Consider the following 52,821-nt stretch of genomic DNA (forward strand, 5'->3'; position numbering starts at 1 on the left):
GAACAGGGCAAGGTCGTGCTGCTGATCCTGGTGAACGAAAAAGGCATGCCCGACCAGGTCAAGGTGCAGTCCTCGTCCGGTTCCTCGCGCCTCGATGAAGCCGGGCGCCAGGCCGCCATGCGGGCGGTATTCAAGCCGCACGTGGAAGATGGCCATGCGGTGTCGGTGTATGTGATCGTGCCACTGACCTTCCAGCTCGCCAGCTGATCGGTTTGTGAGCAACAAAACGGCCCCTGCGAGGGGCCTTTTTGCCGTGCGTGCCGGTTTTTTTTGGTATCATGGAGGAACTCTCCATCACTAAAGAAAGCCTCCCATGAAGGGCGACAAGAATGTCATCCGGCTGCTCAATGCGCAGCTGACCAACGAACTGTCCGCAATCAACCAGTATTTTCTGCATGCGCGCATGTACCGTCACTGGGGCCTGGAGAAGCTGGCCAAGAAAGAATACGAAGAATCGATCGGCGAGATGAAGCACGCCGACAAGCTGATCGACCGCATCCTGATGCTCGACGGCTTGCCGAACCTGCAAGCGCTGCACAAGCTGCTGATCGGCGAATCGACGCAAGAAATGATCGAATGCGACCTGAAACTGGAGCAAGCCGCGCATGCGACCGTCAAGGAAGGCATCGCCGCCGCCGAGCTGGCGGCCGACTACGTGACGCGCGACCTGTTCCTGATGATCCTGGAAGACACCGAGGAACACATCGACTGGCTGGAAACGCAGCTCGACCTGATCGTCAAGGTCGGCATCCAGAACTACCTGCAGAGCCAGATGGGCGAGCACGCTTAATTGCAACGTCGCCCCCGCGAAGGCGGGGGTCCATAGCACCTTTGCTCAACGGTGCTATGGATCCCCGCCGAGGGCCGCCTTGGCGCGGGGACGACGGTTTCCCATGTAGCGCTTGGAACTGCCTCACCTACTCCGCCAGCGCGCCACCCAGTTGTCGTAAAACCCCAGGCTCCTCGGAATCGCCCCCGGAATCGCGCACACCGCGCCGGCGAATTCATTGGCGCGCGCCAGGGTCGTCTCCAGCGCCCAGCCGCGCACGCGCCCGAGCAAAAAGATCGCCGAAAACGCGTCCCCGGCCCCCACCGCATCGATCACGAACGGCGGCGGCGGATTGTCGCGATGGACGATCACCTCCCCATCGGCCCCGAAGTACACCGAACCGCGATGGCCCAGGGTCACGATCAGCGCTTCCAGTCCGAAGATCTGCACCAGCACCGCGCACGCCGCGCGCACCTCGTCGCCATCGAGCGGCGGCTCGGACGGATGGATATCCACATACCACGCGAACAGCGACTCCAACTCTTCCTCGTTGACCTTGACGATATCGGCCGCGTGCAGCGAGTGGAACACGCAGCGCTCGTCGAACTGGCCTTCGCGCAGGTTCAAGTCGAGGTAGCGCGTGGCGTCGCTGGCATCTAACAGCGCATACAGCGTGTCGCGCGAGCGCGGGCAGCGCTGCGCCAGGGTGCCGAAATAAATCGCCGACGCCTGCACCGATTCCAGCGCCCCCAGGGCTTGCTCGGGGTTGATGTAGTCGTAGGCCTGGCCCGGCAAGATCACGAAGCGGTGGCCGCGCACATTGCGCTCGACCACCACGCGCCCGGTTTCTTCGATCGGATCGAACTGCAGGCCGGCGTCGGACATGGCGAAGCGTTCGAATTCGGCGCGCACGATGGCGCCGTTGCGGTCGTCGCCGATGCGGGTGATCGCCAGTTGCGGCGCCATGAACGCGGCCAGGTGGCGCGCCACGTTGAACGGCGCGCCACCCACCACCTGCTCGCCCAGGAAATCGTCGACCAGCGCTTCGCCATACACGACCGTGGTGGTCATCAGCGCAGCACCAGTTCGGCGGGCAGTTGCAGCGATTCGGCCGGACGGCCCTCGATCAGCGCCATCAGCGATGCCACCAGCGCCTCGCCGGCCGCGCGCACCGGCTGGCGGATGGTGCACAGCGGCGGGTGAAAATAGCTGGCCAGCGCGATATCGTCGTAGCCGACCACCGCCACGTCGCGCGGCACCTCGCGGCCGAGCGTGCGCAAGGTGTTAATCGCGGTCATGGCCAGCAGGTCGCTGCAGGCGAACAGGCCGTCGTAGACCACGCCGCGGCGCGCCAGCTGGCGCACCGCGTGCGCGCCATCCTGCGCCAGGAACGAGGCCGGCACGCACAGCTGCGGATCGGGCGCCAGTCCCTGCGCGGCCAACGCCTGGCAGTAGCCGCGATAGCGCTGCGCCACCTCGGCCTGGGTAATGTCGCCGATGAAGGCGATGCGGCGCCGCCCGGCCGCGAGAAGGTGGCCGGTGGCCAGCATGCCGCCGCTGGCGTTGTCGCCGCCGACGCTCACGTAGCGCTGCTGCGGCGCCTGCGCGCCCCACACCACCATCGGCACCTGGCGCGCCGCCAGCGTGTTGAGCTGTTCGTGGCGGCGCCACTGGCCGATCAGGATGATGCCGGCCACGCGCCCGGTGTCGAACGGCGTGGCGGCGGCGTCCAGCTGCTCGGCGTCGACGCGCGAGAGCAGCAGGTCGAAGCCGCGCGCGTTGAGCGCATCGGCCAGGCTGCCCAGCAGGCTGAGAAAAAACGGATCGGACAGCTCCTGGCGCACGCCAGCGTCGTACGGCACCACCACGCCCACCGTGCGGTTCTGCTTGAGGCGCAGGTTTTGCGCGCCGATGTTGATTGTGTAGTTGAGCGAGCTGGCCAGCGCCAGGATGCGCGTGCGGGTGTCTTCGCTGACCAGGGTGCTGCGGTTGAGCGCGCGCGACACGGTGGCCTTCGACACCCCGGCCAGGCGCGCGATGTCGGCCATCTGCAAGCGTTTTCGCAGGGCGGCGCCGTGCGTGGGAATCGCGTCCATCGCCCCGCTTAAAAGGGAACGGTGTCTTTGAACGATTGGCGCTCGGAGAGCTTGTCGAACAGCTTGGCCAGGTTGGGGTAGTCGCCGCGCCAGTCGATCTCGGGAAAGCGGAAGGCGATCCAGCCGAGCGCGCAGCCGACCGCGACATCGGCCAGGGTGTAATGGTTGCCCTTGCAGAAAGGCGACTCGCCCAGGTTGGCCGACAGCACGGCCAGGCCCGCGTGGACCTTGCCCATCTGGCGTTCGATCCAGGCGGCGCTCTGCTGCTCTTCCGGACGCAGGGTTTTTTCAAGGCGCACCAGCACGGCGGCATCGAGCACGCCATCGGCCAGCGCTTCCCAGACCTTGATGTCGGAGCGGTCGCGCCCGTTCGGCGGGAGCAGCTTGCAGACCGGTGTGAGGGTGTCGATGTACTCGACAATGACGCGCGAATCGTACATCGAGCTGCCGTCTTCCATGATCAGGCACGGCACCTTGCCCAGCGGATTGGACAGATGAATCTTGGTTTCGGCGGTCCAGACGTTCTCGAGCTCAAGATCATAGTCGAGCTTTTTCTCGGCCATGACGACACGAACCTTGCGGACAAACGGACTGGCGGTGGAACCGATGAGTTTCATAGATGCTTAGGGTGAACGATTGGCTCACAGTATAGCATCGCGCCCGCCCTCCGATGGGCTCGAAACCGGCCGCTTGCGCATGCCAGCAACACCGGCTTGACAAGGCGGCCGGTGGTAAAATAGTGGTCTTTGCTGCATTGCACACGCCCCTCAATTCCTCACTAAGCTCTCGATAAGCGCCCTCTCCATGACCTCTACCGCTCCTTACTCCACGCTGTCGGCCCTGTCCCCGCTGGACGGCCGCTACGCCGCCAAGACCGACAAGCTGCGCCCGATCCTGTCCGAAGCCGGCTTCATGCACCACCGCGTCAAGGTGGAAATCTCCTGGCTGCAAGCGCTGTCGCAAGCTGGTTTTGCTGAAATCAAGCCGTTCTCGCCTGAGGCAACCGCCCTGCTCGACAAGATGGCAAGTGACTTCACGGAAAACGACGCAGCGCGCATCAAGGCGATCGAGGCGGTGACCAACCACGACGTCAAGGCGGTGGAATACTGGCTCAAGGAACAGGTCAAGGACGTGCCGGAACTGGTCGCGGCAACCGAGTTCATCCACTTTGCCTGCACCTCGGAAGACATCAACAACACCTCGCACGGCATGATGCTCAAAGCCGCGCGCGACGGCGTGATGCTGCCGGCGCTGCAAGGCCTGATCGCCAGGCTGACCCAGATCGCGCACGCCAATGCCGAGCTGCCGATGCTCTCGCGCACGCACGGCCAGACCGCCAGCCCGACCACCCTGGGCAAGGAAATGGCGAACGTGGTTGCCCGTCTGAAACGTGCAGTCCAGCGCATTGCCGACGTGGAAATCCTGGGCAAGATGAACGGCGCGGTCGGCAATTACAACGCCCACCTGTCGGCCTACCCTGATTTCGATTGGGAAACCTTCTCCAAGAACGTGATCGAGCAGCGCCTCGGCCTGACCTACAATCCGTACACCATCCAGATCGAGCCGCACGACTACATGGCCGAACTGTTCGACGCCATCGCCCGCACCAACACCATCTTGCTGGACCTGAACCGCGATATCTGGACTTACATCTCGCTCGGCTACTTCAAGCAGACCACCAAGGCCGGCGAAATCGGTTCCTCGACCATGCCGCACAAGGTCAATCCGATCGACTTCGAAAACTCCGAAGGCAACCTGGGCCTGGCCAATGCGGTGCTGGGGCACATGGCGGAAAAGCTGCCGGTTTCGCGCATGCAGCGCGACCTGACCGACTCGACCGTGCTGCGCAACATCGGCGTCGGTTTCGGCTACGCCCTGCTGGCCTACGACAGCTGCCTGCGCGGCCTGAACAAGCTGGAAGTAAACGCCGAGCGCCTGGCGCAGGACCTGGACGCGAACTGGGAAGTGCTGGCCGAGCCGGTGCAGACCGTGATGCGCCGCTATGGCATCGACAACCCGTACGAGCAGCTCAAGGAATTGACGCGCGGCAAGGGCATTTCGAAAGTGGCGCTGCGTGAATTCGTGCTGACCCTGGCGATTCCGCAGGATGCCAAAGACTTGCTGCTGGCCATGACGCCGGCCAACTACATTGGCATTGCAGCCAAACTGGCCAAGGCCATTTAAGCCGTTCTTTAGCGCTGTGTTGCAAAACGGGCCTGCGGGCCCGTTTTACATTCGCTTACGACTGATACGGGATTCGGTCTAGCTGCCGGAGGTTCCCTACGTTAATCTTTTACTCAAGATCAAACGAACAGGAGCACTATCATGGAACAGGTCAACAACACTCTCTCGCGTATTCACCCATTGATGGCGGCGGCGGCGGTTTCGGTCATCGCTGTCAGCGTGGCGGGCACGGCGGCGATCACCGGCCTGCTTCCAAACTCCAAGGCCGACACCGCTGTAGCAGCGGCGCCGCAGGCACTGGTGGCACCGCAGGCGCTGGCGGCCCCGGCCCTCGTAGCCCCAACCGCGCCGGTGCTGGTGGCGCAAGCGGCACCAACCGCGCAGCAACTGGCTGACGCACAGATGCTGGTAGCCAAATATTCGCCACCAGTCGCTCAGCCGGCCCCGGAACCGGAGCGTGTGTACCAGCAACCAGCCGTAAAGAAAGTCGTGCACCGTGCGCCGCAGCACACCCGCGTTGCCCAGCGCCAGGAGTCAAACTACCGCGCGCAGCCAGCCTATCGCACGGAGCCGGTGCAGCAAGCGAGCGGCCCTAACTACGTGGGCATCGGTACCGGCGCCGTCATTGGCGGCCTGATCGGTAATCAGATCGGCGGCGGCAAGGGCAAGAAAATTGCCACGGTGGCTGGCGTGATCGGTGGCGGCTTCCTCGGCAACGAAATCGCCAACCGCAACAAGTAAACGACGATTCGTCGTTCCCGCCTTCGCGGGAAAGACGGATCATCATGAAGCGTTACTTCTTATTGTTCCGGCTTTACGAATTTCCCATTATTCAATATGCACATCCTCGCCAACTATCCGGTTAAGTAATTTCCGCAGCATATTCTTCGCCGCGCTGTTGGCCCTGGCGCCGTAGCGCTGATGCAGCAGCAGCAATGCGTGCCACGCCGACAGAAATGCCGCATCGTGCGCTAAAACTTGCTTCGACTCAGCCCAGCGCGCCTCGCAATCGGCAATTTTCTGCTCCACCACATGGCCGTCGCGCCAACAAGCGCCGCACAACACGCGCTGGACGCCGATATGCGCCTTCTTGACCTCATAGACGATCTTCTGCTCGGCGGCGCTGAACAGCGCATCCTTGCTACAGTAGCGGCAACGGTAGGCCTTGTCGCTATAGTGCGTACGGAACGACGCCGCCACCGCCGCCTGGCTTTGTTCCGACCACTGGCGCGGATCGGCCGGCCGTGGCAAGCGGGGGCGGCGCTTTTTTCTTCTTCAATGCATCCACACCAGCTTGACCGCCACTTCGCGCGGCACCTCGCTGCGCGTGGCCAGCGCGCCATATTCGGCATGCGCGCCGTTCAGGTTGTGCCCGGACACCGACAGTTCCATATCGCGCCGCACGCGCCAGCCGAAACGCGCGTCCAGTGCGCGGTAGCCGGGCACCTGGTCGCTCTCGAGCCGCGCCACCTTGCGCACGGCCAGCTCAATCTCCTTATCGCCCGACAAGATGAAGGTGGAACGCAGCTGCGCCGTATGCGAGGGATCGCGTCCGCTGGTGCGCGGCGCCGGCTCGTCGTTGCTGCCCGGCTTGAGCGCAAAGCGCTGGTGCAGCGCCAGCCAGCCCGCGCTCAGGCGCCACCACGGCGTGGCCTGGTAGCTGCCCCACATTTCGATGCCGCGCGACTTGCCTTCCATCTTGCTGTCGAAGGTCAAAAAGCTGCCCGTCGCGTCCACTTCCTGGGTGCGCAAATGGTCGTAGCGGTTGTGGAACACAGTAGCCGAGATCGACAGCGCCGGCAGCGGCTGACCGCGATAGCCGAGCTCGAACACCTTGGCCACTTCGGCGCGTACCTGCGGCCCGCCGCGCAGCAGATACGGGGCGGTGCCGGGAATAAAAGTGTCGGCGTCGAGGCGCGAGGGCGCGCGCACCGTGCGCGACACGCCGCTCCAGAACGCATGCTGCGGCGCGACCTGCCATGCCAGGCGCATGCTGGGCAGGAACTCGGCACCGGTGTAGTCGTTGTGCTCGACCCGCGCACCCACGACCAGGCGCAGGTTCTCGCGCAGCGCCAGCTCGTTCTGGCCAAACAGGCTGGCCCAGTTCTGCCCGACCTTGGCCGGCAGAAAGGCCACCGTCTCGCTGTTGGTGACCTCATCCCAGGTATGGCGCAGATTCGCCCCCCACACCAGTTGCCCGAAACGGTTGGCCGGCAAGCTGTGCTGGAATTGCAGGTCGGCCACCTGGATGCGCTCGGCGTACGTCGGCGGCACGTCGCGCTCGCTATGGTCGATGTAGCCTTGCAGCATCAGGCTGCCGCCGGCATCCAGGGCGTGGGTCCAGCGCGCCGTCAGGCTGGCGCCGGACGAGCGCACCGTTCCCAGGTCGAGCTTGGTGCCGGTGGTGATCGCACCCGGCTCCGGCTGGTCGAGCGCGCCGCGGTAGGCATTGCCGTGCACGCTGAACAGGTCGGCGCCGCTGCCCCAGTCGCGCCGCATGCCGGCCTGCCACTGGTGGCGCGCATCGTTGACCGGCGCGCCGCCGGCCAGCTCGGTATGGCGCTCGTTGAGATAAGTCGCCTGCAGGCGCCAGTCGCCGCTGCCCTGGCGCACCGCCACATGGTTGCCGCGCTCGCCGGCGCGCAGCGCCACCAGGCTGCCCCGGGTGGCGCTGCTGGCGCGCGTGGTGATGTTGATGACGCCGTTGACGGCATTGACGCCCCACAAGGTGCCGCCGGGGCCGCTGATGACTTCGATCCGTTCTATGTCTTCGAGCATGACTTGCTGGGCATCCCAGGTCACCCCGGAAAAGAACGGCGAATACACCGAGCGCCCGTCGATCAGCACCAGCAATTTGTTGGGAACAGTGTTGCGGCTGCTGTTAAAGCCGCGCGCGCTGATCGCGTAGCCGTAGCCGCTGGTCTGCGCCACCTGCAAATTGGGCGCCAGCCGCAGCGCTTCGGGCACGGTCGCCGCGCCCGAGCGGCGGATGTCGTCGGCGGTAATCACGAACACCGAGGCGGCGGCGGCGGCCAGGCGTTCCGGCTTTTTCGATACCGACGTGACCTGGATATTGGCCAGGTCCTCGATCGACATGTCGGCCATGGCGTCGGCCGCGACCGCCGACAGCTGGGCCACCGCAGGCAGGGCCAGCAGCAGCGGAGCGAAGGCGATCCAGCGCACAGGTGTCATTCTCATGGCGTTCCAGACTATCAATGTAGCGGCCATTCCCATGCTCAATGATTGAACTGGGTCTCCGGCAATTTTACAATACGGCGTCCGCTGTACAAGGCGCGCACTATGGTAATCTGCCCTTCGCAAGCGACAATGCTGTTTATTTGGTATATTAGTCCTAGTACGAACTATTCGCACGATATCCAGGAGCAGGTCCATGCAGCAACGCTACACCATCACCGCGATCATTTTTCACTGGCTCATCGCCCTGCTGATCGTCGGCGCCTTCATCATGGGCCTGGTGATGACCGACATTCCCGGCATCACGCCCACCAAGCTCAAATATTATTCCTGGCATAAATGGGCTGGCGTGACGGTGCTGGCGCTGGCCGCCCTGCGCCTGCTGTGGCGCCTGACCCACCGCGCCCCTGCCTATCCGGCCAGCATGCCCGCCTGGCAAAAAGGCGCCGCGCACGGCCTGCACGGCGTGCTGTACCTGCTGATGTTCGCGGTGCCGCTGTCGGGTTACTTGTATACCTTGTCGGCCGGGATTCCCGTGGTGTACTTCGGCCTGTTCGAACTGCCGATCATCATTGCCGCCGATCCCGAGCTCAAGCCGGTCCTGAAAGGCGTGCACTACTGGCTCAACATGGGCCTGGCCGCCTGTGTCGCCCTGCACCTGGCGGCCGCCCTGAAACACCAGTTCATCGACCGCGACGGCGTGCTCAAGCGCATGCTGCCGTAAGCCGTCCTATTGATTTCCAAGGAGATTGTATGAAGTTTACCAATGGCACTTTGCTTGCCTCCCTGCTGGCCGTGGCGATCGTTGCCAGCGCCGCTCCGCTGAAAACCGATCCGGCCAAGAGCATGGTGTCGGCCTCGTTCAAGCAGATGAACGTGCCGGTCGAAGCGAAGTTCACCAAATTTGCGGCCAGCATCGATTACGACGCGGCCAAGCCGGACGCCGCCAAGGCCAGTGTCGAGATCGACACGGCCAGCCTGGACCTGGGCGATCCGCTGATGAACAAGGAAGTGGCCAAGAAGGATTGGTTCAATTCCGCGCAGTTTCCTAAAGCGAGCTTTGTCTCTTCGGGAATCAAGGCGGCCGGCCCGGGCAAGATGACGGTCACCGGCAAGCTGTCGATCAAGGGCAAGACGACCGATGTCAGCTTTCCGCTGACGGTGAAAAGCGAGGCCGGCAAGCACACCTTCGACGGCGCGCTGCCCATCAAGCGCCTCGCCTACAACATTGGCGATGGCGAGTGGAAAGACACCAGCATGGTCGCCGATGAAGTCGTCATCAAATTCCGCGTCAGCGCGGCGCAGTAAGCGCACTACTTTCAAGATTCACAAGCAATTCATTTCACAAGCACTTAACTCAAGGGACACCACATGAAAATCAAGCACCTGATCATCGCCATGGCCACCGCCGCCACCGCCACCGCCAGCTTCGCCGCCGATACCTACAAGATCGACCCGACCCATACCTTCCCGAGCTTCGAAGCCGACCACATGGGCATCTCCATCCTGCGCGGCAAGTTCACCAAGACCGAAGGCACCGTCGTGCTCGACCGGGCTGCGAAAACCGGCTCGATCGACATCACCATCGATGCCGATTCGCTCGATTTCGGTAACGAAAAACTGAACAAGCACGCCAAGAACGAAGACATGTTCGATGTCGCCAAGTTCAAGGAAGTGACCTACAAATCGAAGTCGATCACCTACAAGGGCGACGTGCCGGTATCGGTCGAAGGCACCCTGACCCTGCACGGCGTCAGCAAGCCTGTGACGCTGACGATCAACAAGTTCAAGTGCATCATCCACCCGATGCACAAGAAGGAAGTCTGCGGCGCCGATGCCTCGGCCGAATTCAAGCGCACCGATTTCGGCATCAGCTACGCCGTGCCGCCGTTCGCACCGGAAGTCAAACTGGCGATCCAGGTCGAAGCGGTCAAGAACTGATCAAGAACCGGGTCAGCCGCTTGCGGCGGACGTGAAAAAGCCTCGCTTCCGGTGACGGAAGCGAGGCTTTTTTTCGTGCCGCTTACGTTGAAACGCCCGGCTTAACGGCCATCGCGGTCGAAGTCGCCCGGCATGGCGCGCTCGACTTTATCCCACGCTGCGCGGGTAGCCGACTTGGCTTGCTGCCAGTTCAGGCGCGAGTTGCGTTTGCTGGTTTCCCATTCGTCCGACAGGTTGTTCTCTACCGAATCGAAGCTGGTGCCGGCATAACGGCCGCGGCTGTTGTAGCCGAGTTCGTAGGCAGGACCGTAGTCGTCGTAGGTGTAGCCTGGCGAATAGTAAGGAGCGATCTGGTACGAGCTGCGCCAGTAAGCGGCTTCTTCTTCCGGATTGACCAGCTGGCCGGCTGCTTTACCCGCCATGCCGCCCGCCAGTGCGCCGATCGCAGCGCCCGCCGCCATGCCGACCGGACCGCCAACCGCACCGGCGGCCGCGCCCATCGCTGCGCCGCTACCGGCGCCCATGCCCTTGGCAAAGTGATGCTCATGCAGCTCGTCGCCGGCCTTTGGGTTGATGACTTCGGCTGCGCCCTTGCCAGCCAGGCCGCCGGCGATACCGCCGATGGCGGCGCCCGCTGCCATGCCGATCGGGCCGGCTGCCGCGCCGATACCGGCCCCGGTCAGCGCACCAGCGCCAGCGCCAACGCCGGTACCGATGATGTGCTCGCCTTTGTTTTCAGTCCAGCTGCGCTCGATGTGGGTAGCGTCGTCATCGTTGCGTGGGTTCACACCCATCAGGATGCCGCCGTTCTTGATGCCTTCTTCGTAGTGCACGACGCGCTCTTCAGGAATGCCTGCGCCGATCAGTGCGCCAACCAGGCCACCGGCGATACCGCCAGCGCCGGCACCGGCCAGGGCCGCTGCGATAGGACCGGCGACAACCAGGCCAATGCCAGGCAGGACCAGGGTGGTGCCGACGGCGGCGATGCCAGCCAGTACAGCGCCAATGGTGCCGCCGATGCCGGCGCCAACGCCCGCGCCTTCAGCCGCTTTGCTGCCGAGTTCAGTATCGGTGTCGTTGAAATAGGTTTTCCGGGTGTCGTCCGACATCATCAAGGTCACGTCGTCCTTGCTGTAGCCACGGTCGGAGAGGGAGTTGTAAGCCCGCTCTGCACTGTCGCGATCACGGAACAGGCCGGTAACCATACGGGAATCTTTTTGGGTCGTGGTGTCGTAATTGCTCATTTCAATTTCCTTTCGAATTATGGATGTGCGGGGCTCGCATGCAAACCTGGAAATCAATGCCAGTGACGAAACGATAAGCCCGCTTGAACAATGCTTCCGTACGTTGCCGCACTCAACAACGGTGTTTCCAAATGGCATGCCGAATGCAGCCGGGCCGACTATTGCGCCCAGGAATTTCCATGACATTCCGCAAAAAAGATGTTGAATCGTCCATTACGTTCGTTGCCGCACCGACCGTGCAAAGCGCGCGAATTATTCTTTTTCCATGGCCCGGCGATTGCACGTGGCCGGGTAAATCCCTTAACCAACTGGAGGAATTAACATGACATTCATTATCTGGATCATCATCGGTGGTATCTTGGGTTGGCTGGCAAGCATGGTCATGAAAACCGATGCCCAACAAGGCATGATCCTCAATGTGGTGGTCGGTATCGTCGGCGCCCTGCTGGGAGGCTGGCTGCTCGGTCCGCTGTTTGGCACCGGCACCATCAATTCGGATGACTTCAGCATGTCCGGCCTGCTCGTCTCTTTCCTGGGCGCTGTGATCCTGCTGGCCATCGTCAACCTGCTGCGCCGCGGTAAAGTACGCTAAATGCGGTTCGCCCCATGACCAACGCACACGTGCGTTGGTTTTTTTTTGCCTGGAATTCCCGATGACCAAGAAACCCCTTTATGTAGCATTGATCAGCTGTGCGCTTACCTTGCTGGGAGTGTTCTTGGTTTTCAATTTCATGCCGAGCGAGAAAAAAATCGAGCGGCAGCTGCATCGCCTGTACGACACCGACGACCCGCAATTCCGCCGTTCCATGGGCGTGCTGCTGGGTCCCCCAATTCTCGAAGGCAACCAGGTCGAAGTCCTGCTCAACGGCGACCAGATCTTCCCTTCCATGCTCAAGGCCATCCGCGAGGCGAAACACACGATCACCCTGGAAACCTATATCTACTGGTCCGAATCGATCGGCCAGGAATTCACCGACGCCCTGATCGAGCGCGCCCGCGCCGGGGTCAAGGTGCATGTCATGCTCGACTTTATTGGCAGCATGAAAATGGACCTCGCCGCCCTCGACCAGATGAAGCAGGCCGGCATCGAAGTGCAGCGCTACCACAAGCCGGTCTGGTGGAAATTCACGCGCCTGAACAACCGCACCCACCGCAAGGTGCTGGTGGTGGACGGCCAGATCGGCTTTACCGGCGGGGTCGGCATTGCCGACCAGTGGCGCGGCGCCGGCCAGGACGAAAAGCACTGGCGCGACACCCATTTCCGCGTCGCAGGCCCGGTGGTCGGACAGATGCAGGCGGTGTTCGCCGACAACTGGACCAAGGCCACCGGCGCCGTCCTCGACGGCCCGCATTATTTCCCCCCGCTCAAAGGGGTGGGCGGCCACGCGGCCCAGATGTTCAGCAGCTCGCCCAGCGGCGGCAGCGAAAGCATGCTGCTGATGTACCTGATGGCGATCACCTCGGCGCGCGACACGATTCACCTGTCGAGTTCGTATTTCGTGCCGGATAAACTGACCATCAACGCGCTGGTCGCGGCCGCCAAACGCGGGGTCAAGGTGAAAATCATCACCCCCGGCGAGGACATCGATTCGGCCGTGGTGCGGATCGCCTCGCGCGAGCGCTGGGGCGCGCTGCTGAAAGCCGGCATCGAGATCGCCGAATACCAGCCGACCATGTTCCACGTCAAGGCGCTGGTGGTCGATTCGCTGATGGTCTCGGTCGGCTCGACCAACTTCGACAACCGCTCGTTCAGCCTCAACGACGAAGCCAACCTGAACATCATCGACCGCGAATTCGCCACCGAGCAAGTGACCATCTTCAACGACGACTGGAAGCGCGCCAAACCGATCAGCCTGCAGGCCTGGGAGCAGCGCCCGTGGACCGAAAAAGTGACCGGCGAAGTCGTTTCGCTGATCGGCAACCAGTTGTAGGACGACCCGGAGCAAGGCGCATCTCGCCGCCGGCACGGCCGGCGCGCAATCAAAATGTGGTTGACTATTATTTTGGCGATACGGATACTCTAGGGCGCTCAGCGAGCCAAGCCTGTTCCGATTGACCAAAAAGAGACGAAATGCGAATGAAAAAGACCTTCCTAACGCTAGCCATCCTCAGCACCGTCGCGCAAGCCGACGAAGGCATGTGGATGCCGCAGCAGCTGCCACAAGTAGCCAAGCAACTCAAGGCCGCCGGCCTCAAGCTCGATCCGGCCAGCCTGACCAAGCTCACCGAATTCCCGATGAATGCGATCGTCAGCCTGGGAGGCTGTTCCGCATCGTTCGTCTCGCCGCAGGGCCTGGTAGCGACCAACCACCACTGCGTGTACAACAGCGTGGCGGTCAACTCGACGCCCGAGCGCGACCTGCTGGCCAATGGCTTCCTGGCTAAAAACCTCGCTGAAGAACTGCCGGCCGCGCCGGGCAGCCGCATCTACGTGACCAAGGACGTGAGCAACGTCAGCGACAAGATCATCAGCCCCGACGTCGCCAGGCTGGCCGGCAAGGCCCGCGTCGACGCCATGGAAAAGAACATGAAGTCGATGGTTGCCGAGTGCGAAAAAGACGCCGGCCACCGTTGCACCGTGTCCAGCTACTACGGCGGACTCGAGTTTTACCTGATCAAGCAGCTGGAAATCCGCGACGTGCGCCTGGTGCACGCGCCACCGGCCGGCGTGGGCAAGTTCGGCGGCGACACCGACAACTGGATGTGGCCGCGCCACACCGGCGACTACGGCTTCTACCGCGCCTACGTGAGCAAGGACGGCAAGGCTGCCGACTTCTCCAAGGACAACGTGCCCTACCTGCCGAAATCGCACCTGAAGATCGCCAAGGAGGGCGTCAAGGAAGGCGACTTCATCATGGCGCTTGGCTATCCGGGACGCACCAACCGTCACCGCCTGCCGTCGGAAGTGGCGTTCACCTTCGACTGGAATTATCCGGCTTTCGTCAAGGCATCGGCGGAAACCCTGGCCATCATCGGCCAGGAAACCAAGACCAATGAAGATGCCAAGTTGAAATACGCTGGCCAGGTCGCCAACGTCAACAACTACTACAAGAACCGCAAGGGCATGCTGACCAGCTACGAAGGCAGCGATTTCCTGGCACGCAAGACGCGCGAGCATGCGGACATGAAAGCCTGGGTCAACGCCAACCCGGCGCGCCAGAAGGAATATGCGGCCGACATCGAGCAGGTCGAGAAACTGATTGCCCAGCGCGATGCCGAAACAAAGCGCGACTTCTACCTGAACTCGTCCTCGCCGCGCCTGCTGACCACGGCACGCCGCCTGTACCGCCTGGCCAACGAAAGCACCAAGCCGAACGCCGAGCGCAAATCGGGCTACCAGGAACGCGACCTGCCGGCGCTGAAAGCGGCCGTGGCCGCGATCGAACGCACCTACGACGAAAAAGTCGACAAGGCGCTGGTCCTGAACAGCCTGAAGAAATACGCCGCCCAGCCGAAAGCCGAGCGCAACGCCAGTTTCGACGCCGCTGTCGGCATCAATGACGGCATGAGCGAAGCCCAGCTCAAAGCCGTGCTCGACACCATGTACGCCGGCTCCAGGCTCGGCACTGCGGCTGAGCGCGCGGCCTGGATCGGCAAGACCCCGGCCGACTTCAAGGCCAGCAACGACAGCTTCGTGAAAGCGGCCGTGGCCATGTACGACGCTGGCATGAAGAGCGAAGCCGAGGAAGAAGAGCTGGCAGGCAAGATCCAGCAAGCCTACGCCAACTACATGAAGGCCAAGATCGCCTACATGACCAGCAAGGGCCAGCCGGTCTATCCTGACGCCAACAGCACCCTGCGCGTGACCTTCGGCAAGATTGCCGGCCGCGATCATGGCGCCGACGGCACCGGCTCGTGGTCGGCCTTCACGACCGTCAAGGGCGTGGTAGCGAAAGCGACCGGTGAAGGCGAGTTCAACGCCCCGGCGGCGCAACTGGCGGCGATCAAGGCCAAGGACTTCGGCAAGTATGTCGATCCGAAGCTCAAGAGCGTACCGGTGAACTACCTGGCGACCCTGGACATCACCGGCGGCAACTCCGGTTCGGCGGCGCTCAACAGCAAGGCCGAGTTCATCGGCCTGGCGTTCGACGGCACCCTGGACTCGATCATCTCCGACTGGGACTTCAACAAAGCCAACACGCGCGACATCCAGGTTGACGTGCGCTACATGCTGTGGAACATGAAGCATGTCGACAAAGCCGACAACCTGCTCAAAGAAATGAACGTGGAATAAGCCGGCGCGGGGTTCTGCCCCGTCCGCTTCCATCCGACTGCCTGCCTCCTCCGGGATGCAGGCATTTTTTTCGTCCATCGATGCTGGCGGCGCGGACCGACGCGCACAGAGATGACAAAATTCTACAATTTTTTAATACCAATCTACGACCAATCGAGTTACTATACATTCCAATCTAAGACCACATTCTCAACACGGGTAGTTGCAAAACCGGGGACAGACCCCGGTTTTGCAACAAAATACAGGCGCTGACTTGAAAGTTGAAAGTTGCATAACCGGGGTCTGTCCCCGGTTCGCCGGCCGCCGGTTTTGCAACTTTTTGGGAAATTTCTAAGGGTGGAAAACATGTTCGAGAAACGCCGGCATCTGCTCTACTTTTCGCTGTTTTTCATCCTCTACGAGCTGACCGTCTATTTGTCGAACGATATGATCATGCCGGCCATGCCGCAGGTCGTGCGCGAGTTCCAGGCGTCGAACCGGCATATCGGACTGTCGCTGAGCCTGTTCATCCTCGGCGGCAGCATGCTGCAGATCTTTCTCGGCCCCATCGCCGACCGGGTCGGCAAGCGCAAGGTCATGCTGGCGGGCGTGGCGCTGTATCTGGTGGCGACCGCCTTCGTGCCGTTCTCAGGCAGCATCGGCCAGTTCCTCACCGCCCGCTTCTTCCAGGGCATGGGCTCGTGCTTCATCTTCATCGGCTACGCCGCCATCCATGAACTGTTCGACGATGCCGAGGCCGTCAAGCTGACCGCCATGCTGTCCAATACCACCGTCTTCGCGCCGCTGATCGGCCCGGTGGTCGGCAGCGCCGTGATCAGCATGTTTCCGTGGCAAACAATATTCGGGATCGGCTTCGTGCTCGGCTGCATCGCCTGGCTCGGCCTGTTCACCTTCATGCCGCGCACGGAAGCGCTCAAACCTGCGGCCGACCTGGCTTCGATCCGCGCCAGTTACCTGACCATCGTGCGGAATAAAAAATTCATGTCCGGGATCCTGATCGCGGCCATGGCGATCACCCCGCTCACTGCCTGGATCGGGCTGTCGCCGCTCATCATCATGGAACACATGGGCAAGTCGTACGGCACCTATATCCTGTACCAGCTGGTGATTTTCTCCGGATTCATTATCAGCACCATGGCGATTCAAAAACTCGGCGATGGTTTTTCGCTCACCCGCCTGATTCGCCAGGGCGCCGGACTGGCCGTCATCGGCATGCTCGGCGCAGGGCTGGTGTACCGGCACGCTCACCTGTTCATCGTCTGCATGTTTATCTTCTCGGCCGGCTTCGGCCTGTTCAACGGCGCCCTGATCCGCCTGTCGCTGACCGCCACCGGCGTCTCGATGAACCTGACCTCGTCCGCCATGAGCCTGATCTATTGCGTGACTATCGCCGCCGGGGTCGAGATCTATAACCTGGTATGCGCCCATTTTAATTATTCGCTGGCGTCGTATGCGCTGTTCAACGTGCCCTTGGGCGTGCTGATCGGTATCTGCCTGATGCGCTTTGCAAAGCACCACGATGGACAGGAGCCGGCCCTGGCGCAATCGCCCCAGGCCGAATAAGCAAGCGCACACGGAAATGGGGGCGGCATGAACATCGATCTGGAATATGAAGTGCTGATCAAGGATCTGAAGGCCGAATTCCTTGGGTATAAACAGTGGGAAGCATTCTGCCGCCAGGATGCGCATGGCGGCGCCGATGCCCAGGCCCGCCTGCATGCGGCCGAGTCCTCGTATCGCCTCCATCTGCGCGAACTGCGCCACTTCGTGCGCCGCCATGGCGGCCAGTTCGACGCGCGCCGCTGCTCGTCGCTACTGGCCATTCCCACCCAGCCGCTCGCGCCGGACGAGATGATCATGCACCGCATCTGGCTGGGCGGGCCGCTGCCGGCCATGGCGCGCGAATCGGTACGCCAGTGGGATTGCGCGCTCGACGCCGTCGGCCCGCTCGATGCCGGCCCCTACCGCCTGATGCTGTGGGTCTGGAACAGCGACCAGCTGCGCGACGATCCGTGCTTTTATCCGGCACCAAATGCGCGCCATGCGATCGGCACCTATCTGTGCGGCACGCGCCTGCTGACCGTCCATTCGCTGGAACAACTGGCGCGCGGGCGCAGCCCCGCCATCGCCGCGCTGCTGGCGCAATTGCACCGCAAGCGCTACTTCGTCAATCTGGCCGATTATTTCAGGCTGCTGATCCTGCACCGCTGCGGCGGCATCTATCTCGATGCCGACACCATGCCGTACCGCGCCGCCACGGTGTTCCTGTGCAAGCCGGAAGTGCCCGATTACGTCAGCTTTGCGGTCAACCGCGAGGCCAGCCGCATCGACGCCAGTTTCGTCTGCTGGATGAATCTGTTCAACGACGAAAACGGCGTGCTGGTGGCGCGCAAGGACAATCCATCGATCGCGCAGCTGATCGCGCGCATCGATGCCAATCTCAGCGCGATGGCGCCTGGCGTGCCCGACAAGGCGCATGGCGCCCCTTACGCCTCCGCTCTGCACGACGCCACCTACGGCGCCTGGCACGACGCCATCGGGCGCTCGCTGACCGCCTACCACGACCTGGCGGCGCGCCACGGCGTGCTGCATGACGATGCGCCGCAAACCATCGTCAGCGGCCTGCACGGCATGCGCCTGCGCGTCGACGCCCTGAGCGGCGAGCCGGCGCCGCTCACGCCGTCGGAACAGACCGGCTACGACAGCTGCATCGCCGCGCTCGAGCAACGCGGCTGGCTGCTGGGCGACATCCGCGAGCTGGCCGGCATGGCCGTGGTGCTGTCCACCACCGAAGTGCCGCGCATGGCCTACGCCTCGCAACTGCGCGCAAGCCCGGCGGGCTGCCACTATTATTCCTTCCTGTCGCAAGACGCGCGGCTGGACCGCGTGAACGATTTGTTCGGCGCCTATCTGATGGCGATGAATGCCGACCGGATCCGGCGCGGGAATTTCTGGCAACAGACGCGCGGCCCCGACACGGCGGGCGAGCGCAGCTATGCAAGCGTGCACGCCAGCCCCGCCACCCGACTGCGCGGCGCCCATGCCAACGAAGGCTGACATGAACGCTGACATGAGCGCCGACGCGCACCACTTCGTGCCCGGCCCGCGCATCGCCGATGCCGAGCGCGAGCGCATGGCGGCGCTGCTGTTTGCGACCAGTTATCTCGAATACTGCTCGTTCGGCAATCGCCTGCGCCTGCCGCTGGTCGCTTTGCAGCGGCGCCAGAATATCGATCCGTACATCGCCCATTCGCGCGGCCTGTTCGATGGCGCCGGCCGCTTCCAGGGTTTTTACACGGCCGCCACCATCGCCGAATTCGCCCAGGTAAACGCAGTCTCGTATTACCGCGACGAGATGCGCGCCATGGATGCCGCCTACGACGCCTTTATCGCCGCTCACGCGCGCGATAACGACTTGTTCGTTTCAAACCTGGCCGTCGAAGAGCGCTGCCGCGGGCGCGGCCTGCTAAAGCTGATGCTGGCCGATATCGCGGCGCTGGCACGCAGCAAAGGCAGCCCGCGCATCGTGCTCACCGTGTGGGAAAACAGCGCCGCCATGGGCATTTACCTGAACAAGGGTTTTCGCTCGCTGGCGGTATTCGATTACGCGGCCGAGCTGTTTTTCGACCGGCTGCATTTCATGGAGTTAGTGCCACATGGAGGATCGCAATGAACGCCCCTATCGAGAACATCGGCAAACAACATATCGACACGCGCAACCAGTCGACGCTGGCGACAGCCACGGCGCGCCTGAACGACCGTTCCAACGGCATGCCGCTGCGCGTGCTGTCGGAACAGGACTGGGACTTCTGGATCAATAACGGCTACATCGTCATTCCCGATGCGGTCGAGCCAGGCCAGTTGGCGCGCCTGGAACAGCTGATCTGGGAATTCGAAGAACTCGACCCGCTCGATCCCGCCACCTGGTACCCGCCCGAAAAATCGCGCCTGCGAAAAACAGAGTTGAGCTTCAATGCGGGGATGATAGAGTTATACCATCACCAATATCTGTGGGACACGCGCCAGATGGCGCGCGTGCACGACGCGTTTACCGATATCTGGGGCACGCGCGAGCTGTGGGTATCGATCGACCGCATCAACCTGAACCTGCCGCCCGAGCCGGGTTTCGAATTCAAGAGCTTCATGCACTGGGATTACGACCCCGAAAGCGCGCCGCAGAATGTGCAGGGCGTGCTCTCGATCAGCGACCAGACCGATATCGAGGTGGGCGGTTTTGTTTGCGTGCCGTCGCTGTTCCGCGATTTCGCGGCCTGGCGCGCCACCCAGCCGGCCGATTGGGACTGGTACCGGCCGGACGTTTCGGCCCTGCCGCACGTGCCGGTGTTATTGAAAAAGGGCGATCTGCTCATTTTCAACAGCCGCCTGTGCCACGGCATCCGCCAGAACGTATCGGCCGACAAGGTGAGGATGGCGCAGTATATTTCCATGATGCCGGCGCAGGCGCAGGACGAGGCATTGAAACAATGGCGCATCCGCTCCTGGCGCGAACGCGAAGCGCCGGCCGGATACAGCCTGCACGGCGATCCGCGCAAATGGGAACAAACAAAATACCAGCGCGCGGAGTTATCCCCGCTGGGCGAACAACTGCTTGGCTTGCGGCCATGGCAAGACACGGAATAACTATTTTTTACGGATAGCGAGGATTTTCAAGATGCAAACGACTATGCAGCACAACATCGGACAGTTATTCATGGTCGGCTTCGACGCCCTGGAGCCGAACGACCATATCACCAGCCTGATCCGCGAGCGCCGCATCGGCGGCGTGATCCTGTTCCGGCGCAACGTCCACACGCCGGCGCAAGTGTCCGCACTGTGCCAGAAGCTGCAAGAAATCAACGCCGAAGTCAGCGACCAACCCTTGCTGATCGCGCTCGACCAGGAAGGCGGCATGGTGATGCGCATCGAACAGGGCGTCACGCCCATTCCCGCCGCCATGGCCTTCCAGGCGGCGGGTTCCGTGGAAGACTGCCAGCAAGTCAATTTCATCAACGGCGACGAGATGCGCCAGATCGGCATCAACATGCTGCTCGCGCCGGTGCTCGACGTGAACAACAACCGCCTGAACCCGATCATCGGGGTGCGTGCCTACGGCGAAGATGCCGATACCGTGGTGCGCTACGGCATGGCGGCCCTGCGCGGCCAGCAGGCGGCCGGCGTCATCGTCACCGCCAAGCACTTCCCCGGCCATGGCGACACGGCGGTCGACTCGCATTATTCGATGGCGCTGGTGCCGCACGGCCTGGAGCGCCTGCGCGCGGTCGAACTGGCGCCGTTCCGCGCCGCCATCGCCGGCGGCGTGGACGCGATCATGACCGCGCACGTGGCGTTTCCCGCGATCGAAGCCGATCCGTCGGTGCCGGCCACCTTGTCCAAGGCCGTGCTGACCGGACTGCTGCGCGAAGACATGGGCTACCAGGGCGCGATCATTTCGGACTGCCTGGAAATGGGCGCGATCGCCGATGGCGTGGGCGTGGCGGCGGGCGCGGTGGCGACCTTGCAAGCGGGCTGCGACATCGTGCTCATCTCGCACCGTGAAGACCAGCAGCGCGCCGCGCTCGACGCTGTGTCAGACGCCTTGGCGCAAGGCGCGATCGAGGCGGGGCGGATCGATGAAGCGCTGGCGCGCGTGCGCCGCCTGAAACAGGCGCGCGCGGTGGGCGACTGGCGCGCGCGCGCCGCTACGCCAAGCGGCCTGATGACGGCGGAGTCGATCGCGCTGGCCAAAAAAGTTCAGAAAGCGGCCTTGCTGGTGCAGGGCGATTTCCGTCCGCTCGACCGCGCGCTGCCGGTGCGCCTGATCACGGTGGAAGTGCGTTCGCGCAGCGAAGTCGATGAAGTCGCGAACGGGCGCAACAACGAAGCGCGCAGCTCGATGCTGCCGGCCCTGCAACAGGCCGGATTCGACGTGACGGAATATGCGATGTCGGCCGAGGCATCGGACGCCGAAGTCGCCGCCGCGATCGCTTTTGCCGACGGCGCGCAACAGATCGTGGTGCAGACCTATAACGCGATGCTGGTCGAAGGCCAGCGCCGCCTGCTGGCAGCCATGCCGGTGGACAAGCTATGGGTGGTTGCCGGCCGCCTGCCGTACGACCTCGACCTGGCGCCGCAAGCCCAAGGCCGGCTGGCCGCGTTCGGCTGCCGTCCGGCCGCGCTGGAACCGGTGGTCGAGCGCCTCGTCAGCGCCGCCTAAACCCCGCCGGTGTCAGGTCTGACACCGGCAGTGTATCTGGCAACCTGGCTACCGCTGTTGTGATAGCTTGTACCGGATTTGTTTGCCATTCTTCGCCGTCACGCTCAGGGTCTGTCCTGAATCACTCGCAGGGTGTGCGTCGACGCGTGGCTCGCTCAGTTCCGAAAAAATAGCGGAGAAATCCTTGTCCCGGGCTACAAGCAAAATGCCGTTCCTGACCATCCAGAAAAACAGGGGGGCCGCCATGACTTCCTTGGTACCGATCGTGGCGCTGACATAGCCGTTTTCATTAAACCGCAACACCTCGATCTGCATCGGATCGATCAGTTCCAGTCTTTTCCCTGGAAGACTGATCGTATTCCAATCGGTGTTTGGAGATGTCGCGTCGGCAGTGTTCAACGTGTTTACTCTTTCATCAGCAACCCGGCCGTTTGCCTTTACTGGCAGCGGCGCATCGCAACTCCGCGCGCGGCCCCTGCCCTCAGGCCGCGCTATCGTTCAGGCGCGAATGGCGGATGCTGTACGCAAAATAGGTCAGCACGGCCACGCACATCCAGATGGCAAACACGGTAAACGTGGTCTTGGACAGGTCTTTCATGATGTACAGGCAGGCGGCCACGCTCATTCCCGGCACCACATACGGGCCGAACGGCACGCGGAAGCCCTTGATCAGCGATTCGCCCATTTTCTTGCGCATCACCGGCACCGCGATCGATACCACGATGAAGGCCGTCAGGGTACCCATGCTGACCATGTCCCACAGGTAAGTCGAGTCGACGAATCCGGCCACCAGCCCCACTACCAGGCACACGATCAGGGTATTGCTGACCGGCGCCTGGGTGCGTGCGCTCACTTTCTGGAACGTTTGCGGAATCAGCCCATCCTTGCTGATCGCGTACAAAATCCGGGTCTGGCCGTAGATGGTCACCAGGGTCACGCTGAACACCGAAATCACGGCGCCGATCGACAGCACCAGCGCCGGCCAGGTCTTGCCGGTAACGTTCTGCAAAATCACCGCCAGGCCCGCTTCCTGGCCGGCGAACATCCTGGCCGGCTGGGCGCCGAGGGCGGCCACCGCCACCAGCATGTAGAACACGGTCACGATGCCGAGCGCTGCAAGAATGCCGATCGGCACGTTGCGGGTCGGATTACGCACTTCTTCGCCGGCCGTGGCGACCGTATCGAGGCCGATGAACGAGAAGAACACCGTGCCCGCCGCGGCCGTCACGCCGGCCATGCCGGCAAAGCCCTTGCTGTTGTCGGTGTTGAAGAAAGGCGTGAAGTTGTTGATGTCGAAGCCGGAAAATGCGATCACCACAAAAAACACCAGGATCGCCAGCTTGACCAGCACCATGATGGCATTGGTGGTGGCCGATTCCTTGGTGCCGCGAATCAGCAGCGCGCCGCACATGATCACCAGCAAAATCGGCGGCAGGTTGATGTGCCCGGCCCGGATTTCCATGCCGTGCTCGCCGGAGACGATCATGGGCGTGCGCAGCATTTCGGGTATCTGCCAGCCGACGGCGTTGGTGAGGAAGTTATTCAGGTAGGCCGACCAGCCGATCGCGGTGGCGCTGGCGGCCAGGCCGTATTCGAGCAGCAGGCAGGCGGCCATGATGAAGGCGGCAAACTCGCCGACGGTGGCGTAGGCGAATGAGTAGGACGAGCCCGATGCCGGAATGCGGAACGACAGTTCCGCGTAGCACAGCGCGGTGAGTCCGGCGGTCAGCGCGGCCAGCAGGAACGACAGCACGACCGAGGGGCCGGCCTTGGGCACCGCCTCGACCATGGTGAAAAAGATGCCGGTGCCGATGGTGGCGCCCACGCCGATCATGGTCAGCGGAAACAATCCCATGGTGCGCGCCAGGCCGTTTCCTGCGTGCCCGGGTTGGGGGTCGGTTTTGCTACCGGCAGGTTTGATGCGAAACAGCTTCTGGCCCAGAGTTTGATTCACGGATTCGTCCCTTTTGTCGCGCTAGATGAATGGCAGCAGCGATTATAGGGGCTATTCCCATTTACTTATACACATCTTTTGCACGAGAAAAACGGGGCATGCCGGAGTGACAACGGCCCCGCCGCGCCGCTGAAAGCAGGGCGTTGGCGTTGCGGCGCATTTAAAGGTGCATTTAAGATGCATCTTTGCTAGAATGCATTTGTTGTCACAGGGAGTCTCCCATGCATCTCACCCGTTTTACCGATATGGGCCTGCGCGTCCTGATTTACCTGGCGCGCGCCGGCGAACGGCGCGTGCCGGTCACGGTGGCCGAGGTCGCCGCCCAGTTCGAGTTGCCGGTCAACCATCTGGTCAAGGTGGTCGGTCACCTGGCGCGCGCCGGCTGGGTGTGCGCCACCCGCGGGCGCAACGGCGGGCTGCGCCTGGCCGCCGATCCCGCCACGCTCTCGATCGGCGCGGTGCTGCGCGAGCTCGAAGGCGACAGCGAACTGGTCGACTGCGAAGGCACCGGCTGTCGCCTGAGCGGCGACTGCCAGCTGCGCGCCGCCCTGCGCAGCGGCATGGACGCGTTTTATGGGGCCATGGACAAGGTCACCCTGGCCCATATTACGCACGGCAACACCGGCGAGAAAATCGTGCGCATGCACAGGATGTTCCTCGACCAGGGCAGCGTGGCTGCCTGAGACACCGCCATCGGACGGGCGCGTTGGCACGCGCCTTTTTTACGACGTTAAAGTTGCATATTAAATGCAACAAATTGAAAGGATTGTATGATTTCTGCCGCTTCCCGCCCCTACATCGACGCCAGCGTTCCGGTCCTGCGCCAGCACGGCGTGGCCATCACCACCACGTTTTACCGCAACATGTTCGCCGAGCATCCCGAACTGACCAACCTGTTTAATATGGGCAACCAGGCGAATGGCGCCCAGCAGCAGTCGCTCGCCTCCGCCGTGTTTGCCTACGCCGCCAACATCGGCGACCCGGGGGCGCTGGCGCCGGTGATCGAACGCATCGTCCACAAGCATGTGTCGGTCGGCATTCGCGAAGAACACTATCCGATCGTCGGGCGCCACCTGCTCGGCGCCATCGCCAGCACCCTGGGCGAGGCGGCCACGCCGCCGCTGCTGGCCGCCTGGGACGAGGCTTACCACTCGCTGGCCGCGCTGTTTATCGAGGCCGAGCGCGCCATGTACGCCGGCGCCGGCATCACGCCCGGCCAGCGCCGCGCCCTGCGCGTGACCGAAGTGACGCAGGAAAGCGCGGACGTGGTCGCGATCCGCATGGCGCCCGAAGATGGCGCGCCGGTGGCAAGCGGCAAGGCTGGCCAGTACCTGAGCGTGCAGGTCGATTTTGCCGATGGACGGCGCCAGATTCGCCAGTACAGCCTGTCCGACACCACCGAGCCCGGCAGCCTGAGCATCTCGGTCAAGCGCGAGCCGGCCGGCCTGGCCACCCCCGCCGGGGAAGTATCGAACTGGATTCACGACAACGTGCGCGTGGGCAGCGTGCTGCAGGTGTCGCCGCCGTTCGGCGATTTTGCGCCGGACACGGAATCGGAAGAACCGGTGGTGCTGCTGTCGGCCGGCATCGGCGTTACGCCGATGATCGCCGCCTTAAAGCGCATCGCCCGGGTCCATCCGCAGCGCCGGGTGATCTTTGCCCACGCGGCGCGCAACGCCCGGCATCACGCGCACCATGCCGACGTGCTTGCCGCGCGCGCCGTCATGCCGCATCTGCAAGTGTTCACGTTCTACGAGGAAGTAAGCGCTCATGATGACGACGTTCTGCCGGGATGGATGGACGTGGCGCGCCTGCCGGCCTGGCCGCGCACGGAAACCAATGTGTACCTGTGCGGGCCGCTGCCCTTCATGCAGGCGCAATGGCTGGCGCTGGTCGGCGCCGGGGTGCCGGTCACGCGCCTGCACCGCGAAGTGTTCGGGCCGGACATGCTCGACCATCTGTTATAGGCAAACGTGGGCAGTTACAAAAAAAACACTGTCCACACGCAATATAGGAATTATGATAACGGAGTGTACAAGCAACCTTGCCTTTCCACCCGGTTCTTTCCTATATTGAAAAAATGATGACACAGAAATATCGCCTGACAAGCGCCGCCGCCCTGCTGGTGTCCCTGTCGCTGGCCGGCGGCAGCGCGCTCGCTGCGCCGGTCCTGAACGTTGGCGCTTCCATCAGCAAGCCCAGCCTGACCGTCATCGACCTGACCCCGGATGACGGGCAGGTCGCAGGCTATCGCTTTCACGACACGGCTTCGTCCAGTCTCAATGCCAGCCTGACCGCCCTTGCGGCCTCATGGACGCAGACCGAGAGCGCATCGAGCGACAAGTTCGCACTGGTTGACGCGACGGCGCTCTACGGTAGCTCGCGCTCCGTCAGCAGCGCGGGCCAGTGGGGCAACTTGCGCACAGATCTTCACATCGACGACAGCGTCGGCCATCGCGGCGCCGGCGCCGGCAACGTTAACCAAGCGATGACGGTGCTGGTCACAGCGCACACCCAGGTGGTGTTCTCGGCCTATGGCGAGGTATCGATCGACAATCGCGCGGGCGCCTCCTTCGGCAATGCCGTAACGACCGTCTATTTCGGTGGCGAATACTGGGTCCGTGGCATGCAACAAGGCGCGGGCTGGAACGACAACGGCGTACGCGGCGAGACGTTCTCCATGTCGTACGTCAACAACACCAACACGGAACAGTACGTCTCCCTGAACATGAATATCCTTACCCGGGCGGTGTACCAGGCTCCGTCGCCGGTGCCTGAACCGGCGACCTACGCCATGTTCGGGCTGGGCGCCCTGATGGTCGGTGCGCTGGCACGCCGCCAGCGCCGCCAGCAACGCGCGCCCTGATCGGCTGCCGCGAACGCGCTATGTCGCTTGACGCATCGGCGCGATGGCGCACGGGCGCGCGCGCTGCCCTGGCAGCGTTGCTGGCCGTCGTGCCGGCCAGCGCGCTCGGCGCGCCGCGCTTCGGGGACTTTCCCGTCCCCGCCATCCACCACGGCGCCACGGCCCGCCCGCTGCTGGCCGATGCGCACAGCCGCAACTACGCCACCCGCCTGCACCACGCCGCCGCCGGCAAGGCCGACTTCGCGGGCCGCTACGTGCTCGCCACCTGGGGCTGCGGCGCATCGTGCACCATGTCCGCCGCCATCGACGCCAAAACCGGCGTGGTTACCTGGCTACCGTTTACCGTGTGCTGCTGGGATGCGGACGTCGACGCCCCGCTTGAATACACACCGGACAGCCGCCTGCTCATCGTGCACGGAGCGCGCAACGAACAAGGCGGCGGCACGCACTACTACCAATTCGACGGCAAGCGCTTTGCCGAAATCCCCACGCCGTAACCCTGCCCGCCCTGGTGCCTAGCGCTGTCCCAGCGTCGTCGGCCCGAACAAGTCCTTGTACTCGCGCGGCTGCGAGCGCCAGTACTGGGGCGGGGCGTCGACCCGGGCGCCCAGCTGCGCGGCCGCGTGCCACGGCCAGCGCGGATCGAACAGCATCGCGCGCGCCAGCGCCACCACGTCGGCGTCGCCGCGCGCGACGATGTCTTCGGCCTGCTGCGCGTCGGTGATCAGGCCCACCCCGATGGTCGGCATGCCGGTCTCCGCGCGGATGCGGGCCGCAAAGCCGATCTGGTACGACGGCCCCACCGGGATTTTCTGCACCGGCGAGATGCCCCCGCTCGATACATGAATGAAATCGGCGCCGGCGGCGCTCAGTTCCTGCGCAAAGCGCACGCTCTGCTCGATATCCCAGCCGCCATCGACCCAGTCGGTGGCCGAAATGCGCACGCCCACGGCCATGGTCGCCGGCACCGCCGCGCGCACGGCCGCGAATACTTCCAGCGGAAAGCGCATGCGGTTTTCCAGCGCGCCGCCATACTGGTCGCTGCGCTGGTTCGACAGCGGCGAGAGGAACTGGTGCAGCAGATAGCCGTGCGCGGCGTGCAGCTCGATCGCGTCCAGCCCGAGCGCGTGGCTGCGCCGGGCGGCCGCCACGAAGGCGTCGCGGATGCGCCCCAGGCCCTCGTCGTCGAGCGCCAGCGGCACCGTTTCGCCATCCGCATGCGGCAGCGCCGATGGCGCCACGGTCTGCCAGCCGCCATCGTCGATGGCGATATTGGCGCCGCCTTCCCACGGCACCTGGCTCGATGCCTTGCGCCCCGCGTGCGCGAGCTGGATGGCCAGGCGAATCGGCGCGTGACGGCGCATGGCGGCCACGATCGGCGCCAGTGCGGCGGCATGCTGGTCCGACCAGATACCCAGATCTTTGGGAGAAATCCGTCCTTCGGGCGAGACCGCGCTCGCCTCGAGGAACAGGATGGCCGCCCCGGACAAAGCCAGGTGGCCCAGATGGATCATGTGCCAGTCGCTGGCGATGCCTTCGTCGGCGGAGTACTGGCACATCGGCGCGATTGCGATGCGGTTGGCCAGCGTGACTGGCCCCATGCTGAAAGGTGTGAAGAGAGTACTCATGGAATGCCCCGAAACGCTTGTAAGAAACGGTACGGGGCGTGCCATGCCCATGCCGGCTAACGCGTCCGCACCACCATCAATCCGGCGCGCAGACCGACGCGCACATCCGGGTTCGGGAATACTACCAGTTCCTCCGGATGTTTGACGGCGTACACAATGTCGCCATCGGTGGCGATCACCTGCCCTTGTTTGAGCGCGGTGAAGTTCTGGGTGCTGCGGTCAAACGCCATCTTGAAGCCGTCACTGTGCTTGATGATCTCCTGCGCCACCGCGAACACATGCGGTTCGACCTTGGGCCCGGCCGGGCTGGCGCCGCGCAGCAGGTCGTCGAGCGCGCTGCCGACGTCGGCAAACAGGCTCAGGTCGTTCCGGCCCAGGGTGCCGACCCGGCCCAGTTCCACGGTGCTGGCCGCCGCACCGTGAAACTCGGCCGAGTAATAACTGTACGTTCCAGCCGATTGCGGATTCATGACGATGGCGCCAATCGCCGCCTGGCCCAGCCAGGCGATCAGCGCGCACTTGCCCTCTTCCGCGATCAGGTCCGGCACGATCGCAAAGGTCGGGTACACCGACGGCCGGATCGCCGTGTGCAGGTCGAGGTGCCAGCGATCCGGCCCGGCGCCCTCGAAAAAGGCCACGGTGGCGGCGATCATGGTGTCCGCGCGCGCCGCTTCCGCCGCGCTGGCGAGGCTACCCCGCACCGGACGGAACATCCGGTTCAGGTCCGCGTCGATGAAACGCTTGCCGGCCGCGATGGCGTCGATATTGCCGACGCAGACCATCAGGTCCACCGCCAGCGCATCCGGCCCTTGCGAGAGCGCGTCCAGCACATACGCCAGCACTTCGATCGGGCCGGTTTCGTCGCCATGCACGCCGACCGACACGATCACGCTGGCGCAGGCGGGCGCCTGGCCGGACTTGATCGTCACGATACCCGGCGCCGGTTGCAGCACCGCGAAGCCAGCTTCGGTAAAGCGCTTGGCCAGCACAGTGAAATCGGCCCCGGCCAGCGCCCGCACGGCGGCCGGAAGCGCTTGCGCGCCCCCTGTTGCCGTTGGTGGAACGTAGGCCGTCATTTACGCCGCCACCGGCGCCGCGTTGGTCGCCTCGGACAAGGCCCACACGTCGAGCATGGCCTGTTCCAGGTCGGTCGCCGGCGCGTAGCCCGACAAGCCCATGGTATTGGTCACCACTTCAACCGCTTCCAGGGTGTCGCCGCCGTTGCTGGAACGGGCCAGCACTTGCTGCAACAGGCGTTGCTGGGTGCGGCGCAGTGCCTGCATCGCGTAGTTGCGCAGCTGTTCCTGCGATTTGCTGTGCGGCGCCAGTTTCAGGCCACGCTCCAGCGTATCGATGCCGGCCTGGCCGCGCAGCGCCATCCCCACTTGCAGGAATTGCGCCAGGTTCATGCCCTCGGGACGGTTGACCGACACCGCCGCGAACAGGAAAGTGGCTACCGCTTCGATGGCGTCGACCGCTTTCCAGGCTTGCGTGAACGACGCAGGCAGGGACACGAACGCATCTGCGTCGGCCATGGCCGGCATCAGCTGCTTGAGCATTTCCGGCTGCGAGAACAGGCGCGTGAGTTCTTCCATGCCGCCCGCACCACTTGGTACAGACAATACGCCTTCGACGATCGCCTTGAACAGCACGCGGGTGCGCGCATCGACCTTGATCGAGACGGCGCGCGGCACGCTCAAGGCGTCGGCGTCGAGCGCGGCGAAGATGGGCGCCAGGTGCAGCGCGGACCACGACTGGCCCCAGGCCTTGACCACTTCGGTCTCGTCGACCTGGTGCGCGCTGGCGAGGTCGCGGATCATCAGCGGACCGCAGCGGTTGACCGATTCATTGGCCAGCACGGTCGCCAGGATGGCATTGGCCAGCGGGTGCGCCAGCGCATTGCGGGTGGCGACCAGCTGCGCCGGGAAGTAGGGTTTGAGTACCGTCTCGGCCCAGCTTTCGTCCGTCAGCGGCAACGCGGCCAGCAGGCGCTTGAAGCGGTTCTTGACGTTGGCGATGACCACCGCCAGTTCCGGTGCGGTCAAGCCTGCGCCCAGGGTCTTGCGGCGTTGCAGTTCGGCGTCGGTCGGCAGCTGTTCCAGTTCGCGCGAAAGCGCACCTTCGGCTTCCAGGCTGGTGATCAGCGCGGCGTAGCCATCGACGACCAGCGGGTCGGCCTGGGCCTGCACTTCGCGCACCAGCAGGTGGGTTTGCAGGGTGTTGTCGCGCAGGACCAGGTGTTCGATATCGCTGGTCATCTCGTTGAGGATGCGGTTACGGTCTGCTTCCGGCAGTTCACCGGCGTTCACTTCCGTGTCGAGCCAGATCTTGACGTTCACTTCATGGTCCGAGCAATCCACGCCGGCCGAGTTGTCGATCGCATCGGTGAAGATGCGGCCACCGGCCAGGGCGAATTCGATGCGGCCGTTCTGGGTCGCGCCCAGGTTGCCGCCTTCGGAGACGACCTTGCAGCGCAGCTGGTTGCCATCGACGCGGATATTGTCGTTGGCGCGGTCCTTGACCTGCGCGTGGGTTTCGGTGGAAGCCTTGATGTAGGTACCGATACCGCCGTTGTAGAACAGGTCCACCGGCGCCATCAGGATGCGGTGCATCAGTTCTTCAGGCGGCAGCACGGTTTCGGCAATATCGAGCGCGGCGCGCACTTGCGGCGACAGCTCGATCGAACGGGCGCTGCGCGGGAACACGCCACCACCAGCCGAAATCAGGTCCTTGTTGTAGTCTTCCCACGACGAGCGTGGCAGCGCGAACATGCGGGCGCGCTCGGCGAACGACGTCACGACATCCGGAGTCGGGTCGAGGAAGATGTGGCGATGGTCGAACGCGGCCAGTACCTTCAGTTGGCGCGACAGCAGCACGCCGTTGCCGAACACGTCACCCGACATGTCGCCCACGCCAACCATGGTGATCGGGGTGGTGTTCATGTCGTGGTCCATCTCGTAGAAGTGGCGCTTGACCGCTTCGAACGCGCCCTTGGCGGTGATGCCCATTTTCTTGTGGTCGTAACCGTTCGAGCCGCCCGACGCAAATGCGTCGCCCAGCCAGAAGCCGCGCTTGACAGCGATACTGTTGGCGATGTCGGAGAAAGTAGCGGTGCCCTTGTCGGCGGCGACCACCAGGTACGGATCGTCCTGGTCGTAGCGTACCGTGTCGCTTGGGGGCACGATGGCGCCGCGTACGCGGTTGTCGGTCACTTCCAGCAGGCTGGAAATGAACAGGCGGTAGACTGCTTCGCCTTCAGCGGCGATGGTTTCGCGCACGGCGTCCTTCGGCATCTGCTTGCACACAAAACCGCCCTTGGAGCCAGCCGGCACGATGACCGCGTTCTTGACCATCTGCGCCTTGACCAGGCCCAGCACTTCGGTGCGGTAGTCTTCCATGCGGTCCGACCAGCGCAAGCCGCCACGGGCCACAGGGCCGCCGCGCAGGTGCACGCCTTCGAAGCGGCGCGAGAACACATAGATCTCGCGGTACGGACGCGGTTCCGGCACCAGCGCCAGGCTGCTGGTGTCGAACTTGAAAATGATCTTGTCGCCTTGCTGGTCGTTCTGGAAGTAGTTGGTGCGCACGGTGGCCAGGATCAGGTCGACCAGGGCCGCGACGATTTCCTCGGTGTCGGCGTGGTTGACGGTGGCCAGGCCGGTCTTGATGGCGGCGATGCGCGCGGCCGCGGCCAGGCGCTGGTTCTCCGGCACCGACGGATCGAAACGCTGGACGAAACCTTCGACCAGTTCCTTGACCAGCACTGGCTGGCGGCGCAGGGTATCGGCCATGTAGCGCACCGAGAACTTGCTGCCGGTCTGGCGCCAGTAGCTGATGTAGGCGCGGATCAGCTGCACTTCGCGCATGCGCAAGCCGCCTTCGATCACCAGGCCGTTCATGCGGCCGTCTTCGGCTTCATTGTTGAACAGCGAGGCAAACAGTTCCTGCGCCACGGCGACCACGTTCGGCTGGGCCAGTTTGGCCGCGCTGTCGGCGTCCACCGCCAGGCTGGTGACGAAATGGCGGCTGCCTTCGGCGACCGCAATCGCGTAGGTCTGTTCGCGGTCGATCGCCACGCCGGCGTTTTGCAGCGCCGGCAGGATGCGCGAGAGCGACGGCACGCCGTCCACCGAATACAGGCGGATGGTGGCGCTGCCGGCGTCGTCCAGTTCCACGCGCACCGACACGCGGCCGGCATGGCCGTTGTGCAGGATGGCGTTCAGGTCGCGGAAGGCGACCGCCGGCGCGGTGGCGCTGACGTAGTTGACCGGCAGGGTCGAGCAGAGTTTACGCAGGGTGCTGCGGGCCGCTACGTCGAACACGTTGTCGGTCAGGGCGGCGAATTTGTCGTGCCAGCCATCGAGCACCGACAGGAGCGGCTGCTGGATATCGGTCTCCAAATCGAGCGGATTGCGCGCGGCGTGGGCGATCAGGTACACGCGGGCCAGCGGACCGTCGGCCACCAAGGTCTGCGAACGCACGTCGGTCGCGCCCGAGCTTTCTTTGAGCGCGTGGGCCAGGCTGGCGGCCACGCTGGCGCTGTAACGCTCGCGCGGCATGTAGACCAGTACATTGAGGTGGCGCGCATACACATCGCGCCGCGCAAAGACCTTGGCGCGCGGCTGTTTGTAGAGCGAGACGACCGAGCTGCACACCTGCGACAGCCATTCCGGATCGGCTTCCAGCGCTTCGGTGCGCGGCAGCGATTCGAGGATTTCGAGGAATTTCTCGGCGCGGAAGCCTTCCTGGCGCACGCCGGCCAGGCTCAGGACCTTGGCCACGCGGCCGCGCGCGAACGGCAGGCGCGCCAGCGGGGTGGAGGTGGCGGCGCGGGTGAACAGGCCAACGAAGCAATGCTCGCCGCGGATATTGCCTTGTGCGTCGGTATCGCGCACGCCGATGAAGTCGAGCGGCTGGTCGCGGTGCAGCGTGCCTTCGACGTCGGCCTTGACGATCGACAGCGCGTCGGGGCGCTTGGACAAGGTGTCGAAGTCCCCCGGGATATTCGCCAGGCAGCTGCCGTAGACCGGATGCGCGGTATCTTGCAGCACGCCGATGCGGCTCGGGATATCGCGTTCGAGTTCACGCTCGCCAGCCTTGACCACGTAGTAGGCGTAGCCGAACGGCTCGAAGCCTTCGTTCTTGGCCCACTCGAGGAATGCGGCCACTTCCTGGCCATCGGTGCCGTTGGCGGCGGCAGCTGCCGCGACGGCGGTCAGGCGGTCGCCCATGGCGACCGAATCACGGCGCACCACGGCGGCGTCGCGCGCGACCATCTGCAGCTTGGCAACCAGCGCGGCCAGTTCGTCGGCGCCCAGGTCTTCGGCCAGCAGGCACAGGACCACGGATTCGAGCGGTGCGCCGGCTTCGCCGACCGCGACTGCGGTGCCATTGGCGTCGCGGCGCACGGCCAGCACGGCGTTCATGACGCCATTGACGGCCACGCGCTGCTTGCGCATCGCCATGACGATGGAATCGACCAGGTAAGGCATGTCATCGTTGATGACCAACAGGGCCGTCGCTTGCGCGCCGCGTCCATCGGAGTAGCGCAGCTGCGCGATCTGGCAGCCGGCGGCGGTGCGCGTGGCTGCTTGCGTAAAGCCGTCGCGCAGGACCGGCGCCAGATTGCCCGGCGCGGTGCCTGCGAGGTCTTCGTCGTCGAGCGAACCAAGCCAGGCGCCGATCAGCGCCGTTACCTGGCTGCCATCGGCAGGTTCGCTTGCATTGATCAGGTCCAGCGTCTGTTTACGCAAATCTTGTGGCATCTGTTTCATCTTTGCTTCTCCGTTGCTTTTGGTTTGTATTCCATCGTTCCGGCGCCAGCTTGTGACGGCGCCTTCGCGATTTGCAGAAAGGCGGGTGTGCCCGCCCAAATAGGGTGCGCCGTCCGGCCGGCGGTCGTTCTATGTCAGGTCATACAGGCCGGGCAGTCCCAGGATGCGGCTCAATTCCTCCAGCGCGGCGCTGCATTCGAGCGCCAGCTGGGGATCGGCCAGGTCTTTCGGTTCGAGGTGGTCGCGGTAGTATTTGCCGACCCAGGCGACCAGGGTGTCGTACAGGGCGTCGGTCATGATCACGCCCTGGTGCATGGCTTGCGCTTCGGCCTCGGTGAGCGCCACGCGCAGGCGCAGGCAGGCCGGCCCGCCGCCGTTGCGCATGCTCTGGCGCAGGTCGAAGTGAATCAGCTCGTCGACCGGGCCGCCGCTGGCGACCAGTTCTTCGAGGTAGCGCGCCACGGCGCGGTTTTCCTGGCATTCCTGCGGGATCACCAGCGCCATCGTGCCATCGGGTTTGGTCAGGAGCTGGCTGTTGAACAGGTAGCTGGCGACCGCGTCGCCCACCGGCACCACTTGGGTGTCCACGCGGATCGCGGTCAGTTCGGTTTCGACCCCGGCCAGCGCATTTCGCAACGCGTTCAATACCGCCCCTTCATCGTGGAAGGCTTGCTCGTGATAGAACAGCACATTGCCGTTACCGACCGCGATGACGTCATTGTGGAACACGCCTTGGTCGATCACATCCGGATTTTGCGACGCGAACACGGTGCGCGCCGAGTCCAGCCCATGCAGGCGCGCGATGGCTTGCGACGCTTCCAGGGTCTGGCGTGCCGGGTACTTTTTCGGCGCCGGCGCGGACGGATCGAATTCGACCCGGCCATAGGTAAAGAACTCGACGCCCTTGCCGCCATGCGTGGCGCTAAAACGCGTGTGGTTGGCCGCGCCTTCGTCGCCAAAGGCGGACGTTGGCGGCAGCGCCTCGTGCACCGCGAAATGGCGCTCGTCGGCGAACAGCGCGCGCAGGGTGCGGGTCGACTGCAGGTGCTCTTCCGAGCGGTGCAGCTTGTTATTCAGGTTGGCGGCCGTGAAATGCGCGCGGGCGTCGAAGGTATCGGCCGACGGGCTGACCGTGGCCGCGTTGGCGGTCCACATCGGCGAGGCCGAATAGGCGCACGCCAGGATCACCGGCGACTCGCGGTAGGCGCGTGCCAGCACGTCGGCGTCGGTACCGGTAAAGCCGATGCGGCGCAGCAGGCGGAAGTTGGGACGCGCCTGCGGTGGCATGACCGCCTGCGCGAAGCCGCGCGCGGCCAGCTCGCGCATCTTGGCCAGCCCTTGCAGGGCCGCTTCGCGCGGGTTCGACGCACTCTTCACATTGCTGAACGAGGCGACGTTGCCGAACGACAGACCGGCGTAGTTGTGGCTCGGGCCAACCAGGCCGTCGAAGTTAAATTCGCGTGCGCTCATGGCGGGTCCTAGAAGGAGAGGCCGGGCGACAGCTTGGCCGGCATTTCAAGTTCGCTCGTTTCGATCGAAGCGACCGGGTAGGCGCAGTAATCGGCCGCGTAGTAGGCGCTCGGGCGATGGTTGCCCGACTTGCCCACGCCGCCGAACGGCGCGCTGCTCGCCGCACCGGTGGTCGGGCGGTTCCAGTTGACGATGCCGGCGCGCGCCTGCACCGAGAACTGCTTCCACAGCGCTTCGTCGTTCGACAGCAGCGCGGCGGCCAGGCCGAATTCGGTGGCGTTGGCGACCTTGACGGCGCTGGCGAAATCCTTCACGCGGATGATTTGCAGCAGCGGTCCGAACCACTCTTCGTCGGCAATGCCGGTAGCGTTGGTGACGTCGACAATGCCGGCGGTGACGAAACCGGCGTTCGGATCGAGCTGCTTCATTTGCAGCAGCACGGCGCCGCCCTTGGCGGCCATGTCGGCCTGCGCCTGTACCAGGCGCGCGGCCACAGCGCTCGAGACCACAGGCCCCATGAACGGCTGCGGTTCGGCATTGGATGCGCCCACGGTCAGGGTGGACGCGACTTCGACCAGGCGCTTGACGAACGCTTCGCCGGCCGGGCTGTCCTGCACCACCAGGCGGCGCGCGCAGGTGCAGCGCTGGCCGGCCGAGATAAAGGCGGACATGACCGCATGGTGCACGGCGGCGTCGACATCTTTCACGTCCCATACCACCAGCGGATTGTTCCCGCCCATTTCCAGCGCCAGCATCTTGCCCGGCTGGCCGCCGAACTGCTTGTGCAGCGCGACGCCGGTCTGGCAGGAGCCGGTAAACAGCACGCCGTCGAGGCCCGCCTCCTGGCCCAGGGCGATGCCGGTATTGCGCCCGCCGTTGACCAGGTTGATCACGCCGGCCGGCAAGCCGGCCTGCTGCCACAGCTGTACGGTCTTGATGGCCGTGCGCGGTGCGTACTCGCTCGGCTTGAACACCACCGTGTTACCGGCGATGAGGGCCGGGACGATATGCCCGTTGGGCAGGTGGCCGGGGAAATTGTACGGTCCGAACACGCCGAATACGCCGTGCGGGCGGTGGCGCAGCACGGCATTGCCGTCGGCGACCTTGGCCGCCACTTCGCCGGTGCGCGCGCCGTAGGCCTGCACCGAGATATCGACCTTGTTGGCCATGGTGGTCACTTCGGTGCGGGCTTCCCACAGCGGTTTGCCGACTTCCTCGGAGATGGTTTGCGCCAGCTCTTCGGCATTCGCCTTGAGCAGGTCGCGGAAGCGCACACACACCGCAATGCGTTCATCGAGCGGGGTCAAGGCCCAGGCCTCGAAGGCGTCGCGCGCGGCCTGCACGGCCTGCGCCACGTCGGCGGTGGTGGACTCTTTGCTGGCCCAGGTCTGCTTGCCCGTGGACGGATCGATGGTCCCCAGTTCAGCGCCGCTGCCGGCGAGCCACTCGCCGCCAATGAAGTTACTAACTACGTTACTGGAATCAGACATGGACATTTTTCCTTACATTGAGTGACAGCGTGCGAACCGTGTCGCCGCCTTGGCAATGCAGCAGCGCCTGTTCGTCCGGGGTCAGGGCGAGCTTGCCCGAGACCGGATTGGCGTGTGCGACGATCATGCGAAAATCATTGAGCAGCGTGTTCGACACCAGCAGCGGATCGGTATCCGTCGGCGTGGCGCTTTCATCGACCGTGGCCACCGTGCTCTCGCGCATGGCGCGCAGTTCCGACACGCGCGCCTGCAGCACCGGGCCGGCGTCGAAAATATCGACGTAGCCTTCGAAGTGCATGCCTTCCTGCTCCAGCAGGCGGCGCGCCGGCGCGGTCGACAGGTGCACCTTGCCGATCACTTCCTGCGCCTCGTCGGGCAGGTAAGCCACGTACAGCGGCTGGCGCGGCATCAGTTCGGCGATGAAGGACTTCTTGCCCATCGCCGTCAGGTGGTCGACGTGGTTGAAATCCATCTTGAAAAAGTGCCGCCCCAGGCCTTCGTAGAAGGGCGAGCTGCCATCGTCAAGCTGGTAGCCGCGCATCTCGGCGATCAGCTTGGCCGTGAACAGGTGCGGGAACTGGGCGATGAACAGGAAGCGGCTTTTAGACAACCACTTGCCGTTGTTCCCGCTGCGGTAATCCGGATGCAGGAACAGCGAACACAGTTCGGTGGCGCCGGTCAGGTCGTTCGACAGGTACAAGGTGTCCATGCGCGTGAACACATCGAGTTCGCGGCTCGAATGGACCAGGGTGCCGATGCGGTAGTTATAGAACGGCTCGTCCAGGCCCACCGCACCCTTGATCGCGCATACGCCGGCCAGGCGCCCGCTGGTGGTGTCTTCCATGACGAACATGTAGTCGCGCTGCTCGGGCGGGATAGTCTCGGCGAACGAGGCCACGGCCACCGAGATGCGGTCGCCCAGCATCTTGCGGTCCGGTTTCAGGGTCGTCATGCCGCTCCCGACCTGGTGCGCCAGTTCGATCAGGGCATCCAGATCGGACGCGTGAATTGCGCGTACAACTAGCATAGGGTTCTCTTTCAGATTCTGACGCAAATGACGTTATCGCCCGGGGCCACCATCAGCGCATCCTGCGCCTCCTGCGGCAGGAACACGCTGTCGGTGCCCTCGGCGGGCGGGCACGAGACGGTGATGGCGCGGAAGTTCTGCTCATTGCTGGCGGCGATTGCGTAGGTGACCGGCAGCTCGGACGACAGGCCCGAGTCAAACGGCGCCACGCGGCGCAGCATCGACCCGGCAAAGGTGCGCAGCGCATTCTTGTGCGCTTGCAGGATCGGGCCGCCGTCGAAGATGTCGACGTAATCGTCGGCCTCGAACCCTTCTTCGGTCAGCAGGCTGAAAGCGAGTTCGCCGTCGCCGTGGATCTGGCCCATGGCCGCCTGGGCGTCGCCCGGCAGCAGCGGCACGTACACCGGATAGTGCGGCATCAGCTCGACGATCAGGGTGCGGTTGCGGGCGCCGCCGATGACCCGTTCGGCCTCGAGGAAATCCATCTTGAAGAATTTGCGGCCGAGCGCTTCCCAGAACGGCGACTGGCCGTTCTTGTCGGTCACGCCGGCCAGCGGCACGAAGAAGCGGTCGCCGAAGCGGTGCGGCGCGAGTACCGCGAACAGCAGGCGCGCGCGCGACAGCAGGGCCGCTTCCAGGCCCGCGGTGCCGCGATTGGCCACGTAAAAGCCGGACAGCTGCGAATACGCGGTCAATTCCGAACACAGGGTCAAGGCATGCACGCTGTGGCTGATATTGAGGTCGCGCGAGACCTGCTGGATCACGTCGTTACGGAATGAAAAATAGGTGCCGTTGGAACCGGCCGACGCGAAGATGGCGGCGGTGCCGACGATGGCGCGGGTGGCCTGCTGTTCCAGCACGAAGAGATACGACTCCTCGCTCGGGATGTCGACATGGGCGGCGAACGACGCGATCGAACGCTCGACCGAGGCGGCGATTTTTTCGCGCGTCTTGGGCAGGGTATGCACGCCCGGCATCGTCACAGCTGCCAGTGTTTCGAGGGCGTCGATATCCGACAGTTCAACCGGACGGACAACAAACATGTGATTTCCCTTTATAGGCAAAACGTGCCGCGGCCGGCCGCGGCGCATGCCGGGCCGGCCGTGTAAAGCTGATTACTTGGCGGGAGCCGCGTTCAGCATGCCGTCGACGGCGGCGCGCAGGATGCGGTCGGCTTCGTCGATCTGTTCGTCGGTGACGATCAGCGCGGGCGCGAAGCGCACCACGTCGGTGCCGGCGATGAGCAGCATCAGGCCAAGTGCTTCGGCGGCCTTGGTGATGTCCTTGGCGCGGCCCTTGAACGGTTCCGCCACCGGCAGGCCGATCAAGAGGCCGCTGCCGCGCACTTCACCGAACACTTGCGGATAGTCGGCGGCGAGTTTGCGCAGGTTGGCGAAGATCTTGTCCGACGCCTGCTTGACGCGCGCCAGGAAGGCTGGCTGGTTGATCGTCTCGAGCACGTTGAGCGCCACGGTGGCCGCCAGCGGATTGCCGCCGTAGGTGGTGCCGTGCGAGCCGACGCCGAAGTGCGCGGCGATCTCGTTGGTGGTCAGCATGGCGCCGATCGGGTAGCCGTTGCCGAGTGCCTTGGCGCTGGTCAGGATGTCCGGCGTGACGCCTTTGTCCATGTACGCGTACAGGGCGCCGGTGCGGCCCACGCCCGATTGGACTTCGTCGAAAATGAGCAGCGCGCCGGTTTTGTCGCACAGCTCGCGCAGCGCTAACAGATAAGCCGGGTCGCCCGGAATGACGCCGCCTTCGCCTTGAATTGGCTCGACGATCACTGCGCACACATCGTCGCCGATGGCGGCGCGGGCCGCCTCGATATCGTTGTAGGCAATGTGGTCGATCTCTTGCGGCAGCGGTTCGAACCCTTCGGTGTATTTGGGCTGGCCGCCGACCGACACGGTAAACAAGGTACGGCCGTGGAACGACGACAGGCACGAGATGATGCGCGACTTGTGCGGGCCGAATTTGGTGTGGGCGTACTTACGCGCCAGCTTCAGGGCGCCTTCGTTCGCTTCGGCGCCGGAATTGCAGAAGAAGGCGCGGTCGGCGAAGGTGGCTTCGGTCAGGGCCAGGGCCAGGCGCAGGACCGGCTCGTTGGTGTAGCCGTTGCCGAGGTGCCAGACCTTGTTGAGCTGCTCGGTCAGGGCGGCGACCAGGGCCGGATTGCAATGGCCGAGGCTGGAGACGGCGATGCCGGAGGTGAAATCGAGGTAATGCTTGCCGTTCTGGTCCCACAGGTCGAGGCCGGCGGCGCGCACGGGCACCATGGCGGCTGGCGCGTAGGTAGGGACGAGGACGTCGTCGAAGGTTTGTCTGGTCACCGGCCGCGTGGTTGCACCCGTTTCAAGCTTTGCGTTCATGGCATTCCTCATCCAATGTTAGTAGGCGTCCCCGGGCGAAACCGCTGGGCACGTCGAACTATTATAAGAAGAGCAGCCCCAAACATCTTTTGAATACGCGACAAGCATTTTCATTTTTGCTCGCCGCCAAAACTTGCAAAACCGGGGACAGACCCCGGTTTTGCAACGTCAGGCGGGTGGGGCGGCGAGTTTGCGCTGGCGTTCTTCGCGCGGGGTGTTGCCGAACAGCGCGCCGAAGGCCGTGGAGAAGTGCGAACCGCTCGAGAAGCCGCACATCAGCCCGACCTGCACGATCGAATAGTGGGTGTCGAGCAGCAACTGGCGCGCACGCTGCAGCCGCAACTCCAGGTAGTAGCGCGATGGCAGGCTGCCCAGGTATTGCTTGAACAAGCGCTCAAGCTGGCGCCGGGAGATGCCGACCAGGTTGGCGATGTCGTCCGTCGACAGCGGCTCTTCGATGTTCGCTTCCATTAAGGTCACCGCTTCGGTCAGTTTCGGTTGCAGCGCGCCGAAACGGGCCTGCAAGGCTACCCGCTGCCGTTCTTCCTTGCCGCGCACGCGGTCGATGCACAGGGTTTCCTTGATGCGCGCCTGGACCCCGGCGCCGAAAATGATCTCGACCAGGTTCAGCGCAAAGTCGATGCTGGCCGCGCCGCCGCAGCAGGTGAGCCGGTTGTCGTCGATTTCGAACAGGTTGGGCGTAAATACGGCGCGGTCGGCCACGGTGTCGACCTCGGCATACAGGGCCCACGGCAGCGCCGTGCGCACGCCGTTGAGCACGCCCGCGTCGGCCAGCCACAGCACGCCCGCACCGACCCCGCCCCAGAACGGCGCGGCGCGGCAGCGCTCGATCAGGATGCGGCTGTTGGCCGGTTTCAGCGAGGCTTGCGCTTCGTCCGCCACCAGCAGCACCAGGTGCCAGTGGCGCTGGGCGTCGGCGGCGAATTTGTCGGGACTGCGCACGTCCACGTGCAAACGCTCGGGACCGAGGATCTTGGCCGCCAGGCGCAGCGGCTGGAACAGGCCGGCCCAGGTGAGCGCGTCAGGCTCGCCGGCATTGATCAGGAGCACGCGCAGCGGGGTTTCTTGCGCCAGGCGGGCGAGTTTAGCTAGTGGCATCGGACGGGCATGGGTGCGTCATTACAATAGGTAAGCCAGAGGGGACCAGCGCCCGCGAGGCGCCAATCGGATTTCCATTGGCTGGCTATCATACCGGAGATCAACCATCCTGCCCCGGCCAGGCGCCCTGCCGCCGCCTCGGGCCGCTGTAGCAAATCAGCATCAAGCGCACGGCCGGCGCGGCGCACAGGCAACACAAGCGACCGCGCGGCCGTCAAAGCGGGCGCAGCCAGCTATAATCACGGCCTATGGGGGAACGATATTTAAGGAGTGTGCGCTTGCTGGCCGAGTGCCTGCAAAGCTTCGAGCGCTTTTCGGGCGAGTCGGTGCGCCAGTGCGGCTTGACGCATGCCCAGTTCGATATCATCGCCACGCTCGGCAATACGCAGGGCATGACGTACAAGGAACTGGGCGAGAAAACCTTGATCACCAAGGGCACGCTGACCGGCGTGATCGACCGCCTGGAGCAAAAAGGCCTGGTCGAACGCGAGCGCAGCTGCGACGACAAGCGCTCGTATTACGTGCGCCTGACCGCCAAGGGCGAGACCGCGTTCCGCGACGTCTTTCCGAAGGTGATCGAGCATGGCAGGCAATTGTTTTCGTCCTTGTCGGACAGCGATTTCGATGACATCGATGCCAGCTTGCGCAAACTGAAACAAGTCATCGCCGAGCATGCCGTTTGCCCCACATCACAACAACACAAGGAAGAAGATTGAAAACCACCCTGCTCGAAGGCAAAAAGCCCGCTCACTTTGACAAACACATCATCGGCAACCTGCTGCTTAACGTGGCCACGCCGGATGAAGTGCGCCAGGAAAAAATGCTGATCGGCGTACGTAACGAAGCCGGCGAAATCTATCGCCTCATCGGCGCCACCAAACTGAACAGTTTCATGAACGCGGTCGAGGAATTGTTCGACCTGGGCCTGGTCGATGAGCTGGAAGATACCGAAGCGACCCAGGACGGCTGCGACGCCATCTTCAGCGAACCCTGAACGACGGCCCCGCCGTGAGCGCAGGGCCGGCCGCGAGGCCACCCGGCGGCCGGTCAAATAAATGCTTTAAGGCACGTTTTTACGACAAACACGGCTGGGTTATCGGAGTATAATTTTTTCATGGACAGACTCGAAGCGTACAAGAGCATTGCTGCTCAAGCAAGCCGGGGGGAACTGAGTTTCCCGACCAATGTCGACGCCACGCTGAAGTTGCAGCGTGCGCTGAACGATCCCGACTGTCATGCCGATGCGGCGGCCCGCCTGGTGCAGGCCGAGCCGCTGCTGGCCGCGCGCACCGTGGCGATCGCCAATTCGGTCGCGTACAACCGATCCGGCAACGAAGTGACCAATGTGCGTACCGCGGTGCAGCGCGTGGGGTTTCGCACCCTCAACGCGCTGGGTGCGTCGGTCATCGTGCGCCAGCTCGGCAGCAAGATCACCGAACCGTCGCTGCGCGACAAGGCCAATCAATTGTGGCAGCACTCGGCCCACGTGGCGGCGCTGTCGCAGGTGATTGCGCGGCGCGTGGCCAATCTCGATCCCGAGACGGCCATGTTCGCCGGCATCGTGCACGAGGTGGGCGGGTTTTACATGCTCTCGCGCGCGGACGAATTCCCGGGCCTGTTCGAAGGCGAGCCGGATGACTGGATCGAACACGGCGAACAGATGATCGGCCGCTGCGTCCTGCAACGGCTGGGCGTGCCGGCACCGGTGATGGCGGCCATCGAGGCGCTGTGGGTCGGCATGCGCGCATTGCCGCCCGAAACCCTGGGCGACACCCTGCTACTGGCCAATGACCTGGCGCCGGTCCCGTCGCCACTGTACGAACGCGCCGGCGCTACCTCGCGCCAGGCGGCGGCGACCATCGACTTCGTCATCGGCGATGGCACACTCAACAGCATCCTGGAAGAATCGGCCGCTGAAGTGAGCAGCCTGACCTCGGCGCTGATGTAATCTGGTTGCGCGAATACCCGGCGCGGCGTTCTGCCGCGCCCCTGCTTTTCCCTTTGGATTCTTGCGCCGCTTTTCGTCAGGGCAAAAAAATGCCCGCTGTATTAAAGCGGGCGAAGTCCAAAACTAGGGATGTCCTGAAAGAGACAGGTCCACTATAACCATTCGCCTGCCCCAACTCTGTGCGTGAACACACACAATGAGAAGATTCCCTTCGGCAACTTCCAATGTATTGACGGAAAGCATACCGAGCGCGGTAAAATCCGGCCAACCTTTTCAAAATACTATCGGGGATAGCCAGGCGCATGAGCAAAACAAGCACGATCAAGAGCCGGGCCAGCGGCAAAGCCACCTTGGCGGCGGTGGCCGCGCGCGCAGGGGTATCGGCGATGACGGCCTCGCGCGCGCTCAACCAGCCGGAGCGGGTATCGGACGCCGTGCGCGAGCGGGTCGGGCTGGCCGTCGCCGAACTCGGCTACGTGCCGAACCGTGCCGCGCGCGCGCTGGCGTCGGCGCACTCGAACGTGATCGTGGTACTGGTGCCGTCGCTCTCGAATGCGGTGTTTACGGCCGTGCTGGAGGGGATTCAGGATGCGATCGGGTCCGGCAATTACCAGCTACTGATCGGCAACACCCGCTATTCCGATGCCGAGGAAGAAAAGCTGCTTGGTATTTATCTGCAATCGAATCCGGACGGGATTTTGCTCTCCAGCCTGAGCCAGAGTGAGCGCGTGACGCAGATGCTGGCCGCGTCCGGCGTGCCGGTGGTGTCGATGATGGACCTGGCCAGCGCGCCGGGCCAGTTGTCGGTGGGGTTTTCGCAGTTCGACGCCGGCCACGCGATGACGCGCTACCTGATCGACAAGGGCTACGCACGCATCGGCTTCATCGGCGCGCAGCTCGATGAACGCACCCTGCGCCGCGCCGACGGCTACCGCAAGGCCATGCGCGACGCCGGCCTGGCCCACGCGCGCCTGGAACTGATGGTGGGCGAGCCGTCGACCATCGCGCTCGGGGCCGAGCTGGTAGGGCGCATGCTGGAACAGGCGCCCGACTGCGACGCGGTTTTCTGCTGCAATGACGACCTGGCGCATGGCGCGATTTACCAGTGCCAGCGCAGCGGCATCAAGGTGCCGGAACAGCTGGCGGTGTGCGGCTTTAACGACTTGCCGGCATCGGCGTGGATGACGCCTTCGGTGACCACGATCGGCACGCCGCGCTACCGGATCGGATTCGAGGCGGCCGGTTTGCTGCTGGCGCTGATGAATGGCAAGGCGCCGCCGCTGGCGCAGATCGATCTGGGGTTTACGCTGATGGCGCGCGAGAGCGCGTAAGAGTTGGCCTGCGCCTTCCAAGCGAACTTATGGCACGAATACATCCAGCCGGTATGCCTCCCCTGCCACGATCCCGGTCATGCGCGCCTCCGGTAAAAACTTCCCCTCATACCTGACCATCACGCTCTTCACGTCCGCGCGTTCGATATGGACCTGGAAGCGCGCCCCGCGAAACTCCCTTTCCACATCCATGCGCTGCCACGCGGCCGGCATCTGCGGGTTGATGGTCAATCCGTCCGCATCGCCTTTCAGGCCGCACAAGCCCTCGACAATGCAGCGGTACACCCACGACACGGTGCCAGTATTGAACAACTGGCTCGACCTGCCGGCCGTGCGCGGATACTCGCGGTGCGCGCCCCGGTAGTAATTGGGAATGAACACCGGCAGTTGCCCGCGCTGCAGATAATCGGCGGCGTCCGGCCCCGGGATCATCTGGCGCAGCAGCATGTGCGCGCGCTCCGATTCGCCGATGCTGTACAGGCTGAAAATATAGAAAATCGCCGCGTGGTTGTACACCGCGCCGTTCTCCGCCGACCCCGGGTGCTTTTGCGTGACGCGCCCGACATCGTCGCGCATGGCGCTGTACGGCGGCGCGAACATGGTCACGCCATACGGCGAATACAGCTGGCGCTCGACTTCAGCCAGCATGCTCGCGGTCTGCTCCTTATTGGCCGCCCCGCCCAGGATCGCCCACGCCTGCGGATTGAGGTAGATGCGTCCTTCTTTATCAGTGCTCACGCCGAACTTGACATCGTCATCGGTGATGCCGCGCGCGAACCAGGCGCCATCCCACAGGTGCGTGTTGGCCGCCGCATTCATGGTCGCCGCGCCATCGCGGAAGTGCTGCGCCCGGGCAGCGTCGCCGCGCCGCTCGCACACGAGCGCCCACAGGGTGAGCGCATACGCCGCCGCCACGGTCAGCCAGCCGGATACGCCACGGCCCTTGTAGCCGACCATGTTCATCGGATCGCACCAGTCGCCCTGCGCGATGAACGACAGCCCGCGCTGATCGCGCGCGGCCAGCAGCGACTCCATGGCGCGGCCGACGCGCGCGAACGCGCTCTCGCTGCGCCCGGCCGCGTCGGTCACCGCCTCGTCGAGCATCGCATAATCGGCCGTCTCGTCGAGGTAAGCCTGCAGGCACACCGGCAGCCACACGCAATGGTCGGTGTGCGGCACCTGATTAATGTATTTCAGTTCCGCGCCGGCCGCCAGCAAGATCCCGTCGGGCATGGCGCCGGAGGCTTCCTGCTGGCTGAGCGCATGCAAAAATGCCGCCCGCATCACGGACGGGCGCACGAAGCTCATGCCCATGTTGTCTTGCAGGTAGTTGCGGGTCTGCGGATCGGTGGTGAGGCGGTTTACGTCGCCGTGGTAGAACACCTGGCGCGGCAGCCAGTGGTTGACGAAGTTGTCAAACTCCTTGTCGGGCGTGGCGATACGCGCGCAACCACGCCCGCCCGCCACGTAGGCGCTGGCCTGTGCGGCGGCGCGCGCGAAGCCGTCTTCGCTCAGCCAGGTGCTGCGCAGGGCCGCGACTTCGGCGTCGTCAAACGCGGGGCCGAACAGGAAGCGCTGCGTGCTGGCCGCGCCCGCGTCCAGCGCCAGCCGGTACTGCACCACCGCCGCCGGCGTCTCGTAGCGGGCGTCGCCGCAGGCCAGCCGCGCTCCTTGCAGGGCCGACGGATTGTGCAGGCCGCCCTCCCCTTCAAAGGCGGCCTGGTTGGCCTCCCACGAATCGGGCGCCTGTTCGCACAGGAAGAAGGTCTTGTCTTTCAAGTCCTTGTTCCTGAAGTAGTCGGCCACTTTCTGGTACGGCGTGACGCTGCTGGCGACGATGCCGCCCAGGTCGGCGCGGTACTCGGCCGACTGGTTCATCCACGACATGTACCCGATCGGAAAATACGGCGTCACGCTGATCCTGCGCGGGCGGCCGGACAGGTTGGTCACGCGCAGCGACCACAGTTCGACCACCTCATCCGGCGGCAGGCAAAGGCGCAGGTCGATGCCGATGCCGAGGTGTTCGATGTGCCAGGTCAGGTCGCTCTGGCCGACCGAGAAGGCAAAGCGCTCGAGCGGCGCGCGTACCGGCTCGTAGGGCGCCGAAAACAGCTCGCCCGTGTCTTCATCCTTCACATAAAAAAAGCGGCCTGGATGATGGGCAAAATAGGCCTGCTCCGGCTGCATGAAGGACTTTGCTTCCATGTTCGGCGCGTGCGCGTACTTGGCGGGTTCGGGCTGCATGAACTGGGCCACCGCGTAGCCGCGGCAGGTCACCTGGATCATCATCCTGCGGTTCCACAGAAAGCCCGCGGCGTGCGGCATCGCGGTCGGGCTGCTCAATTCATAGCGGTCACCGGCGTCGGTGGGGCGTAACATAAAACGTCTCCTGATAAGAATTCGCGGCGCTGGCGCTACTGCTGCGCCTTGCGTGCCGACAGGTCGGCCTGGATCTGGCGCAGCTTGCCGCTGTCGAGGTTATAGAAAAACATGACCGCCACCGCGAGCAGCGCGAATACGGCGGGAATGATGGACATCAGCCAGACAATGCCGGCCTGCGAGCCGCTCGACTGCGCCGCATTGGGCACGTAGCCGAGCTGCGTGAAGACCATGCCGATGACGGCCACCGCCAGCGCGGTGCCGAGTTTTTGCGAGAAGGTGGCGGCGGCAAAGGTCATCGCGGTGGCGCGGCGGCCGTTGCGCCACTCGTTGTAGTCGGCGGTATCGGCATACATCGAGAACGCCAGCGGCGACTTCGGCCCCAGCACCAGGCCGAGCGCGATCTGCAGCGCGTACATGGCCGTGATCTGCTCCGGGCCGACGAAGAAAAACGCCGCCGACAGCAGCGCGGTGAGCGACATCAGTACCATCATCAGGGTCTTCTTGTCGACGAAGCGCGTCATCACTGGCGTGAGCGCGGCGCCGGCGGCGGCGGCGGCCATGTAGGCCGGCAGGAAGGACGCGAGCAGCTCGGGCCGGACCACCACATACTTGAAGTAGTAGGCGGCGGTGGTGGTGCGCAGGGTGATCGAGACCATGATGATCAGGGCCAGGAAGAACAGCACCATCCACGGGCGGTTGCCGGCCAGGTCGCGCAGGTCGTCGCGCACGCGGGTCTGCTGGCGCGGCGGCGGCGCGATGCGTTCGCGCGTGTTGAAGAAGGTGGCGGCGAACAGCAGCGAGGCGAGCACACCCCAGGCCAGCATGGTCAGTTGCCAGCCGCGCTGCTCGTCGCCGCCACCCAGCCAGCCCACCATGGCCGGCGTGGCGGCCGTGACCAGCATGCTGCCGGCGAAAGCGAAGATGAAGCGCAGGCCGTTGATGGTGGAGCGCTCCTGCGGCTCGGCCGACATCACGCCGGACAAGGCGTTGTAGGGGATGTTGATGCAGGTGTAGCAGACCATCATCAGCAGATAGGTGCCGTAGGCCCAGGCCAGCTTGCCATCGGCGCCGAGGTGCGGCGTGGTGTAGGTGAGCACGCCGGCGCCGGCCAGCGGCAGCGCCATCCAGACCAGGTAGGGGCGGAACTTGCCGAAGCGGGTGCTGGTGCGGTCGGCCACGGCGCCGATCAGCGGATCGGTGAAGGCGTTGACGATCTTAATGACGAACATCATCGACGCGGCCGCTGCGGCCGAGATGCCGTATACATCCGTGTAGAACATCATCAGGAAGGTCGCGATATTGGCCCAATAGAAATTGAAGCCCATGTCGGCGAGGCCATAACTGATCTTTTCACGCAACGGCAGCGGGGTTGCAATCAATGGCGAATCTCCTCGATGGACGGCCGCGCCGACGCGGAGCCGAATCCTATGTTAGCGCTAACATACAGAGCATCGAGTATGCCCCCGCTCCACCTTACTGTCAATCAATTGCCGCTAACTTAAGCTCCGTCTTTCCCGCCACTGGCAGAAAAGACTTCCCGCGCAGGCGGGAATGACGGAGCTAAGTTTTGTCGCAAAAAGAGCTTAAATTAGCGGCATTAAGCTCTGACCCCGGTTGTAGGTGCAATTGCCCGTTTTGCGGAGTTATCCGACTTCGGTGTTTTTCCAGGGGTCGAGCTGGCGCAGGCGGTCGAACCAGCGCATCAGGTTGGGAAAATCGCCCAACGGCAGTCTGGCTTGCTCCAGGTACATCATGGGGGCGACCACGCCGATGTCGGCCAGGCTGAGCGCGTCGCCGACCAGCCAGTCGCGCTGCGCCAGGTGGGCGTCGAGCACGGCGCCGAGCTGGCGCAGGCCGCCTTCGGCACGCGCGACCAGCGCCGGGTCGGGCGCGCCCATGCCGATCATGCCTTTCCAGAGGTTCTCGAACGACAGGACGCTGACCGTCTCGGCGAAATGCTGGCTGCCCCAGAACAGCCAGCGGTTTACGTCGGCCCGCGCCCGCGCGTCCTGCGGATAGAGCTGCTGGCCGGGCGTGATGTCGCACAGGTATTGCATGATGGCGCACGATTCCCACAGCAGGAAACCGTCGTCGTCGAGCACCGGCAGCTTGCCGTTGGGGTTGATCTCGTGCAGGCGCGCACGCTCGCTTTCGCTCATCAGGTCGACGTGGATGATGTCCAGCGGCAGGCCGAGCTGCTCGGCGACCATCAGCACGCGGCGGCCGTTCGATGACAGGGTATTGTGAAACAGGCGCATGGCGCAGCTCCTTGGTAAGTTGTTGGAGCGGCCATGATAAGGGCGGCCCGCGTCAGTTTCTGTCAGGAGTCGTCGGGCATGCACATCTCGGCGCGCCAGCGCTTGATGAGTTCTCGCCGGTGTTCGGGATAGGGCTCGCCATGCGCTTGCGCACTGGCGATGCGGTCGATGCGGAAGTGGCGGTTGGCGCCGCGCAGTTCGCACCAGGCGGCCAGCACGCGCGCGCCTTCGAAGAACGCCAGCGCGAACGGCCACACGGTGCGCTCGGTCGCCTGGCCGGCGGCGTCGCGGTAGCCGATACGCAGCTTGTGCTGGTCGCGGATCGCTTCGCGCGCCGGCCGTACGAAGGCGGTCGCCTCGGGCATGCCCGGCCCGACCGGCACCCACAGGCTGGTCTCGGCGATGCAGTCGCGCAGGTCTTTCGGCGTGGCCGTGGCGATCTTGGCCAGCGCGTTCGAGGCAGCGTCGGCCAGCGCGTCGTCACCCTGGCGCCTGACCCAGCGCGCCCCGAGTACCAGCGCTTCAAGTTCGTCTTTCGAGAACATCAGCGGCGGCAGAAACAGCCCGGCGCGCATCATGAACCCGACACCGGCTTCGCCTTCGACCGGCGCGCCCAGTTCGGACAAGGTCTGGATGTCGCGGTAGATGGTGCGCTCGGAGACGCCGAGGCGCTCGGCCAGCACGGCGGCCGTGACGGGCCGGCGGTGACCGCGCAGGGCGTCGAGCAGAAGGAACAGGCGGTTGGTGCGGCTCATGGCGGCGGGCGGTGGTCAAGCATCATGGTTCGGCAAGCGGCATGTGTGAAAAATGCCGCGCGGCGTGAGCCGGGCGGCATTCTTGAAGGAAGCTGGAAGGCGCTTAAACGACAGCGCCGTCGGTTTCGTCCTTTTCCTTGATCGGCTTGATCAGGTCTTCACGTTTCACGCCCAGCCACATGGCGATGGCGGCGGCGACGAACACCGACGAGTAGATACCGAACAAAATACCGATGGTCAGCGCCACGGCGAAGTAGTGCAGGGTCGCGCCGCCCAAGAGCAGCATCGACAGCACCATCATCTGGGTACAGCCGTGGGTGATGATGGTACGCGAGATGGTGCTGGTGATCGCATTGTCGATGACTTCTTCGACGCTGGCCTTGCGCTGCTTGCGGAAGTTTTCGCGGATCCGGTCGAAAATCACCACCGATTCGTTGACCGAGTAGCCCAGCACCGCCAGCACGCCGGCCAGCACCGCCAGCGAGAACTCCCACTGGAAGAAGGCGAAGAAGCCGAGGATGATGACCACGTCGTGCAAGTTGGCGATGATGGCCGAGACAGCGTACTTCCACTCGAAGCGAATCGCCAGGTAGATCACCACGAACAGCACCACCATCAGCAGCGCGCTCACGCCATTGTGGGCCAGTTCGTCACCCACCTGCGGGCCGACGAATTCGACCTTCTGGAGACTGAGCACGTCGGCCCCGCTCGGGGAGTGGCAGACATCCTTGGCCACGCTCTGGCCCTTGACCACGGTGTCGATGCGGGTGACCGCGCCGCCTTCGGATTTGCACAGCGCGGCGAACACCTTCTGCGAACCGGTGGAACCTGCCACCGACTCGATGATCGGCAGGCGCAGCATGACTTCCTGCGCGGTGCCGAAGCTCGATACTTCCGGCTGCTCGTAACCGAGCGTGATCAGGTCCGTGCGGATCTTCTCCTGGTTGGCGGCGGCCGGGTATTTGAGCTCCATCACCGTGCCGCCCTTGAATTCGACCGACAGGTGCAGCCCGCGGGTCACCAGGAAAAACACGGCTGCCACGAAGGTCAGCGCCGACACCACGTTGAAAATCAACGCATGGCGCATGAAGGGAATATCTTTCTTGATGCGGAAAAATTCCATCTTGAGTCCTGTTGTAGTAAGTGCTTATTGTTTGGTGACCGACAGGCCAGGAGTCCAGACAGTACCGATCGAGACTTTGTTCAGCTTTTTGGTGCGGCCGTACCAGAGGTTGACCACGCCGCGCGAGACGAACACGGACGAGAACATCGACGTCAGGATGCCCAGGCAGTGGACCACGGCGAAGCCGCGCACCGGACCGGAACCGAACACCAGCAAGGCGATACCGACGATCAGGGTGGTGACGTTGGAGTCGAGAATGGTGGCCCAGGCGCGGTCGAAACCGGCGGCAATCGCCTTTTGCGGCGTTTCGCCGGCGCGCAGCTCTTCGCGGATACGTTCGTTAATGAGCACGTTGGCGTCAATCGCCATACCCAGCGCCAGCGCGATCGCGGCGATGCCCGGCAGGGTCAAGGTCACCTGCATCCACGACAGCAGCGCCAGCAGGAACAGCAGGTTCGAGGCCAGTGCGACGACGCTGAAGACGCCGAACATGTGGTAGTAGATGATCATGAAAACGGCGATCGCGGCGAAGCCGTACACGGTCGAATACAGGCCCTTGGCGATGTTTTCGGCGCCCAGCTGCGGGCCGATGACCCGTTCTTCGATGATTTCCATCGGTGCCGACAAGGCGCCGGAGCGCAGCAGCAGCGCCAGCTCGTTGGCTTTTTGCGGGGTGCCCATGCCGGTGATCTGGAAGCGGCTGCCCAGTTCACTGTTGATGACCGGCGCCGACAGCACGTTGTACTTGCCTTTTTCCTTGAGCAGGATGGCCATGCGCTTGCCGATACGCTCGCGCGTGGCGGTGCGCATCTTGCTGCCGCCATTGCCGTTCAGGTCCAGGCTCACCGCCGGCTGGTTGTTCTGGTCCATGGTGCCGATGGCGCTGGAGATGTATTCGCCGGTCAGGATAATGTCTTTCAACAGCACGATCGGCTGGCCGCGCTCGTCGGTGAACAGTTCGGACGAGAGCGGAATGTTGGCAGCCGATTCCATGCCCGGCACCACGGTGTCGTCCACCATGCGCATTTCCAGGGTGGCGGTGCGGCCGATGATGTCCTTGGCGCGCGCCACGTCCTGCACGCCCGGCAGCTGCACCACGATGCGGTCGCGCCCCTGCTGCTGGATGATCGGCTCGGACACGCCCAGTTCATTGACCCGCTTCGACAGGGTCAGGATATTCTGCTTGACGCCTTCTTCGACGGTGCGCTGGAGTGCTTCCGGCTTGAGCGCGACCACCAGTTTCAGGCCGTTGGCGTCGGATGCGTCGGTCAGCAGCAGGTCGGTCGACTCGCCGCCGATGATCGAGCGGGCCTTGGCGCGCTTGGCGGCATCGGCAAAGCGCACTTCGATGTTCTGGCCGACGCGCTCGATGCCCATATGGCGCGCTTCTTCCTTGTTGAGCAGCGAACTGCGCACGCTCTGCTGGATGCCCTTGATCTTGGTTTCGGTG

The 52,821-nt window shown here is 64.0% G+C and carries 47 protein-coding genes (1 of these 47 cut by a window edge); 24 read left to right on the forward strand and 23 right to left on the reverse strand.

Features of this window, described 5'->3' with window-relative positions; all coding sequences use genetic code 11:
• Together F1609_RS17320 and bfr are read left to right on the forward strand one after the other, a co-directional pair.
• Positions 1-207, forward strand: partial view of an energy transducer TonB gene (locus tag F1609_RS17320; RefSeq protein WP_229421925.1) — the 3' end only. It extends 495 nt beyond the left edge of the window; the window shows 207 of its 702 coding nt (coding positions 496-702); the start codon falls outside the window, past its left edge; it ends in the stop codon at positions 205-207.
• A 106-nt stretch (positions 208-313) separates the two neighbouring features.
• Positions 314-790, forward strand: coding sequence for a bacterioferritin (gene bfr, locus F1609_RS17325; RefSeq protein WP_166877516.1), 477 nt, complete (start codon positions 314-316; stop codon positions 788-790).
• 123 nt (positions 791-913) lie between these two features.
• Here bfr and F1609_RS17330 read toward each other — a convergent pair whose 3' ends face one another.
• The 3 genes from F1609_RS17330 to F1609_RS17340 are packed head-to-tail and all read right to left on the reverse strand — an operon-like array spanning position 914 to position 3,482.
• A complete protein-coding gene (locus tag F1609_RS17330; protein WP_167077651.1) occupies positions 914-1,840 on the reverse strand; it encodes a PfkB family carbohydrate kinase in 927 nt (308 codons plus the stop codon).
• Positions 1,840-2,865, reverse strand: a complete 1,026-nt coding sequence (locus tag F1609_RS17335; protein ID WP_229421926.1) for a LacI family DNA-binding transcriptional regulator — start codon at positions 2,863-2,865, stop codon at positions 1,840-1,842. Before F1609_RS17335 ends, F1609_RS17330 begins: the two co-directional genes overlap by 1 nt.
• An 8-nt stretch (positions 2,866-2,873) precedes the next feature.
• Positions 2,874-3,482, reverse strand: a complete 609-nt coding sequence (locus tag F1609_RS17340; protein ID WP_167077652.1) for a glutathione S-transferase C-terminal domain-containing protein — start codon at positions 3,480-3,482, stop codon at positions 2,874-2,876.
• 187 nt (positions 3,483-3,669) lie between these two features.
• On the opposite strand from F1609_RS17340, the gene purB reads away from it, so the two are divergent.
• The gene (purB, locus tag F1609_RS17345) at positions 3,670-5,049 is read left to right on the forward strand and encodes an adenylosuccinate lyase (RefSeq protein ID WP_167077653.1); all 1,380 of its coding nucleotides are present in this window, start codon (positions 3,670-3,672) and stop codon (positions 5,047-5,049) included.
• A 141-nt stretch (positions 5,050-5,190) separates the two neighbouring features.
• Entirely contained in the window at positions 5,191-5,790 is a 600-nt protein-coding gene (locus tag F1609_RS17350) for a glycine zipper 2TM domain-containing protein (protein ID WP_167077654.1), read from the forward strand.
• An 87-nt stretch (positions 5,791-5,877) separates the two neighbouring features.
• Here F1609_RS17350 and F1609_RS17355 read toward each other — a convergent pair whose 3' ends face one another.
• Both F1609_RS17355 and F1609_RS17360 read right to left on the reverse strand, forming a co-directional pair.
• Positions 5,878-6,300 (reverse strand): zinc-ribbon domain containing protein, encoded by a 423-nt coding sequence (locus F1609_RS17355; RefSeq protein ID WP_206752960.1) that lies wholly within the window; start codon positions 6,298-6,300, stop codon positions 5,878-5,880.
• Positions 6,301-6,324: 24 nt separating this feature from the next.
• Positions 6,325-8,247 carry a TOL_0244 family TonB-dependent receptor gene (locus F1609_RS17360; protein ID WP_229421927.1) on the reverse strand — a complete coding sequence of 641 codons (1,923 nt, stop codon included), beginning with the start codon at positions 8,245-8,247 and terminating at the stop codon, positions 6,325-6,327.
• Between the two features lie 193 nt (positions 8,248-8,440).
• Between F1609_RS17360 and F1609_RS17365 the strand changes: the two genes are divergently transcribed.
• The 3 genes from F1609_RS17365 to F1609_RS17375 all read left to right on the forward strand — a co-directional run bounded on the left by F1609_RS17365 (position 8,441) and on the right by F1609_RS17375 (position 10,185).
• Positions 8,441-8,968, forward strand: a complete 528-nt coding sequence (locus F1609_RS17365; protein ID WP_167077657.1) for a cytochrome b — start codon at positions 8,441-8,443, stop codon at positions 8,966-8,968.
• Between the two features lie 29 nt (positions 8,969-8,997).
• Positions 8,998-9,552, forward strand: a complete 555-nt coding sequence (locus tag F1609_RS17370; protein WP_167077658.1) for a YceI family protein — start codon at positions 8,998-9,000, stop codon at positions 9,550-9,552.
• A gap of 63 nt (positions 9,553-9,615) precedes the next feature.
• The gene (locus F1609_RS17375) at positions 9,616-10,185 is read left to right on the forward strand and encodes a YceI family protein (RefSeq protein ID WP_167077659.1); all 570 of its coding nucleotides are present in this window, start codon (positions 9,616-9,618) and stop codon (positions 10,183-10,185) included.
• Between the two features lie 101 nt (positions 10,186-10,286).
• Here F1609_RS17375 and F1609_RS17380 read toward each other — a convergent pair whose 3' ends face one another.
• Positions 10,287-11,429: a hypothetical protein gene (locus tag F1609_RS17380; protein WP_167077660.1), complete on the reverse strand. Its 1,143-nt coding sequence runs from the start codon at positions 11,427-11,429 to the stop codon at positions 10,287-10,289.
• Positions 11,430-11,608: 179 nt separating this feature from the next.
• On the opposite strand from F1609_RS17380, the gene F1609_RS34290 reads away from it, so the two are divergent.
• The 9 genes from F1609_RS34290 (at position 11,609) to nagZ (ending at position 21,877) form a co-directional block, all read left to right on the forward strand.
• Positions 11,609-11,755: a hypothetical protein gene (locus tag F1609_RS34290; RefSeq protein ID WP_206752961.1), complete on the forward strand. Its 147-nt coding sequence runs from the start codon at positions 11,609-11,611 to the stop codon at positions 11,753-11,755.
• Positions 11,752-12,021, forward strand: a complete 270-nt coding sequence (locus F1609_RS17385; protein ID WP_167077661.1) for a GlsB/YeaQ/YmgE family stress response membrane protein — start codon at positions 11,752-11,754, stop codon at positions 12,019-12,021. Before F1609_RS34290 ends, F1609_RS17385 begins: the two co-directional genes overlap by 4 nt.
• Before the next feature lie 61 nt (positions 12,022-12,082).
• The gene (gene cls, locus F1609_RS17390) at positions 12,083-13,360 is read left to right on the forward strand and encodes a cardiolipin synthase (protein ID WP_167077662.1); all 1,278 of its coding nucleotides are present in this window, start codon (positions 12,083-12,085) and stop codon (positions 13,358-13,360) included.
• A gap of 146 nt (positions 13,361-13,506) precedes the next feature.
• The gene (locus tag F1609_RS17395; protein ID WP_167077663.1) at positions 13,507-15,663 is read left to right on the forward strand and encodes a S46 family peptidase; all 2,157 of its coding nucleotides are present in this window, start codon (positions 13,507-13,509) and stop codon (positions 15,661-15,663) included.
• Between the two features lie 345 nt (positions 15,664-16,008).
• Positions 16,009-17,226: an MFS transporter gene (locus F1609_RS17400; protein WP_167077664.1), complete on the forward strand. Its 1,218-nt coding sequence runs from the start codon at positions 16,009-16,011 to the stop codon at positions 17,224-17,226.
• A gap of 27 nt (positions 17,227-17,253) precedes the next feature.
• Positions 17,254-18,720: a glycosyltransferase gene (locus F1609_RS34625; protein WP_229421928.1), complete on the forward strand. Its 1,467-nt coding sequence runs from the start codon at positions 17,254-17,256 to the stop codon at positions 18,718-18,720.
• 1 nt (position 18,721) lies between these two features.
• Positions 18,722-19,336 (forward strand): GNAT family N-acetyltransferase, encoded by a 615-nt coding sequence (locus F1609_RS17405; RefSeq protein WP_229421929.1) that lies wholly within the window; start codon positions 18,722-18,724, stop codon positions 19,334-19,336.
• A complete protein-coding gene (locus tag F1609_RS17410) occupies positions 19,333-20,304 on the forward strand; it encodes a phytanoyl-CoA dioxygenase family protein (RefSeq protein ID WP_167077666.1) in 972 nt (323 codons plus the stop codon). Before F1609_RS17405 ends, F1609_RS17410 begins: the two co-directional genes overlap by 4 nt.
• 31 nt (positions 20,305-20,335) lie before the next feature.
• Positions 20,336-21,877 carry a beta-N-acetylhexosaminidase gene (nagZ, locus tag F1609_RS17415; protein WP_167077667.1) on the forward strand — a complete coding sequence of 514 codons (1,542 nt, stop codon included), beginning with the start codon at positions 20,336-20,338 and terminating at the stop codon, positions 21,875-21,877.
• 48 nt (positions 21,878-21,925) lie between these two features.
• Here nagZ and F1609_RS17420 read toward each other — a convergent pair whose 3' ends face one another.
• Both F1609_RS17420 and F1609_RS17425 read right to left on the reverse strand, forming a co-directional pair.
• Entirely contained in the window at positions 21,926-22,276 is a 351-nt protein-coding gene (locus F1609_RS17420; protein WP_167077668.1) for a hypothetical protein, read from the reverse strand.
• An 82-nt stretch (positions 22,277-22,358) separates the two neighbouring features.
• On the reverse strand, positions 22,359-23,831 hold the full coding sequence (locus tag F1609_RS17425) for an APC family permease (protein WP_167077669.1): 1,473 nt from the start codon (positions 23,829-23,831) through the stop codon (positions 22,359-22,361).
• A 221-nt stretch (positions 23,832-24,052) separates the two neighbouring features.
• Here F1609_RS17425 and F1609_RS17430 point away from each other — a divergent pair, with 221 nt between their 5' ends.
• The 4 genes from F1609_RS17430 (at position 24,053) to F1609_RS17445 (ending at position 27,194) form a co-directional block, all read left to right on the forward strand.
• Positions 24,053-24,514 carry an RrF2 family transcriptional regulator gene (locus F1609_RS17430; RefSeq protein WP_167077670.1) on the forward strand — a complete coding sequence of 154 codons (462 nt, stop codon included), beginning with the start codon at positions 24,053-24,055 and terminating at the stop codon, positions 24,512-24,514.
• An 87-nt stretch (positions 24,515-24,601) separates the two neighbouring features.
• Complete coding sequence (locus tag F1609_RS17435) at positions 24,602-25,798, forward strand: globin domain-containing protein (RefSeq protein WP_167077671.1); 1,197 nt, start codon at positions 24,602-24,604, stop codon at positions 25,796-25,798.
• Positions 25,799-25,911: 113 nt separating this feature from the next.
• Positions 25,912-26,697, forward strand: coding sequence for a PEP-CTERM sorting domain-containing protein (locus tag F1609_RS34220; RefSeq protein WP_206752962.1), 786 nt, complete (start codon positions 25,912-25,914; stop codon positions 26,695-26,697).
• A 20-nt stretch (positions 26,698-26,717) separates the two neighbouring features.
• The gene (locus tag F1609_RS17445; protein ID WP_167077672.1) at positions 26,718-27,194 is read left to right on the forward strand and encodes a hypothetical protein; all 477 of its coding nucleotides are present in this window, start codon (positions 26,718-26,720) and stop codon (positions 27,192-27,194) included.
• Between the two features lie 18 nt (positions 27,195-27,212).
• Here the strand turns inward: F1609_RS17445 and F1609_RS17450 are convergent, their stop codons facing one another.
• The 9 genes from F1609_RS17450 to F1609_RS17490 form a co-directional block, all read right to left on the reverse strand.
• On the reverse strand, positions 27,213-28,325 hold the full coding sequence (locus F1609_RS17450) for an NADH:flavin oxidoreductase/NADH oxidase (RefSeq protein ID WP_167077673.1): 1,113 nt from the start codon (positions 28,323-28,325) through the stop codon (positions 27,213-27,215).
• A 56-nt stretch (positions 28,326-28,381) separates the two neighbouring features.
• A complete protein-coding gene (locus tag F1609_RS17455; protein ID WP_167077674.1) occupies positions 28,382-29,401 on the reverse strand; it encodes a succinylglutamate desuccinylase in 1,020 nt (339 codons plus the stop codon).
• On the reverse strand, positions 29,402-34,099 hold the full coding sequence (locus F1609_RS17460; RefSeq protein ID WP_167077675.1) for an NAD-glutamate dehydrogenase domain-containing protein: 4,698 nt from the start codon (positions 34,097-34,099) through the stop codon (positions 29,402-29,404).
• 129 nt (positions 34,100-34,228) lie between these two features.
• Positions 34,229-35,569: an N-succinylarginine dihydrolase gene (astB, locus tag F1609_RS17465; protein WP_167077676.1), complete on the reverse strand. Its 1,341-nt coding sequence runs from the start codon at positions 35,567-35,569 to the stop codon at positions 34,229-34,231.
• 8 nt (positions 35,570-35,577) lie between these two features.
• The gene (astD, locus tag F1609_RS17470) at positions 35,578-37,059 is read right to left on the reverse strand and encodes a succinylglutamate-semialdehyde dehydrogenase (protein WP_167077677.1); all 1,482 of its coding nucleotides are present in this window, start codon (positions 37,057-37,059) and stop codon (positions 35,578-35,580) included.
• Positions 37,052-38,086, reverse strand: coding sequence for an arginine N-succinyltransferase (gene astA, locus F1609_RS17475; RefSeq protein ID WP_167077678.1), 1,035 nt, complete (start codon positions 38,084-38,086; stop codon positions 37,052-37,054). The genes astD and astA overlap by 8 nt, the downstream gene beginning before the upstream one ends.
• Positions 38,087-38,097: 11 nt before the next feature.
• On the reverse strand, positions 38,098-39,129 hold the full coding sequence (locus tag F1609_RS17480) for an arginine N-succinyltransferase (protein WP_167077679.1): 1,032 nt from the start codon (positions 39,127-39,129) through the stop codon (positions 38,098-38,100).
• Positions 39,130-39,201: 72 nt separating this feature from the next.
• A complete protein-coding gene (gene astC / locus F1609_RS17485; RefSeq protein ID WP_167077680.1) occupies positions 39,202-40,455 on the reverse strand; it encodes an acetylornithine/succinylornithine family transaminase in 1,254 nt (417 codons plus the stop codon).
• Positions 40,456-40,623: 168 nt separating this feature from the next.
• Positions 40,624-41,574 carry a GlxA family transcriptional regulator gene (locus tag F1609_RS17490; protein ID WP_166877405.1) on the reverse strand — a complete coding sequence of 317 codons (951 nt, stop codon included), beginning with the start codon at positions 41,572-41,574 and terminating at the stop codon, positions 40,624-40,626.
• A gap of 248 nt (positions 41,575-41,822) precedes the next feature.
• On the opposite strand from F1609_RS17490, the gene F1609_RS17495 reads away from it, so the two are divergent.
• The 4 genes from F1609_RS17495 (at position 41,823) to gntR (ending at position 44,853) form a co-directional block, all read left to right on the forward strand.
• The gene (locus tag F1609_RS17495; protein WP_167077681.1) at positions 41,823-42,290 is read left to right on the forward strand and encodes a MarR family winged helix-turn-helix transcriptional regulator; all 468 of its coding nucleotides are present in this window, start codon (positions 41,823-41,825) and stop codon (positions 42,288-42,290) included.
• On the forward strand, positions 42,287-42,568 hold the full coding sequence (locus tag F1609_RS17500) for a hypothetical protein (RefSeq protein ID WP_126073913.1): 282 nt from the start codon (positions 42,287-42,289) through the stop codon (positions 42,566-42,568). The genes F1609_RS17495 and F1609_RS17500 overlap by 4 nt, the downstream gene beginning before the upstream one ends.
• 120 nt (positions 42,569-42,688) lie before the next feature.
• Positions 42,689-43,522: an HDOD domain-containing protein gene (locus F1609_RS17505; protein WP_167077682.1), complete on the forward strand. Its 834-nt coding sequence runs from the start codon at positions 42,689-42,691 to the stop codon at positions 43,520-43,522.
• A gap of 302 nt (positions 43,523-43,824) precedes the next feature.
• Positions 43,825-44,853 (forward strand): HTH-type transcriptional regulator GntR, encoded by a 1,029-nt coding sequence (gene gntR / locus F1609_RS17510; RefSeq protein WP_167077683.1) that lies wholly within the window; start codon positions 43,825-43,827, stop codon positions 44,851-44,853.
• A 27-nt stretch (positions 44,854-44,880) separates the two neighbouring features.
• Here gntR and F1609_RS17515 read toward each other — a convergent pair whose 3' ends face one another.
• From F1609_RS17515 to secD, 6 genes are all read right to left on the reverse strand, one after another.
• Positions 44,881-47,232: a GH36-type glycosyl hydrolase domain-containing protein gene (locus F1609_RS17515; protein WP_167077684.1), complete on the reverse strand. Its 2,352-nt coding sequence runs from the start codon at positions 47,230-47,232 to the stop codon at positions 44,881-44,883.
• 35 nt (positions 47,233-47,267) lie between these two features.
• Positions 47,268-48,614 carry an MFS transporter gene (locus F1609_RS17520; protein ID WP_229421930.1) on the reverse strand — a complete coding sequence of 449 codons (1,347 nt, stop codon included), beginning with the start codon at positions 48,612-48,614 and terminating at the stop codon, positions 47,268-47,270.
• A gap of 264 nt (positions 48,615-48,878) precedes the next feature.
• Positions 48,879-49,493, reverse strand: a complete 615-nt coding sequence (locus tag F1609_RS17525) for a glutathione S-transferase family protein (RefSeq protein WP_167077685.1) — start codon at positions 49,491-49,493, stop codon at positions 48,879-48,881.
• A 62-nt stretch (positions 49,494-49,555) separates the two neighbouring features.
• A complete protein-coding gene (locus F1609_RS17530) occupies positions 49,556-50,248 on the reverse strand; it encodes a helix-turn-helix transcriptional regulator (RefSeq protein ID WP_167077686.1) in 693 nt (230 codons plus the stop codon).
• Positions 50,249-50,351: 103 nt separating this feature from the next.
• Positions 50,352-51,371, reverse strand: a complete 1,020-nt coding sequence (secF, locus tag F1609_RS17535) for a protein translocase subunit SecF (protein WP_167077687.1) — start codon at positions 51,369-51,371, stop codon at positions 50,352-50,354.
• A gap of 24 nt (positions 51,372-51,395) precedes the next feature.
• Positions 51,396-52,821, reverse strand: a 1,426-nt coding sequence (secD, locus tag F1609_RS17540) for a protein translocase subunit SecD (RefSeq protein WP_167077688.1), incomplete at its 5' end; no start/stop codon positions are given.

This window comes from Massilia aquatica, assembly GCF_011682045.1.
GTDB lineage: Bacteria > Pseudomonadota > Gammaproteobacteria > Burkholderiales > Burkholderiaceae_D > Telluria_A > Telluria_A aquatica.

Bases quoted from the DNA above. Each gene is read 5' to 3' on its own strand.
- bfr (WP_166877516.1), top strand. From the start codon at position 314: ATGAAGGGCGACAAGAATGTCATCCGGCTGCTCAATGCGCAGCTGACC.
- F1609_RS17330 (WP_167077651.1), bottom strand. From the start codon at position 1,840: ATGACCACCACGGTCGTGTATGGCGAAGCGCTGGTCGACGATTTCCTG.
- F1609_RS17335 (WP_229421926.1), bottom strand. From the start codon at position 2,865: ATGGACGCGATTCCCACGCACGGCGCCGCCCTGCGAAAACGCTTGCAG.
- F1609_RS17340 (WP_167077652.1), bottom strand. From the start codon at position 3,482: ATGAAACTCATCGGTTCCACCGCCAGTCCGTTTGTCCGCAAGGTTCGT.
- purB (WP_167077653.1), top strand. From the start codon at position 3,670: ATGACCTCTACCGCTCCTTACTCCACGCTGTCGGCCCTGTCCCCGCTG.
- F1609_RS17350 (WP_167077654.1), top strand. From the start codon at position 5,191: ATGGAACAGGTCAACAACACTCTCTCGCGTATTCACCCATTGATGGCG.
- F1609_RS17360 (WP_229421927.1), bottom strand. From the start codon at position 8,247: ATGAGAATGACACCTGTGCGCTGGATCGCCTTCGCTCCGCTGCTGCTG.
- F1609_RS17365 (WP_167077657.1), top strand. From the start codon at position 8,441: ATGCAGCAACGCTACACCATCACCGCGATCATTTTTCACTGGCTCATC.
- F1609_RS17370 (WP_167077658.1), top strand. From the start codon at position 8,998: ATGAAGTTTACCAATGGCACTTTGCTTGCCTCCCTGCTGGCCGTGGCG.
- F1609_RS17375 (WP_167077659.1), top strand. From the start codon at position 9,616: ATGAAAATCAAGCACCTGATCATCGCCATGGCCACCGCCGCCACCGCC.
- F1609_RS17380 (WP_167077660.1), bottom strand. From the start codon at position 11,429: ATGAGCAATTACGACACCACGACCCAAAAAGATTCCCGTATGGTTACC.
- F1609_RS34290 (WP_206752961.1), top strand. From the start codon at position 11,609: ATGACATTCCGCAAAAAAGATGTTGAATCGTCCATTACGTTCGTTGCC.
- F1609_RS17385 (WP_167077661.1), top strand. From the start codon at position 11,752: ATGACATTCATTATCTGGATCATCATCGGTGGTATCTTGGGTTGGCTG.
- cls (WP_167077662.1), top strand. From the start codon at position 12,083: ATGACCAAGAAACCCCTTTATGTAGCATTGATCAGCTGTGCGCTTACC.
- F1609_RS17395 (WP_167077663.1), top strand. From the start codon at position 13,507: ATGAAAAAGACCTTCCTAACGCTAGCCATCCTCAGCACCGTCGCGCAA.
- F1609_RS17400 (WP_167077664.1), top strand. From the start codon at position 16,009: ATGTTCGAGAAACGCCGGCATCTGCTCTACTTTTCGCTGTTTTTCATC.
- F1609_RS34625 (WP_229421928.1), top strand. From the start codon at position 17,254: ATGAACATCGATCTGGAATATGAAGTGCTGATCAAGGATCTGAAGGCC.
- F1609_RS17405 (WP_229421929.1), top strand. From the start codon at position 18,722: ATGAACGCTGACATGAGCGCCGACGCGCACCACTTCGTGCCCGGCCCG.
- F1609_RS17410 (WP_167077666.1), top strand. From the start codon at position 19,333: ATGAACGCCCCTATCGAGAACATCGGCAAACAACATATCGACACGCGC.
- nagZ (WP_167077667.1), top strand. From the start codon at position 20,336: ATGCAAACGACTATGCAGCACAACATCGGACAGTTATTCATGGTCGGC.
- F1609_RS17430 (WP_167077670.1), top strand. From the start codon at position 24,053: ATGCATCTCACCCGTTTTACCGATATGGGCCTGCGCGTCCTGATTTAC.
- F1609_RS17435 (WP_167077671.1), top strand. From the start codon at position 24,602: ATGATTTCTGCCGCTTCCCGCCCCTACATCGACGCCAGCGTTCCGGTC.
- F1609_RS34220 (WP_206752962.1), top strand. From the start codon at position 25,912: ATGATGACACAGAAATATCGCCTGACAAGCGCCGCCGCCCTGCTGGTG.
- F1609_RS17445 (WP_167077672.1), top strand. From the start codon at position 26,718: ATGTCGCTTGACGCATCGGCGCGATGGCGCACGGGCGCGCGCGCTGCC.
- F1609_RS17450 (WP_167077673.1), bottom strand. From the start codon at position 28,325: ATGAGTACTCTCTTCACACCTTTCAGCATGGGGCCAGTCACGCTGGCC.
- F1609_RS17455 (WP_167077674.1), bottom strand. From the start codon at position 29,401: ATGACGGCCTACGTTCCACCAACGGCAACAGGGGGCGCGCAAGCGCTT.
- F1609_RS17460 (WP_167077675.1), bottom strand. From the start codon at position 34,099: ATGAAACAGATGCCACAAGATTTGCGTAAACAGACGCTGGACCTGATC.
- astB (WP_167077676.1), bottom strand. From the start codon at position 35,569: ATGAGCGCACGCGAATTTAACTTCGACGGCCTGGTTGGCCCGAGCCAC.
- astD (WP_167077677.1), bottom strand. From the start codon at position 37,059: ATGTCTGATTCCAGTAACGTAGTTAGTAACTTCATTGGCGGCGAGTGG.
- astA (WP_167077678.1), bottom strand. From the start codon at position 38,086: ATGCTAGTTGTACGCGCAATTCACGCGTCCGATCTGGATGCCCTGATC.
- F1609_RS17480 (WP_167077679.1), bottom strand. From the start codon at position 39,129: ATGTTTGTTGTCCGTCCGGTTGAACTGTCGGATATCGACGCCCTCGAA.
- astC (WP_167077680.1), bottom strand. From the start codon at position 40,455: ATGAACGCAAAGCTTGAAACGGGTGCAACCACGCGGCCGGTGACCAGA.
- F1609_RS17490 (WP_166877405.1), bottom strand. From the start codon at position 41,574: ATGCCACTAGCTAAACTCGCCCGCCTGGCGCAAGAAACCCCGCTGCGC.
- F1609_RS17495 (WP_167077681.1), top strand. From the start codon at position 41,823: ATGGGGGAACGATATTTAAGGAGTGTGCGCTTGCTGGCCGAGTGCCTG.
- F1609_RS17505 (WP_167077682.1), top strand. From the start codon at position 42,689: ATGGACAGACTCGAAGCGTACAAGAGCATTGCTGCTCAAGCAAGCCGG.
- gntR (WP_167077683.1), top strand. From the start codon at position 43,825: ATGAGCAAAACAAGCACGATCAAGAGCCGGGCCAGCGGCAAAGCCACC.
- F1609_RS17515 (WP_167077684.1), bottom strand. From the start codon at position 47,232: ATGTTACGCCCCACCGACGCCGGTGACCGCTATGAATTGAGCAGCCCG.
- F1609_RS17525 (WP_167077685.1), bottom strand. From the start codon at position 49,493: ATGCGCCTGTTTCACAATACCCTGTCATCGAACGGCCGCCGCGTGCTG.
- F1609_RS17530 (WP_167077686.1), bottom strand. From the start codon at position 50,248: ATGAGCCGCACCAACCGCCTGTTCCTTCTGCTCGACGCCCTGCGCGGT.
- secF (WP_167077687.1), bottom strand. From the start codon at position 51,371: ATGGAATTTTTCCGCATCAAGAAAGATATTCCCTTCATGCGCCATGCG.